The organism is Nonomuraea sp. NPDC003754 (assembly GCF_053605785.1).
In genome coordinates this window covers 54,249-110,355 of record NZ_JBSGJX010000013.1, presented here as the reverse complement: position 1 = coordinate 110,355, position 56,107 = coordinate 54,249, and the positions used below count along the sequence as shown (strand labels likewise).

Here is a 56,107-nt window from a genome sequence, read left to right as displayed (position 1 = left end):
CCGCCACGCCGGAGGCGGACCTGATGAAGGCCCCTGACGACGTGCTGATCAAACTGCTGAAGCCCGCCGGTGCCTGAGCGCCTTGGCCATGTACCGGTCGGGGGTCTGCGCGAAGCTCGCCCTGTCGTCGTCGGTGAGCTCGCGGACCACCCTGCCGGGCACGCCCGCCACGAGCACGCCTGAGGGGATCTTCTTGCCGGGGCCGACCAGCGCGCCGGCCGCGACCAGGCTGCCCGCCCCGATCCGGGCGCCGCCGAGCACGATCGCGCCGATGCCGATCAGCGCGCCGGTCTCGACGTGGGCGCCGTGGACCATGGCCTTGTGGCCGAGGCTCACGCGTGGTTCGAGTACGGCGGGCTCGCCGGGGTCGGCGTGCAGGCAGCACAGGTCCTGAACGTTGCACTCCTCGCCGACCTCGATGCGCTCGTCGTCGCCGCGCAGGACCGAGCCGTACCAGATGTTGGCTCCACGGCTTACTGTGACATTCCCGACGACGACCACGCCCGGCGCGATATATGCGTCTGGGTGAATGTCAGGAATTGCACCGTCATCCAGGGCTGCGATGTACATCTTGACCATCGTAGTGGCCGCGTCCTGAGAGGATCGTGCCTGGCCGGCTCGGCGGCATCTGAGCAGGCGCACAGCGCGCGTTTCCCATCAGGATTCTCCGGGCAGGTATGGCGTTCGGGTTGCGGACTTGGGCAGATGGCAGGAAAGTCGTCTCCTGACACGTCGTTGTCGGACCCTCACAAACCGCAAGCTCCCCACCTAGGTACTCCTCATGACAAACCAGCACGAGAGCTTTCCCGACCTGATGCAGGAAGACGTCTTCGAAACCGTCATGCGCGGCTACAGCCGCCGTCAGGTGAACGACTATGTGATCCGCTCCCGCAACCAGATCAGGGATCTGGAGGAGCGGCTGGCACGAGCGATCGACCAGGCGGAGCAGGGCCGTGCCGAGCTCGCCGAGGCCAGACGCCGGATGGTCGAGGCGCCGCAGAGCTACGACGACCTCAGCCCGCGGCTCGCCCAGATCCTCAAGCTGGGCGAGGAGGAGGCGGCCGCCAAGCGGGAGGACGCCGAGTCCGAGGCCAGAAGGGTGCGCGAGACGGCCACCATGGAAGCCGAGCGGATGGTCTCCTCGGCGCGTGAGACCGCCGACAACATCCTGACCAGCGCGCAGGCCGAGGCCGAGCGCCGGGTGGGCGAGGCGACCGGTGCGGCCGAGCGCATGCTGGCCCAGGCGGGCGCGGACGCGGAGGAGACGTTGACCACCTCGCGGGCCGAGGCGGAAGAGGCGGTGCGCATGGCCCACGCCGAGGCCGACAGGATGCTCACGGCGGCAAGGGCGGAGGCGGAGCAGACCGTCGAGGGCGCGCGGCAGGAGGCCGAGTCCACGGTGACGGCGGCGCGGGCCGAGGCCGAGGCGACGCTGGCCGCCGCCCAGGGTCAGGCGCAGGCCGCGCTCTCCGCCGCCGAGCAGCGCGTCAACGCGCTCGACGAGCACGCGGGACGGCGGGTCACCTACCTCACCGACACCCACGGCGAGGTGGTCAGGCGCCTCAACGAGATCACCTCGGTGCTCGGCGACCTGATGCGCAGGGAGAACGCGGCGGGGCCGCTGATCCCGATGCTGGAGCCCGCCGTTGAGCCGGTGGTCGAGCCCGCGGCCGAGGAGGTCGACGAGGTGCGGATGATCGTCGAGGACGAGCCGGCCGACGCGGTGGAGGAACAGCCCCAGGTCGCCCCGGTCTCCGAGGACACCGACGTCAACCTGGGCACGCTGGCGCACAAGTAGCGGCGCGCGCCGGCTCACGTCCCGCTGGGCGGGCGGGGCCGGGAGAGAAAGCCGGGGCGGAAGCCCCCGCCCCCGATAGGGTCGGAGACTTCCGCGCCTGGGGGCCCGGTGCCGGAGCCGCCGAGACGCTGAACCCGGCACCGGGCTGCTCGTGGCCTCGGGACGAGGCCGGGGCGCGTGCCGTGGATCCCCCGCCTAGAACGATCCACAGCACGCGCGCTAGGGGGCGGGCCCTGCCCGCCTCTCCTGATCCCTCAACTGTTCGCGGAGGCCCTCAGGGTCGTCGGCGTCGATGGTCATGGCACATCCCGCGTCGCGCTGCTCCGCGCTCAGCGGGTGGTGCCGGGTGGCCCACCAGCGGCCCGCGTCGCTCCGCCAGATGGTCCAGTGGGGGTACTCCAGGGCGATCTCGGCGAGATGCCGGTCAAAGGACATCTGGTCACCCTTTCCGGGTCCCCACTTCTGCTTCCTCTTAGAAGGTGCGCCACATCTCTAGAGAAATCAATGATCGCAGGGGACAGGTCAACCTATCGCTTGACAAATCAGCTTGACCTACGCGTCGAAGTCGTACTGGAGTACGTAGGACGCGGAGTCAAGGACCATCTCGTTGTATTCGACGGGCAGACCACCCGCGGTGTAGGCGGTCCTGGAGATCACGATCACCGGAGTGCCCGCGGGCAGTTCCAGCAGGCCCGCCTCCCCGGGCTGCGGCATGCGGGCGCGCACCTCCTCGGTGAAGTGCGCGGGTGGCAGGCCGAGGTCGCGCAGCCGGGCGTAGACGCCGCCGGGCCCGGTGTCCGGCAACGTGATGGCGCTGCCCTCCACCAGGTCGGCCGGAAAGTAGGACGTGGCCAGTTGGACGGGCCGGGCGTCGACCGAGTACCGGCGGCGCCTGATCCACACCTCGGTGCTGTCGAGGACGCCGGCGGTCGCCTCGTCGGCGCGCCCGCGGGCCACCTCCACCGCGTCCACGGTGAAGGGACGGCCGCGGGTGTCGGCGTCCCAGATGGCCCGTCCCTGGCCCCACTGCTCGCGGGACAGGCGTCGTGATCCGTGCCTGCGGATCGGCTTGAACTGTCGGACGTAGACCCCAGAACCTCGCTTCGGCACCGCCAGCCCTTCATTGATCAGCACGGCCAGCGCCTGGCGGGCGGTGGCGCGAGCGATTCCGTGTTCTGCCATGAGCGCGTTCTCGCCCGGTAGTCGCTCCCCGTCACGCAGTTCGCCGGACAGGATCCTGGCGCGCAGGCCGTCGGCGATCCGTCGATAGATCGGGGGCTCCTGAGGTACCGGGGATTCAGACACGTTTGATCACCCTCTGTCACCAACCAGGTTTGGCGTCTCCAGAGAACTTGCCCCGCCTTGTCCACGATCGCACAGATACGCAGGATGGTCCCGAGCTTCTTTTGAGTGGATCGTGCCCGTGTGGTGACCGTCGCGAGTTTTCGCGGGCCGTTACTGTGGAACGGTCCTGGCCACTATCTGGACCCCCACCAGCGGCGAGTAATCAGCGCGGCAAGAATCGCCCCCACCGTGTTGATCAAGACGTCGTCGATCGAGGAGTAGCGGCCGAGGCGCAGGCCGTACTGCAGCAGTTCGACGGTCGTGGAGGCGGCCGCCGCCACGGCGGCCACGCGGGCCAGGCTCGCGAAGCGGGTCGACCGGACCGGAAGCAGCGCACCCAGGCAGGCGAAGACCAGCAGGTTGCCGCCGACCTGCACAAACACGGTCGCGGGAGGCGCGGAGGCGATCCAGGTCAGGTCGGCGAACGGCACGAGATTGACGCCGCTCCGACCGCCTGCCGGGGTGAGGATCATCCAGATCCAGGGGGCCGTGCCCGCGACGATGCCGACGTCGGCGACGGCGGTGCGGGCCGGAGCGGGGTGCCCGCGCCTGCGGCGCGCCCGGGTGAGCGCCAGCGCCGCCAGGACGGCCAGCGGAACCCCCAACAGCCCCGCGATGATGACATGTCCCCATAAATCCCAGGTTTGGCCCACGGGGCAATAATGCAGGTACGGAAAAGTGTCCGAAAGGGCAGCCAAATATCGGCGGGTGTGGGACAAGTTCCGGGCCCGCCGGCGCCGGAACGCCGGCCACGGTCGGTGACCGGACGCGCCGGCTAGATCGCCCGGGTGAGCGCCCTGGACACACCCAGTGCGGCCGTCTTGACCGCTGGCGCCAGCCGGGTGGGATGGAAACGGGCCAGCGGCACCGACACCGACAGCGCCGCCACCGCGGCGCCCGCGCGGAAGACCGGCGCCGCGATGCAGGCGCCGCCGAGCTGCGCCTCCTCCCGCTCGTAGGCCAGGCCCGCCGCCTGGATCTGCCCGAGGGCCTCCTCCAGCCGCTTGGGGTCCACGATCGAGTGCGGGGTGAGCCTGCGCAGCGGTCGCCCGAGGACCTCCTCGATGAACGCGGGGCCCGAGTAGGCCAGCAGCGCCTTGCCGACCCCGGTGCAGGTGAGCGGCAGCCGTCCGCCCACCCGCGAGGGCAGCGAGAACGACTCGTGGCCGCGGATCTTCTCGACGTAGACCACGTCGAAGCCGTCGCGCACGCCCAGGTGGATCGTCTCGCGGGTGGCCTCGTAGAGGTCGTGCATGAACGGCAGGGCGGCGTGGCGCAGGTCGCGTTCGAGAGGGACGATGCTACCGAGCTCGAACAACCGGCGGCCGAGGTAGTACCCGTCCTCCCTGCGTGCGACGGCGCCGATCTCGGTCAGCTCGGTGAGCAGCCGGAAGGCGGTGGTCTTGGGGAGGTGGCAGTGCTGGGCGACGTCCATCAGCCGGAGCGGGCCGCCGCTCGGCCGGAACGCGTCCAGGACGAGCCATGACTTCTCCAGCATCGACAGCCGGTCGGAGTTCCGTGTCACGGAACGCATTCTTGTCCGAAACCGCCGGGAAGTTCTATACCCCTTGGTGGAGGGATGATGTCATTTGAGCAGGTAGCCCACTTCATCGGCGGATCCTGGGTGGCGGAGGGCGAGCCGTTCCCGTCCTACGATCCCATGACCGGACAGGTGGTTCGTCAGGTCCATGAGGCGGACCAGGCGGTGGTCGACCGGGCCGTGCGCGCCGCCCGCGCGGCCGCGCCGGACTGGGCCGCGCTGCCGATGGCCGAGCGGGCCGCGTGGATGCGCCGCCTGGCCGACGGGATCGAGGCGCGGTTCGACGACCTGGTGGCCGCCGAGATCGCCGACACGGGCAAGCCGCTGGAACAGACCCGCACGCTCGACATCCCGCGCGGCGCGGCCAACTTCCGCGCCTTCGCCGAGATCGCCGCGCAGCGCCCGGCCGAGGCCTTCCACCTGCCCGACGTCCTCAGCTACACCGTGCGCCGGCCGCTGGGCGTGGTCGCGGTCGTGGTGCCGTGGAACCTGCCGTTCCTGCTGATGACCTGGAAGCTGGGCCCGGCGCTGGTCGCGGGCAACACCGTCGTGGTCAAGCCGTCGGAGAACACCCCCGGCTCGGCCGCCCTCTTCGCCGAGATCTGCGCCTCCGTGGGACTGCCGCCCGGTGTGGTCAACGTGATCCACGGGTACGGCGAGTCGGGCCGGCTCCTCGTCTCGCACGAAGGGGTCGACGGGGTGACCTTCACCGGCTCCACCCGCACCGGAACCGCGATCATGAAGTCGGTCGCCGACCGGGTGAAGCCGATCTCCTTCGAGCTCGGCGGCAAGAACGCCGGCCTGGTCTTCGCCGACGCCGACCTCGGCAAGGCGGTCGAGGGCAGCGTGCGGTCGGTGTTCACCAACGGCGGCCAGGTGTGCCTGTGCACCGAGCGCCTCTACGTCGAGCGGCCCGTCTTCGAGGAGTTCTGCGCCCTGCTGGCCGAGCGGGCCGCCACCGTCACCCCGCAGCCGATGATCTCGGCGCAGCACCGGGAGAAGGTGCTGTCGTACTACGCGCTGGCCCGCGACGAGGGGGCCAAGTTCCTGACCGGTGGCGGCGCCCCCGAAGGCCCCGGGTACTTCGTCGAGCCCACGGTGGTCACCGGACTGCCCGAGTCCTCCCGCTTCAACAGGGAAGAGATCTTCGGGCCGGTCTGCCACGTGGCGCCGTTCGACACCGAGGACGAGGCCGTCGCGCTGGCCAACGACTCCGACTACGGCCTGGCCGCCACCGTGTGGACGACCGGCCTCGACCGGGCGCACCGGGTCGCGCGCCGGCTGGAGGCGGGGCTCGTCTGGGTCAACACGTGGTACCTGCGCGACCTGCGCACCCCGTTCGGCGGCGTCAAGCTGTCGGGCATCGGCCGGGAGGGCGGCACCCAGTCGCTGGACTTCTACTCCGAACCGACCACGATCACGATCAAGCTGGAAGGTGGCGCATGAACGACGAGTGGGCCGAGGCCGTGGACGTTCGTACCCAGGCGGCCGACCGGCTGCTCGAAGCCCAGCGCTCGGGCAAACCGTGCGCTCCGGTCAAGGACCTGGTGAGCACGGCGGAGGAGGCCTACGCCGTCCAGGAGATCAACACGCGCCGGGCGCTCGACGAAGGACGCAGGCTGGTCGGGCGCAAGATCGGGCTGACCAACCTCGCCGTGCAGAAGCAGCTCGGGGTGGACCAGCCCGACTTCGGCGTGCTGTTCGCCGACATGGCCTACCTCGACGGGCTGCCGGTGCCGTACGAGAGGTTCCTGCAGCCGCGGGCGGAGGCGGAGGTCGCCCTGGTCCTGGCACACGACCTGGTGGGCGGGCCCTTCACGGTGGCCGAGGTGATCAGGGCGGTGGACTTCGCGCTGCCCGCCATCGAGATCGTCGACTCGCGCGTCGCCGACTGGGACATCACCCTGGCCGACACCATCGCCGACAACGCCTCCAGCGGCGCCTTCGTGCTCGGCAACACGCCGGTGGGGCTGCGGGGGCTCGACCTGCGCCTGGCGGGGATGACGATGACCAGGCGCGGGCAGGAGGTGTCGACCGGGGCGGGCGCGGCGTGCATGGGCCACCCGCTGAACGCGGCGGTCTGGCTCGCCGACACGCTCGGCGGCACCGACTACCCGCTGCGCGCGGGAGACGTCGTGCTGACCGGCGCGCTCGGCCCCGTCGTGCCGGTCGAGGAGGGTGACGTGTTCGAGGCGGTCATCGACGGTCTCGGCTCGGTGCGGGCGGTGTTCGCATGAGGCTGGCGATCATCGGCTCGGGGAACATCGGGACCGACCTGATGTTCAAGGCCCTGCTCTCGAAGAAGGTCGAGGTCGTGGCCATGGCGGGCATCGACCCCGCCTCGGACGGCCTGGCCAGGGCGCGGCGCAGGGGCCTGGAGACGACCTCAGCCGGGGTCGAGGGGCTGGTGTCGCTGCCGTCCTTCGAGTCGGTCGACCTGGTGCTCGACGCCACCTCGGCGGGCGCCCACGCGCACAACGCCGCCGTCGTCCAGTCGTACGGCAAGCGCGTCATCGACCTCACGCCCGCCGCGCTCGGCCCCTACGTGGTGCCCTCGGTCAACCTCGACGCCCACCTGTCGGCGCCCAACCTGAACATGGTGACGTGCGGCGGCCAGGCCACGATCCCGATCGTGGCCGCGGTGTCGAGGGTGGCCGGGGTCGCCTACGCGGAGATCGTGGCCTCGATCGCCTCGAAGTCGGCGGGGCCGGGCACCCGGGCCAACATCGACGAGTTCACGGTGACGACGGCCAGGGCGCTGGAGCAGGTGGGCGGTGCGCGGCGGGGCAAGGCGATCATCGTGCTGAACCCGGCGGAGCCGCCGCTGATCATGCGGGACACCGTCTACTGCCTCGTGGACTCCTGCGAGGAGGACGAGGTGGCCGCCTCGGTGGCCGCCATGGTGGCCTCGGTGCAGGAGTACGTGCCCGGGTACCGGCTGAAGCAGGAGGTGCAGTTCACGCCCGTGTCGGCCGACGAGCCGGTGTGGACGCTGGCCAACGGGGCGCGGGGCGGGGTGAAGGTGAGCGTCTTCCTGGAGGTGGAGGGGGCGGCCCACTACCTGCCCGCCTACGCGGGGAACCTCGACATCATGACCGCGGCCGCCCTGCGCACGGCCGAACGGCTCGCGGAGACCGCCGCGGCCGTACCGGTCGCCGCGCCGGCCGGTCACGCGGGGTCGAGCGACGAGGAGGGCTGGGCATGAGCCCGCGCATCTACCTGCAGGACGTGACGTTGCGGGACGGCATGCACGCCATCCGCCACCGCTACACGCTCGACCAGGCCACCGCCGTCGCCGCCGCGCTCGACGCGGCCGGCGTGGCGGCGATCGAGGTCGCGCACGGCGACGGTCTGGCGGGCGGCAGCTTCAACTACGGCCCCGGTGCGCACACCGACGAGGAGTGGATCGAGGCCGTCGCGGGTGCCGTCACGAACGCCAGGCTCACCACGCTGCTGCTACCGGGCATCGGCACCATCGAGGACCTCAGGAAGGCTCACGCGCTGGGCGTCACCTCGGTCAGGATCGCCACGCACTGCACCGAGGCCGACATCTCCGCCCAGCACATCGCCACCGCCCGCGAGCTCGGCATGGACGTCGCGGGGTTCCTGATGATGTCGCACATGGCCCCGCCCGAGGTCCTCGCCGCGCAGGCCAAGCTCATGGAGTCGTACGGCGCGCACTGCGTCTACGTCACCGACTCCGGCGGCGGCCTCACCATGGACGGCGCGAGGGAGCGGATCAGGGCCTACCGTGACGCGCTCAGGCCCGAGACGGAGATCGGCATCCACGCCCACCACAACCTCAGCCTGGGCGTGGCCAACTCGGTGGTCGCGGTGGAGAACGGCTGCACCCGCGTGGACGCCTCGCTGGCCGGGATGGGGGCGGGCGCGGGGAACGCGCCGCTCGAGGTGTTCGTCGCCGTGGCCGACCTCATGGGCTGGCAGCACGGCTGCGACCTCTACGCGCTCATGGACGCCGCCGACGACCTGGTGCGGCCCTTGCAGGACCGCCCCGTGCGGGTCGACAGGGAGACGCTGACGCTCGGCTACGCGGGCGTCTACTCCAGCTTCCTGCGGCACGCGGAGGCGGCCTCGCAGCGGTACGGCGTCGACACCCGCGAGATCCTGGCCGAGGCCGGCCGCCGCGGGATGGTCGGCGGCCAGGAGGACATGATCGTCGACATCGCATTGGACCTGACGAAATGAAGCTGGCGCAGGCGCTGCACGAGGCCGCGCGCACCAGGATGCCCATTCCCCAGCCCGGGGACGGGCTCGACGTCGCCACCGCCTACGAGATCCAGGCCGAGGTCGTCGCCCTGCGCGGCGAGCCGCTGTCGGGCGTCAAGCTGGGTTTCACCAGCGAGGCCAAGCGCCGCCAGATGGGGGTCGACGACCTCATCCTGGGCCGGTTGACGCCGTCGATGGCCGAGATCGACCACGGCGCCTACATCCATCCGAGGGTCGAGCCCGAGGTGGTCTACCTGGTCGGGCGCAGGATCGAGAGCGTCGAGGACGCCCGGCGGCCGGGCGCCGTGGCCGCGGTCGCGGCGGGCATCGAGGTGATCGACTCCCGCTACGAGAACTTCAGGTTCTCGCTGGAGAGCGTCATCGCCGACAACACCTCGGCGGCGGGCTACGCGATCGGGCCGTGGCGGCCCTACGACGTCGACGACTGGAACCTCGGTGTGATCTTCGAGATCGACGGGCGGCCGGTGCACGTCGGGTCGACGGCGGCGATCCTCGGCGACCCGCGCAGGGCGATCGTCGAGGCGGCCCGGCTGGCCGCCCGGGTGGGGCTGGTGATCGAGGAGGGCGCCATCCTCCTGGCGGGCGCCGCCACGCCCGCCGAGCCGCTGCGGGCCGGCGCGCACGTGCGGGTGGAGATCCAGCGACTCGGGCAGGTGACGCTGTGATGCTGGTCGAGGGAAAGGCCACGCCGAGGGGGAGGTTCCCGCACGTCAGGCGGGCGGGCGACTTCCTCTACGTGTCGGGGACCAGCTCCAGGCGGCCCGACAACACCTTCGCCGGTGTGGAGGTCGACGAGCTGGGCACCACGGACCTCGACATCCGCGCGCAGACCAGAGCGGTGATCGAGAACATCGGCGACATCCTGCGCGCGGCTGGAGCCGACCTCGCCGACCTGGTACAGATCACCACGTACTTGGTCAACATGAACGACTTCAAGGGCTACAACGAGGTCTACGCCGAGTTCTTCGACGAGACCGGGCCCACGCGCACCACGGTGGCCGTCCATCAACTGCCGCACCCGCACCTGCTCATCGAGATGCAGGCCGTCGCCTACTCACCCAAGGAGCGCGCATGATCCCGCCCATCGACTTCACCAAGTGGATCGACGAGCACGCCCACCTGCTCAAGCCGCCTGTGGGCAACAAGGTGGTCTTCGAGCAGGCGGACGACTTCATCGTCATGGTCGTCGGCGGCCCCAACCAGCGCACCGACTTCCACGTCGACCCGTACGAGGAGCTGTTCTTCCAGATCAAGGGGAACATGCACCTCAACGTCATGACTCCGGAAGGACCCGACACCGTCCACATCCGCGAAGGCCAGATGTGGCTGCTGCCGGGCAACCTGCCGCACTCCCCGCAGCGCGAGGCCGACTCCGTCGGCCTGGTGATCGAGCGCATCAGGCCGGAGGGCACGCTGGAGAAGTTCAGGTGGTACTGCCAGCAGTGCGCCGCCATGGTCCACGAGGTCGAGCTCCAGGTCCGCGACATCGTCAAGGACCTGCCGCCGGTCTTCGAGGCGTTCTACTCCGACGAGAAGGCGCGCACCTGCGACAACTGCGGCGCCCTGCACCCCGGCAAGGGCTGACCGCGTGATCGTCGACGTCCACACGCACTACGTCGCCAAGGGCTGGCCCGACCTGGGCTGGCCCGGCGCGCCCCGGTTGCGGATCGACTCCGAGCGCGAGGCGATGATCGTCGTCAACGACCGCGACTTCCGCAGGATCCAGGACGACTGCTGGGATCCCGAGGTGCGTCTGGCGACGATGGGCGTGGACCGGCAGGTCGTCTCCCCGACGCCGGTGTTCTTCGCCTACGACCGCCCGGCCCAGCAGGCCGCGAACGTCGCGCGGATCTTCAACGACCTGGCGCTGGAGATCTGCGACGGCGATCGGCTGATCCCGTTCTGCCAGGTGCCGTTGCAGGATCCCGACCTGGCCTGCGAGGAGCTCGACCGGTGTCTGGCGGCCGGTCACCGGGGCGTCGAGATCGGCAACCACGTCGGCGACAGGGACCTCGACGACGAGGGGGTCGTGCAGTTCCTTCAGCACTGCGCGGCCAGGAACGTGCCCGTCTTCGTCCACCCGTGGGACATGCCCACGGGGCCGAGGCTCGACAGGTGGATGGCGCAGTGGCTGGTCGGCATGCCGGCCGAGACCCACCTGTCGATCCTGGCGATGATCCTCGGCGGCGTCTTCGACCGCGTGCCGGAGACGCTGCGGATCTGCTTCGCCCACGGAGGCGGCTCGTTCGCCTTCTGGCTGGGCCGCTTCGAGAACGCGTGGCACCGCAGGAGCGATGTCATCGGCACCTCGGAGCATCCCCCTTCGCACTACCTCGACCGCTTCAGCGTCGACTCCGTCGTCTTCGACGAGCGGGCGCTGCGGCTGCTGGTCGACACGCTGGGGGAGGACCGTGTGATGCTCGGCTCCGACTACCCGTATCCGCTCGGCGAGTCCCCCGTGGGGCGGCTGGTCAGCGGCGCGGGCTTCCTCTCCGACCAGGCGCGCGCCAGGATCCTGGGAGGCAATGCCGAGGCTTTTCTTGGAGAAACACCGTGAATCGTGAAGAATGTCGGGCTCTTGACGCGGCCGACCCGCTGCGGGAGTTCAGGGACGAGTTCGTGCTGCCCGAGGGCGTGATCTACCTCGTGGGCAACTCTCTCGGCGCGCTGCCCCGCCGTGCGTCCGAGCGGGTCCGCAGGGCGGTCGAGGAGGAGTGGGGCCGCGAGCTGGTCGGCGGATGGAACAGCGCCGGCTGGTACGCCCAGCCGCTCACCACCGGTGACCGGCTGGCCCCGCTGATCGGCGCGGGCCCTGGAACGGTGGTGGTGGGCAACACCACGTCGATCGCGGTGCACCAGGCGGTGTCCGCCGCGATGCGGCTGCGGCCTTCACGGCCCGTGGTGGTGGCCGACGTGACCAACTTCCCGACCGACAACTACATCCTCGAGGGGCTCGGCTGCCAGGTGCGCGACTTCTCCGAGGGAGTCGGCGACGACGTGGCCGCCGTGCTGCTGTCGGAGGTGAACTACCGCACGGGCGAGCGGTACGACGTGGCCGAGGTGACCGCGCGCGTCCAGGCGGCGGGCGCGCTGATGATCTGGGACGTCTGCCACAGCGTGGGCGCGCTGCGCGTCGACGTCTCGCAGGCCGACTTCGCGCTCGGCTGCACCTACAAGTACCTCAACGGGGGTCCCGGCGCTCCCGCCTTCCTCTATGTCAACCCGCGCCACCACGAGGCCGCCGAGAACGTGCTGTCCGGCTGGTATAGCCACGCCGAGCCGTTCGCCTTCGAGTCGCGCTTCCGCCCCGCCGACGGCATCAGGCGCTTCACCGTCAGCACGCCGCACGTGCTGTCGTTCGCCGCGCTCGAGGCCGCGCTCGACGTGTGGGAGCGCGTCGACATGGACCTGGTCAGGGCCAAGAGCGTGCAGCTGACCTCGCTGTTCATGGACCTGGTCGGCGACGCGCTGGAGCCCGCCTCCCCGCGCGACCCGCGACACAGGGGAAGCCAGGTCAGCTTCTACCACCCCGACGGCTACCCGGTGATGCGGGCGCTGATCGACAGGGGCGTGCACGGCGACTTCCGGGCGCCCGACATCCTCCGCTTCGGCTTCGCGCCGCTCTACATCCGGCACGTGGACGTCTACGACGCGGCCCAGACGCTGCTGGAGGTGCTGGACAAGGAGCTGTGGCGGGACGAGAAGTACGCCCAGCGGCTCGCCGTCACCTGAGCGACCCATCGGCTTGGCAGGCCCGCCGCGCCGTACCGGAATTCGGACAAGTAACATCAAGGGCGCCCACAAGGCGCCTCAATGTACGTCCGCGGTTCTGTGCGGCCTGCACACCCGCGGGTCTCCCGGAGCGCGCCCAGCTTCCGGGAGACCCCCGCCATGCTGCTGACCTTCGCGGTCACCGCCCTTGTCATGATCATGATCCCCGGCCCGGACGCCGCGCTGATCATGCGCAGCTCCCTCACCCACGGCCGCGTCGCGGGACTGCTCACCATGGCGGGGGGCCTGCTCGGCCTCACCGTCCACGCCACCGCGGCCTCCCTCGGCCTGTCGGCGCTGCTGGCCGCCTCACCGGCCGCCTTCACCGCGCTCAGGTGGCTCGGCATCGCCTACCTGCTCTGGCTGGGCGTGCAGTCGTTCCGCGCCAAGCCGCAGGAGGCGCGGGCCGCAGGGCAGCGGCACGTCCGCAACGGATTCTTCTCCAACCTGCTCAACCCGAAGGTCCTGCTGTTCCAGGTGACGTTCCTGCCGCAGTTCATGACCGGACCCGACGACGCGTTGCTGCTGTCGGCGGTCTTCGCCGGGCTCTACTTCCTGTGGTTCCTCGTCTACGTGCTCGTGATCGACCGGCTGGGCGCGGTGCTGCGCACCCCCCGGGTACGGCGGCGCGTCGAACGGATCACCGGAGTGCTACTGGTCGGCTTCGCCCTGCGCCTGGCCGTCCAGTAGCTTGACCGCCCGCTTGGGAGCGATCGCCCGGTAGCTCTCCTCCACCCAGTCGAGCAGCACCTCGGTCTCGGGCAGGTCGCTCTCGAACGGGACCGTCACCCAGCCCGCCTTGCCCAGCCCGTAGCCGCTGGGCTCGGCGCCCTCGACGGTCAGCGCGTGGCCGTGCGACTCCGAGCGCAGCTTCACGCCGAACGCCGGGTTCCACTTCTCCGTGGGCTCGTCGATGCCGAGGAAGACGAACACCTTCTTGTTGACCTTGATGACGCTCTCGCCCCAGGGGAATGCCTCGTGGGTCTCCGGCAGGCTCAGCGCGAAGTCACGGACCGCCTCTCGGACGGCATGCCAGTCGCTCATCCCTGAGTTCTACCCTTGAACTCCGACAGTTTGGCCTCGATCACCGGCCGGATGCGCTCGCGCGCCTCCATGCGCGGGACACCCTCCATCAGCATCCGGTCGTAGCCGGTGTCCAGGTGGCGGATCGAGGCCACGACGGCGAGCGTGATCGCGTTCTCGTCCATGGCCTTGGCGGCGGCCGTACGGCCGACCCGGCCGCTGCCGCGCTGGGCGGCGTGGGCGGCGATGGACTCGGCCCGCTCGGCCGGGCAGGACGGGAAGAGCCGCACGATCGCGGCGGCCATCCTGGCCTGGTGGTCGAGGTCCTGCTCGGCCCTGCGCTCGCGGTCGCGCGCCCGGCGCGCCTCGCGGGCCTCCTCGTCGCCCAGGCACTGCTCCTCCGCCCTGGCCAGCGCCGCCTCCTCCACCAGCACGCCCTGGCGCTGGTAGACCTTGCGCCGCCGGTTGTACTGCACGACCACCGCCGACAGCACGCTCTCCTTCTTGGCCCTGCGGCTCAGCGCGGCGTTGCCCGACGGGAGGAAGACGAGGTGGTCGAGGTCGGCGCAGGTCAGGCAGTGCGGCCGGTCGTCCTCCATGATCAGGTAGGGGCCGGTGTCGCCGCACGAGGCGCAGGTCCACGGCTGCTGCGGCGAGACCACGACGAGGTCGGGCGCCTTGCTCTGCCGTTCGGTGAGCTGTTTGACGCGGGCGTCGCTGAGATCGGGGGACAGCCAGTGCACGCGGAAGCAGTCCTGCTCGCCCGCGGTGGTGAAGCGCAGCTCGCGCCGGTCCCTGCCGCCCGACAGGTACGGCGTCTCCATCGGGCGCAGGCCCTTCGACCGCGCCCACTCGCGCAGCGCCACGGCGGCGTCGAGCAGGCGGGCGTCGTCGACGGCGGCCAGTTCGGCGAGCGTTGCGGCCCTGCCCTGGCGCCAGGTGTCGACATGGCGGCTGTGCAGCCAGCGCAGGCCGGTGACGACGTCGAGGAAGGTGACGTACTTGCGGGTGGTGAGCGCGATCTCGGCCGCGTCCGCGACCCTGCGCGCCAGGTTCGGTCGGCTCACAGCACACCAGTGTGCCGCCCCTCAGGCGCGTCGGCTCCCCTCCCGCGGGTGGTGGCCGGGCTCCCCTCGGGGTACGGCCCGCTGTGCGGGGGTTTGCGGGGAGATGGCAGGTGGTCAGGCGTCGCTTGGCACGATCCCGGCTAGGTCATCATCGTGCGCGCGCTCGCCCTTCTCTGCCTGGTGGTGTTCGCCGGCGCCTGCGCCGCCACCACCCCCACGGTGACCGGCGCGTTCGGCGAGCGGCCCGTCATCGAGCTGCCCTCGCGCCGCCCCGCGGACACCCCGGTCGTCAGCGTGCTGTCGGAGGGGTCCGGCCCGTTCACGAAGCGGGGTGACGTGGTGCTGACCGAGGTCGAGATCCGCCGGTGGGACGGCGCCAAGCCGTACGTGACGACCTACGACACCAAGCAGCCCCTCACGGTCGTCCTGGACGGCAGGCACGTCTCGCCGGCGTGGGAGCGGGCGCTGCTCGGCCGTCCGGCCGGCAGCAGGGTCATGCTGGTCGGCCCCGCCCACCTCGGGTACGGCCCGCCCGAGGCCCTGGGCAGCGCCGCGCCGGGCGAGACGCTGGTGCTGGTCTTCGACATCCTCGCCGGATACCCGCCGGACGCGAGGTTGGTCGGGAAGCGGCTGCCGGACCTGCCCGACCCCCTGCGCGAGGGGGTCCTGATCGACGGTTCGGGCCCGCCGGTGACGCGCGGATCCAGGGTGGTCGTGCAGTACGTCGGCGCCCGCTGGCCCAGCGGGAAGGTCTTCGACTCCTCGTCGGCCGGCGGCGGCCCGCGCGTCGTCGTGCTGGAGGACGGCGCGGTGCCGCCCGGCTGGGTGGAGGGCCTGGACGGCAGGCGGGTGGGCAGCAGGGTCGCCATCACCACGCCCGCCGTGCCGGAGAAGGGCGTGACGACGGGCGGGATGACGGTCCCCGCGGGGAGCCGGCTTGTCTACGTGGTCGACGTCATCGACCTGGTGTGACGCGCGACAGAGGCCTCCACCGCGCTGTGGAGGCCCTGGCCGGGGGCTGGTCAGCCGCAGTGTTCCAAGGGGCTGTCGTAGGTGGCGGTGCCTGCCTTGCCGCCCCACCTGACGCACTTGCCGGCGGCGGACGCGCGGACCGGTCCCGCGTAGTACGAGAAGTTGCCCGAGTCGGTGATCCGGGCGCTGCCTTGCACTTCCAGGTAGGCGGTCGTGGCCGTGGCGGTGCCGAGGGAGGTGCTCTTCATCGTGGCGACGCAGTTGTAGCCGTTGCCGCTGTTGTAGAGCAGGTAGACCGTGCCGGAGGAGCCGAGGGCGGCCGAGTCGATCACGCTGTAGCCGGCGCCGCACACTTCCTGCGGGGTGTAGGGGTTGGTGGTGTTGCCGCAGTTCCTCGAGGTCAGCGTCTGGATCGGGTAGCCGAAGGTGACGCCGTTGAAGACGGCCTTCTGGATGTTGGACGGGTAGCTGGTGCCGAGCCGCACCTCGTAGTGGAGGTGGGGCGAGATGTAGTTGCCCGGCTTGCTGGTGTTGCCGACGGTGCCGATCTTCTGGCCCTGCGAGACGGTCTGGCCGGCGCTGACGGAGCGGACGTTCAGGTGCGCGTAGTAGGTGGCCCACCCGCCACCGTGGTCGATCTTGACCAGGTTGCCGTACCCGTTGGTGGAGCCCTGGTGGGCGGAGATGACCACGGTTCCGGCGGCGGCGGCGACCACGGGGTCGCCGAGGTCGGCGTCCGGGGTGCTGCCTCTGTTGAAGTCGATCTCCCATGACTGGTGGGCGTCGCTGGCGCTGCTGTTGCCGTTCCACGACTGCCCGCACGGGAAGGGCAGCTGGAAGTTGGTGGCCATGACGCTCACGTCGGCCGTCACCTCGTTGGGTGGGTCGCCGCCGTCGCCCGGGTCGGCGGCGGCGACGCTCAGGAACAGGGCTAAGCCCGCGATGGCGACTGCTCGGAGTTTCACTGGGACCCCTTCCGCACCGATATGTCTTGCCAGGGCCCAGGGTGGGGATAATCCGCACAAAAAACGTACAGAGGGCTGCCATGGTGTCCTTCCATGTGCTCGGTCCGCTGGAGGCGCGGGCCGGAGGGCGGCCACTGCGCATCTCCGGCAGGAAACCGCGCATGCTGCTGGCCACACTGCTTCTCGACGCCAACCACCTCGTCGGTGCGGACCTGCTGGTCGACGTGCTGTGGGACCGCCCGCCCCGCTCGGCCCAGGCGAACCTGCGCACCTACACCAGCTCCCTGCGCTCCTCCCTCGGCGCGCGCATCCGGGCTGAAGGGTCCGGTTACCTGATCGAGGTCGCCCCCCAGGACCTCGATCTGCTGCAGTTCGAGCACCTCGTGGCCCGCCGCGACCCCGGCTCGCTGGCCGCCGCGCTCGCGTTGTGGCGCGGCGCCCCGCTGGTGGACCTGCCCGACCACCCGCTGTGGACGCGCAGGCTCGCCGCCCTCCCCGAGGTACGGCTGGCCGCCGCCCGCGAGCTCATCGCCGCCCTCCTCGCGCAGGGCGAGTACGGCGAGGCGGTCGCCCTGCTGCGTCCCCTGTGCGCGGAGCACCCGTTCCGCGAGGACCTGTGGGGGCAGCTCATGCTGGCCCTGCACGGGAGCGGGCGCCAGGCGGAGGCGCTGTCCAGCTACGCCGCTATCAGGCGGCAGCTGGTCGCCGAACTCGGCGTGGAGCCGGGACCGGGGCTGCGCGAGGCGCAGGCCAGGGTGCTGGCGGGGGAGCTGCCGAGAGGCTCCTCGGTCTCCGTGCCGCGCCAGCTCCCACCGGACGTGCCCGACTTCGTGGGCCGGGGGCGCGAGTCGGCGGCCCTCGCCGGCGCCTTCTCCCTCGCGGTGATCTCGGGGCCTCCAGGGTCGGGCAAGAGCGCGCTGGCCGTCCGCGCCGCGCACGCGCTCGCCGAGAGGTTCCCCGCCGGGCAGCTGTTCCTCAGCCTCGCCGCCGCGGACCCGGCCGACCTGCTGGCCCAGGCGCTCAGGGCGATGGGGGCCACCTCGATCCCCGACTCGGTGGCCGAACGCTCGGCCCTCTACCGCACGATCCTGGCCGACCGCCCGATGCTCGTGGTCCTGGACGACGCGCCGGACGTCACGCAGGTGCGGCCGCTCCTGCCCGGCCCGGGGTCGGCGGTGATCGTGACCGCCAGGACGAAGCTCACCTCGCTGCCGGGGGCGCTCCAGATCCACCTGGAGTCGCTCGCGCGCGCCGAGGCCGAGGAACTGCTGGGCCGCATCGTGGGAGAGGAGAGAACGGCGCGGGAGCCGGAGGCGGCCACGGCGATCGTGCGGGCCTGCGGGTACGTGCCGCTGGCCGTACGGATCGCCGGGGCCCGGCTGGCCGCGCGCCCCGGGTGGTCGCTCGCGGTGTTCCAGAGCCGGCTCATGGACGAGAACCGCAGGATAGGAGAGCTGCGCATCGGCGACCTCGACGTGCGCACGGGGCTGGACCACAGCTACCGCGGCCTGCCGGGGGAGGCCGCCAGGACCCTGCACACCCTCGGCAGGCTCGGCGGCGCCGCGATCCCCGCCTGGGTGGTCGACGCCGTGCTCGACCGGCACCGCGCGGACGACGTCACGGACGCCCTGGTGGACGCCGACCTGCTCACCCTGGTCGGTACCGACCGGCTCGGCCAGCCCCGCTACCAGCTTCCCGACCTGGTCAGGTGCCACGCGCTGGAGCAGCGGGGCGATCCGGCCGCGCTCGCCAGGGTGGTGGCGGGGTGGACCGCGACCGCCGAGGTGGCCACGGCCAAGCTGCCCACGACCGTCTTCACGCTCAGCTCGGCCACCGCGGCGCGCTGGTGGCTGCCGCGAGGCACCCTCGACATGCTCACCGCCGACCCGCTGGCCTGGTTCGAGGTGGAGCAGGGGGCGCTGGAGGACGCCGTGGGCCTGGCCGTGGCGGCGGGCCTGGCCGAGCAGGCGTGGGGGCTGGCCGCCGCGCTGGTCCCCTACCTCGACCTGCGCTGCCACTTCGACGCCTGGCAGCGCACCCACCGCACCGCGCTGGCCGCCGCCCGCGTCGCCGGCGACAGGTACGGCGAAGCCGCCATGCTCCGCGGCCTCGCCCAGGTCTGCCTCTACCAGGACCGCTACGCCGAGTCGGAGGAGATGTTCGCCCGCGCCCGCCGGATCTTCCGCGAGCTCGGCGACGTCAGGGCGGAGGCCACCTCCGTCTCCGGGCTCGGCGCCGTCGCGCAGTTCCGCGGCAGGCACGTCACCGCGCTGTCCCACTTCCGCAGCGCCCTGGCGATGTTCGGCGCGATCGGCGACCTCAACGGCGAGGCCTACACCCGCCAGGCCATCGGCAGGGTCTGGCTGAAGTCCGGCGACGCGGCCCAGGCTGAGCAGTGGCTGGGGCAGGCGCTGCGCCTGGCCCAGGAGCTCGGGGACGTCCACCGCGAGGGCTGCGTGTCGGTCCAGCTCGGCGGACACCACGTCGAGCGGGCGCTCGAGATCTTCGAAAGCCTCGGCGACCTGCACTGCGGCGCCTACGCCCTGCAGCGGCTGGCGGGGCTCCAGGCCGCCCGCGGCGATCTGGTCCCCGCCTCGACGGGGCTCGAACGCTCGCTGGCGGTCTTCCGGCGGCTCGGCGACCGCAGCGGCCAGGCGTCCTCGGCCGAGCTCCTCGGCGAGCTGTACCGCTCGGCCGGCCGGGCCGAGCTGGCCCGCGACTACCTGAGCGAGGCCGTGGCGCTCAGGGGATCACTCGCCGCAGAAGCCGTCTGATCCGGCCCTCCGTGACCGCGACGGCCGTGCCGTCGAGGGCGGCGAGCGCCTCGGCCGCGCTCGGCCGCTTGCCGGCGTCGGGGTGCAGCATCTCCTGGACCAGTCCGCCGGCGCCGTCGGGCAGGAGCTGGTGGGCGATCACGCCGGCCGCGTAGACGTCGGACGCGGGGGTCATCAGGTCGGGCCGGTCGTGACACTCCGGGGCGACGTACTGGGCGTCGAGCACGTTGCTCAGCTCGTTGGCCACGGTGTACGCCCTGGGCGCGCCCTTGGCGTAGTCGAACCCGGTGAGCATCGCCTGGCCATCCTCGGTGACCAGCACGGAGGCGGGCGTCAGCGCCCGGTGGACCACCCCGTGGGCGTGCACGTGCGCCAGGCCGGAGAGCATGCCCCGCAGCGCCCCCTTGACCAGGTCGGTCCTGCGTTCCTGGAGCTGGAGGTGGAGCGCCCTGCCGTGCACGTCGTCCAGGACGAGCACGAACCTGCTCTCGTCGTCGATGGCGAAGAAGTCGCGCGACCTGACGACGGCGGGGTGGGCGGGGATCCGCGTCAGCGACTGGTAGGCGTTGGCGATACGCTGCCGTTCGGCGGCCCGCTGCTCCTGGTCGGCCAGCGGGTCGGCCTGGTAGACGCGCAGCAGGACGGTCTCGCTGCCCGGCACGGTGGCGTTGAAGGCGCGGTACTCGGTCACCCTGCTGTCGCCGCCGAGCCGTTCGGCGACCTCCCAGTTGCCGAACCTGGGCGGGGCGGTGCTGCGCCGTACGGTGGCGTTGAGCGCGTCGAGGATCTGCGGCAGGTACGGCTTGGCGTCGCGGGTGCCGCCGCGCCGTACCCTGCCGGGGTCGGCGAGCGTGGCGACGAGGTCGGGCAGGGACGTGACGTTGCCGGCCTCGCGCCCTCCGCGGTCGACCAGCTCGGCGTCGGGTGAGGAGAGCACGACCAGGCTGTCGACGTAGACGCGTTCGAGCTCGCGGTGCTTGTCGACGAGCAGGCCCTTCAGCGCCCTCGCCGTGCCGCGCAGCTTGGCCACGGGCGAGCCGAACGCCTCCCTGCGGGGCGGGAACCAGCGCTGTCCCGCGACCTCGATGCGGCCCCTGGTGCCCTTGACGTCGATGACCACGAGGGAGTGGCCGGTCAGCACGATGAGGTCGACCTCGAACAGGTCGCCCCTGCGCGGGATCTCGACGTTGTGCAGCAGCAGCCAGTCGTGGGGCGCGTGGTCGCGCAGATGGGCGATCACCCGCCGTTCGGCGTCGTTGACCGGACGTCCGCCCCCGACGATCTCTGCCATAGGGCACATCCTTGCAGATTTTCGATTGACAACACGTTGTCGTAATGACAGGATGTTGTCATGAAGCGCATCGTTCACCTCGCCGTTTACGACACCCTCGCCGACTGGGAGACCGGATACGCCACCGCGCACCTGCGCGGCGAGCAGTACGACATCGTCACCGTGGCCGAGAGCGCCGAGCCGATCGTCACGATGGGCGGCTCGCGTATCCTGCCCGACATCACGATCGACCAGCTCTCTCCGGCGGACAGCGCGATGCTGATCCTCCCCGGCGCGGAGCTCTGGGACGAGGGCGGCAACGTCGCGTTCGCGCGGAAGGCGCGCGAGTTCCTCGACGCGGGCGTGCCCGTCGCGGCGATCTGCGGCGCGGTCGCCGGCCTGGCCGCGGAGGGGCTGCTCGACGACCGCGACCACACCAGCGCGTTCCCCGGCTATGTGCAGCGCGACGGCTACAACGGCGCCGAGCACTACGTCGACGCCGACGCGGTGACCGACCGCGGCCTCGTCACGGCGGGGCCGACCGAGCCGGTGGCCTTCGGCAGGGAGGTCCTGGCCGCGCTCGACGTCTACAAGCCGGAGAAGCTCGACGCGTGGTTCAGGCTGTTCAAGCACAGCGACGCGACGGCGGTCGAGGTGCTGATGGCGCCATGAGCGAGTCCGGAGCGCTGTTGTCCGCGAGCGCGCTGACGGCGTTCCGGCTCAACGGGCAGTTCATGGAGGTGGCGGAGAGGCTGGCCAGGCCGGCCGGCCTCACCGCCGCCTGGTGGCAGGTGCTGGGCGCGGTGCTGAAGGAACCGCTGCCGGTGGCGGGCATCGCCAGGGTGATGGGGATGACCCGCCAGGGCGTGCAGCGCATCGCCGACCTGCTGGTGGAGAAGGGGCTGGCGGAGTACCTGCCCAACCCCGCCCACCGCAGGGCCAAGCTCCTGCGGCCGACTCCCGAGGGACTGGCGGCCGTCAGGAAGATCGATCCGGGGCACCAGGAACTGGCCGAGCGGATGATGGCCGAGCTGGGCGAGGCCGACTGGAGCGCCGCGGTCGAGGCGCTGCGGCGGCTGTCGGCCGCGCTCGAGGCGATCGAGACCTCCTAGGCGGCGGCCAGCGCCTCGGCGCCGGGGCGCGGGCCGTTCCTTCGCACGATGCCACGGCTGGGCAGGGCGAGCAGTGCGACCAGGGCGATGAGCGCGCCCGACACGCCCAGCCACGGGATCACGGTGGCGTTCGCCGCGGCGTGCGCGGCCCGCAGGCCGTGCAGAGGCGCCTCCGACGTGATGACCGACCCGTAGGCGGTGCCAGCGATCGCCAGCGCCACCGATCCGCCGATCTGCCGGAAGAAGGAGAGGTTGGCCGAGGCGGTGCCGATGTGCTGGGGCGCCACCGTGGACTGCACGGCGACGGTGAGGCCCGAGAGCATCGGGCCCATGCCGAGGCCGAGGAGCACCATCCACGCCGCCAGCGCGAGGCTCGAGGTCCCCAGACCGAGGTTCACGCACAGCAGCGACCCGGCGACCAGCAGGAACGGCGCGGCGACGAGGTACGGCTTGTACCTGCCGGTCCTGGACATCAGCGTGCCCATGACGGCGCTGCCGGCCACCATCGCGAGCATCAGCGGGTAGATCCGCAGGCCCGAGTCCGTGGCGCTGGCACCGAGCGCCTGCTGGAAGTAGCGCGGCAGGAAGACCACGCCCGCGTACATGCAGAAGGCCGTGAAGAACGACGTGACCATGACCAGCGTGTAGGTGCGGTCGGCGAACAGGTGCAGCGGCATGATCGGACTCGCGACCCGCCGCTCCACCAGCACGAACGCCACCAGCGCCACCAGCGCGCCGCCGATCGGCGCCGCGACGGCGGGATCGGTCCAGGTGTTGCCGTCGACGCCTTTCTCCGTCAGGCCGACCAGCAGGGCGCTGATCGCGACGGTGAAGACCGCGATGCCGAGGTAGTCGGGCCGCCCCCCGCCCGTGCCCTTCAAGTACGGCAGGCGCCACGCGATGATCGCGACCAGCGCGATGCCGATCGGCAGGTTCACGTAGAACGCCCACCGCCAGCTCGCGTGGTCGGTGAACAACCCGCCGAGGAACGGCCCCGCCAGGTAGCTCAACGCCATCACGCCGCCCACCGCGCCCTGCACGCGGGCACTTCGCTCGGGCGGGAACAGATCGATGATCAACGCGAGCGACAACGGCAGCAACGCGCCGGCGCCCAGGCCCTGCAGCGCCCGGAACGCGATCAACTGCGGCATGTCCTGCGCCAGGCCGCACAGGGCGGAGCCGGCCAGGAAGACCACCACGCCGATCAGCAGCAGGGGCTTGCGGCCGTGCTGGTCGGACAGCCTGCCGTACAGGGGAACGGTCACGGTGGAGGTCAGGAGGTAGGCGGTCACGACCCAGGTGTAGAGGTCGGTGCCGCCGAGCTCGGCGGTGATCTCGGGAAGCGCGGTGCCCACGATCGTCTGGTCGAGCATCGCCAGGAACATGCCGCCAAGGACGGCCAGGATCAGCAACATGCGTCGAGATTGACATGTAAGTTCTTACATGTCAAAGCTGAGGTATCATCGTGGTCATGTCCCTACGGATCGCGCTGCTCGGCCTGCTGACGGCATCGGGCCCGTCCAGCGGCTACGACCTGGCCAAATCGTTCGAGGCCTCGCTCAACTACGTCTGGCAGGCCAGCCACAGCCAGATCTATCCGGAGCTGGTGAAGATGGCGGCCGACGAGCTCGTCACCGTCGACGCGGAGGGGGCCAGGGGCCGCAAGACCTACACGATCACCCCCAAGGGCACCGAGCACCTGCGCGCGTGGGTCGTGGAGCAGACGCCGAGCCTGACCGTCAGGAGCGAAGGCGCGCTGCAGGCCTTCCTGCTGCCGGTGATAGATCCGGAGGAGGCGGTGGCCGCGCTCGAACGGCTGCGGGAGCGGTACGTCGAGAAGCTGCGCCTGCTGGAGGCGTTGCACGCCAGACCCGGGGCGGAGCGGGGTTACGGACGTTACGCGCTCGACCACGGGCTGCGGCACATCCGGACGACGATCGCGTGGGCCGACGACACCATCGCGGATCTCCGCACGTCAACGGGGTAAGACTGCCGGCATGACACGTACCTGGCTCACTGACCGTTTCGGTCTCTCCGTTCCTCTGGTCGGCGCCCCCATGGCGGGCGTGGGCGCGGGCCGCCTCGCCGCGGCGATCTCGGCCGCGGGCGCGCTCGGCATGATCGGCGTGCCGGCCACCGCGTCGGCCCAGTGGATCGCCGACGAGGCCGCCGTCGCGGCGGAGAGCGGCCGGCCGTACGGCATCGGCCTCATGGCATGGACGCTGCCCGGCAACCCCGGCCAGATCGACGCCGTCCTGGCCGCCAGGCCCGCGCTGGTGTCGGTCAGCTTCGGGCCCTACGCCGGCTACGTCGAGCCGTTCAGGCGGGCCGGTATCACCGTGGTCACGCAGGCGGGCACGACCCGGGAGGCGAGGGAGGCCGAGGCGGCCGGAGTCGACGCGGTCGTGGCCCGCGGCGGGGAGGGCGGCGGCCACGGCCGCAACGACGTCGCCACGCTGCCCCTGCTGCAGGGCGTCCTCGACGCGGTCGGCATCCCCGTGCTGGCCGCCGGTGGCATCGCCGGCGCGCGCGGGCTGGCGGCCGTGCTCGCCGCGGGGGCCGAGGGGGCCTGGGTCGGCACCGCGTTCCTGGCCTGCAGCGAGACCATGGTCTCGGCGCCCGCGCTGCGCAGGATCCTCGCCGCGGCGGAGACCGACACCGTCTACGGGCGGGTCTTCGACGTGGCCCAGCGGCTCGGCTGGCCCCCCGAGTACGGCGGGCGCGGGCTGCGCAACGCCTTCTTCGACCAGTGGGAGGGCAAGGAGGAGGCGCTGGCGGCCGACGAGGAGGCCCACGCCGCTGTGGCGGCCGCCCGTGCCGCCGGCGACTACGACGTCGCCGTCGTCTACGCGAGCGAGGCGGTGGGCCTCGTGCGGGAGCGGCGCCCCGCCGCCGACGTCGTCGCCGACTTCGCGACCGCCGCGGCGCTGCTGCGGAGGTTCTAGGGGGCGCGGAAGGCGCCGCGCCGGCCGGGCGGGATCGGAGGTTCTAGAGGGGCGCGGAAGGCGCTGCGGCAGCCGGGCGGGATCGGGGGTTCTAGGGGGCGCGGGAGGCGCGCGCCAGCCGGGCGGGGTCGGGCCAGTGCACGCCGTGGGCCCAGCCCGCCAGCTCGAACCAGCGGATCAGCCGGGCGCTCGGGTCGAGCTGGCCGGGGAGCACTCCGTGCCTGGCGCACGTCGGCTCCATGTGGTGCCAGTTGTGCCAGCCCTCGCCGAGGGTCAGCCACGCCACCCACGGCACGTTCGACGAGCGGTCCCGTGTGGCGAACGGGCGGGAGCCGAAGGTGTGGGCGATCGAGTTGACCGACCAGGTCACGTGGTGGACGACCGCGTAGCGCACCAGCCCGCCCCAGAACAGCGCCGTCCACGCGCCCGTCCACGACATCGACCACAGCCCGCCCACCACCGCCGGCAGCGCGAACGACAGCACGGCCACCGCGGGATACCAGGCGTCGAACCGCCGCACGTCGGGGTCGGCCAGCAGGTCGGGCACCCAGTGCCGGCGGTTCGAGCGGCGCCGGGCGGTGTAGAACCAGCCGACGTGCGCGTGCGCCATGCCGCGCAGCAGCGCCAGGCCGCTGTCGCCGTAGCGCCAGGGGGAGTGCGGGTCGCCCTCCCTGTCGGCGTACTTGTGGTGGCGCCGGTGCTCGGCCGACCACAGCGTGACAGGACCCTCGACGGCCATCCCCCCGGCCAGCATGAGCGCGATCCGCAACGGCCTGGCGCACCGGAACGCCCGGTGGGTGAAGAGCCGGTGGTAGCCGATCGCGATCCCGAAGATGCTGACCAAGTACATCGCCACCGCGATGACCACGTCGCGCGGCCCGATGCCCCAGCCCCACGCCGCCGGCACGGCGAGCGCCACGAGCGACAGGGGAAGGATCACGAGGACGACCAGATAGGCGGTGCGGCGGCCGCTGCCGACCGCGACGGTCTCCGGATTCACGCCCTCATTCATAGGATCGGGCCCGAAGGTCACGGCAGTTGCCTTTGAGTGACGGATCAGTTACCCAGGAGAGCCAAAACACTCCACAGGGTAGCCATCGGGATCGGCCGTCACGATGTGGCTACATAGCGTCATGGGCCATCTGGACAGGTACGACGACGTGCTGGCTCGCGATCCGATGGCCGCGTTCGGCCTGGTCCGTGAGTGGATGCGAACCGAGTGGCGGGAGCTGTACGCCGAGCTGAGGAGCCGGCGCCCGGTCTTCGTGACCCCCGTCTTCACGGTCGTGACCCGCTTCGCCGACGTCACCGAGGTGCTCTCCGACGAGGAGGTGTTCAGCGTCCGCTCGTTCGGGCCGCGGCTCGACGCCGCCCTCGGCGGCGCGTTCATGCTCGCCAGGGACGCCACGGCGATGAACTGGCGGGACAAGGGGCTGATGCGGTACGTGCTCGACCCCGACGACGTCGTCGAGGTGCGGGCGCTGGCGGGCCGCCTGGCCGACGAGGCGCTCGACGCGGCGGCGCCGTACGGGAAGATCGACGTGGTGCACGACCTGTTCAGGCCGGTCGCGCTCGGCGTGTGCGCGGAGTACTTCGGGTTCCCCGGCCCCGACCCGCAGACCCTGTCGCGGTGGTCGCGGACCATCATCACCGACTGCTTCGCCAACTACCTCGGCGATCCCGCCGTCCAGGCCGCCTCCGTCGAGGCGGGCAGGCAGATGATGGCCTACCTGCGCGAGCGACTCGCCGTGCGGCGGTCGGGGGCGGGGCCGTCCGGCGACGTGTTCGGCAGGCTCGCGGCCACCGATTTCGACGACGAACGGCTCGTGATCAACATGGCGGGGCTGGCGCTCGGGTTCCTGGAGAGCGCTCCCGGCGCGATGGTCGAGGCGACGGAGCAGTTGCTGCTGCGCCCCGACGTGCTGGCCGCGGCCGCGTGCGACGACGACTTCGACCGCTACGTGTGGGAGGCGTTGCGGTTCAACCCCTTCTTCAAGCTGCTTCCCAGGATCTGCGAGCGCGACCACGAACTTTCCGGGACACCGATCCCGGCCGGCACCTTCGTGCTGGCCGCCGTCGCCTCCGCGATGTTCGACGGCGACGTGCTGGCCGAGCCCGAGTCCTTCCGGCTCGACCGGCCGGGCCGGCACCAGCTCTTCTTCGGCCACGGGCACCACGCGTGCCTGGGCGTGCATCCGGCCAGGGTGGTCATCTGCGAGGCCGTACGGCGGCTGCTGCGGCGGCCCGGCGTGCAGGTGATCGAGGGCGTCTCCCGCTCGAACGGGATCTTCCCCGACCGGTTCGTCCTCGCCCTGGAGTCCTGATGACCGCCCGGACCATCGCCACCGACGGAGCCGTCAACCGGCTCAGGTTCCTCGCCCTGACCAGCGCGCGGCCGCTCTGGGACATCGTGCAGGCCGTCCAGCCCGTACGGCGGCGCGTCAACGCCACGCTGATCGACCACGCCGTCCGCGAGATGCCGCCGCGGCCCGAACCGCTCAGTACCATGGCCGACTACACCTCGTGGGCCTCACTGACCGACCGCTCCTACAGCGGCCGGCACCTGCCCCCCGTCGAGGGGGCCGAGGGCAGGCCCACCCCCGAACGCGCGGCCGACCTGTTCACCAGGGACGCCGAGATGATCCCCTGCCCCCGCTCGACGGTGCTGTTCGCCTACTTCGCCCAGTGGTTCACCGACGGCTTCCTGCGCGGCGACACCGCCACGCCCCGAGACCCCCGCAAGAACACCTCCAACCACCACATCGACCTCAACCAGCTCTACGGCCTGCACGGGGCGGCGACGGCCGCCCTGCGCACGTTCACCGGCGGCCGGCTGAAGAGCCGGCTCATCGACGGCGGCGAGTTCCCGCCCCGTCTCTGCGAGAACGGCAAGATCAAGCCGGAGTTCGCGCCGCTCAGCGTGACCCGCTTCGACGAGCTCACCGACTCCCAGCGCGACACCCTGTTCGCCACCGGCAGCGACCGCGGCAACATCCAGCTCGGCTTCACCATGCTCACCGTGCTGTTCCTGCGCGAGCACAACCGGGTGGCCGCCCTGCTGGCCGAGCACTACCCGCGATGGGACGACGAGAGGCTGTTCCAGACCACGCGCAACATCCTCATCGTGATGCTGATCAAGCTGGTGGTCGAGGAGTACATCAACCACATCACGCCCTACCACTTCCGGTTCACCCTCGACCCGCGGCTGTCGGCCCGTCTCGCCCGCGTCCCGTGGCACCGCGAGAACTGGGCCTCGGTGGAGTTCAACCTGGTCTACCGCTGGCACAGCCTGATCCCGTCCACGCTGTCGGTGGGCGGGCGCGAGCTGCCGATGGCCGAGACCCTGCTCGGCGGACCGCTGATCCCCCAGATGGGGCTCGGCAGGCTCTTCGAGGACGCCTCCCGGCAGCGGGCGGGCCGGATCAGCCTGTTCAACACCGACCCGCTCCTGCGGGAGGTGGACATCGCCAGCATCGCCGACTCGCGCTCGCTCGGCCTGGCGCCGTACAACAGCTACCGGGAGCACTGCCGCTTCCCCCGGGTGCGGCGCTTCGAGCAGGTGACGGGCGACCCGAAGGTCGCCGACGCGCTGCGGTCGCTGTACGGGGGGGTCGACGACCTCGACCTGTACGTCGGGCTGTTCGCCGAGGAGCCGGGCTCGCCCGAGGCGATACTGCCGCCGTTGCTGACGAAGATCATCGCGATCGACGCCTTCTCCCAGGCGCTGACGAACCCGCTGCTGGCGCCCCGGGTGTTCACCCCGGCGACGTTCTCGCCCCAGGGCATGCGGATCATCGCGGGCACCCGGTGCCTGGCGGACGTGGTCCGCAGGAACACCCCGGAGGACCCGCGGCCCCGCTACGTCAGCATGACCCGCCTGGACCGCCCATGACCGGCTCCACCCCGCCTCCCGGCGACCGGCCCGCCCCGGACCCGCTCCACCGCCCGCCCCGCCCCCGCCACCCGGCACCGGGGGATCTCCAAGGGCCGCGGCGCGCCCCGGAAGACAGACCCGTTCCGGCACGGGGCTCTCTCCCCGGCGGGGAGACCCCCGCTCCCGCACCGGGGGTAGGCCGAGGGCCGGAGGGGGAGACGCCCGCTCCCGCATCGGGAGAAGGCCGAGGGTCGGAGGGGGAGACCCTCGCTCGCGCGCCGGGCGACGGCCGAGGGGTGGAGGGCGCCCTCTCCGTGGAGGAGTTGCCTGCCGGTGCGCTCAGGGATGCCGCGTGCGGCCTCGTCGACCTGGGAATCCTCATCCGCGAGGCGGCGGCCCACGCCACCGCCGCGCTCACCGACCGCAGCATCCTCGCCGCGATCCCCCGCGCCCCCGTCGTGGGCTGCCTGACCCAGCACGCCCTCCTCAGAACGGTCACCAACCCCGCGGGGCTCGGCTGCGCCGTCACCGGAGGCCCGCTCGCGACCCTCGCCGCGAAGGCCGGAGCGATGGCGGGCGGCGAGAGCCTCGCCGTCCGGGTGCTGGCCACCTCCCTGCGCCTGCGGATCGCCGCCGTCGCCCTCGACCATCCCGAGCTGACCACCGACCCCATGCTCGGCAGGCTCATCGCCGCCGCGGCGGACGACCGCGACCTGGAGGCGGTCCGCGCGCTGCGTGCCCTGCTCAAGGACAGGGGCGCCGCCCGCACGCTCAGCGCGCTGGCCCCCGCCTTCGGCGAGGTGCTCGCGCTGCGCGCCCTCCTCGACGAGAACCCGCTCAACGACGCCGCCGCATGGCTGATCGCGACCGGCAGGGGTTATGCCACCGCCGACCCGATCACCGGTATGAGCAACCGGGCGGTCGCCGTGCTCGACACGGGGGAGGGCGCCGCCCGCCGCGTCGAGGCCGGCGTGCCGCTGCACGACCACGGATCGCTGCTCGCCTTCCTCGGCAACATCAGCGCGCTGGGCACGAAGGGCAAGGCGCTGATCCAGAGCGTCGAGGGCCCCGACGGAGTGACGCGCCATGTGATCCTCGCGCCGGGCATGCGGGCGGGCGTCCCCGACAACGACTCGCCCCAGGACCTTCTCGGCGCCTTCAGCAGCGCGGTGCTGGACAGCAGCCCCTACAGCCGTGCCCTGGCCAAGGCCGTCGCCGACTACGGCCTGCCCGAGGGCGCGCAGGTGGCGCTGATCGGCCACAGCGCCGGCGGCGCCGCGATCATGAACCTCGCCCAGAACTCCGGCTTCTGCGCCCGCCACACCGTCACCCACGCCATCGCGGTCGGTGCGCCCGTCGACTTCAAACGTCCGGCCGACCCGCGTACCTGGGTGGCCAGCGTCACCAACCAGCACGACATCATCCCAACCCTCGACGGCCAGGGCGCGGGCACCTGCTTCGACCTGCATCCCGGCTGGTACGTGGTCGACTACGCCGACCCCACCCACCTGTTCCCGCAGTGCCACAGCATCGAGCGCTACATCGCCAACCTCGCCGATGACCTGCCCGAGGCCAGGAAGGTGATCGACGAGCGGCTCACGCCGTACCGGGGAAGGGTGGTGCGCTCGCAGGCCTACCAGTTGTTCGACCGCGAGCCGTACCCCGAGGGCTTTCCGTTCCTGACCGTGCCGACCCGCGGTGAGGGTACGGCCGAGCTGCCCGTCAGGTGCCTGGAGGGCAGCGCGTGCACCGCGTACTTCGCCGCCGACGCGGTGGCGGCGGCGGAGCTGTTGCGGGGGAGCGGGCTCGGCCCGGCGGCGGGGTTCGGCGGGCGGGCGCTCGTCGCGCTGCACGTCGCGTGGAACCGGCGGACCAGCGTGGGCGCCTACCGTGAGCTCCATCTCGGGATCGTGGTGCCCGACCCGTGGCGGCACGGCTGGCACGACCTGCTGCGCGCCGCGGACCGCAGGCGTTCGGGGTGGTTCACGGTGGCCTCGGCGGTCGACCGCGCGGACGTCTCCGACGTGGCCACCCGGGTGTGGGGCCGCCGGCCGTACGAGCTGCCGCTGGCGTTCTGGCTGACGGGCAGGGCCGTGAGCGTCTCGGCGGGCGGGCTGCTCTCCCTGCGCGGAGCGCTCGGCCCCTGGCTGCCGCTCGGCGATCGCGACCTGGTCGGTTACGCGCGCGATGGCGGCACCGTGCTGCGCTCCTGCGCGCGCACCCGAGGCAGGGGCAGGGCGCATCCCGTGCCCCGGCTGCGGCTGGCCGTCGCGCCGCGGGCGCATCCGCTGGCCGACGCGCTCCGCAGGCTCGGTCTCGACGGCGCCCGTCCCCTGCTGTGCCTGACGTCCGCCGACCGCCAGACGATCGTGGACGCGGCCGTCCCCGTTCTGACCAGCTGATCTTGAGGAGCTCGATGCCGGCGGCAACCGAAGTGATCGCGGCACACGCGATGGTCCTGCAGACCGACGCCCGTGCGCTCGCCGAGTGCGCCGAACGGTTGCGGGAGATCGAGGCGAAACTGGAGGAGGCGGGAGCCGCGCCACCGTGGCTGCGCCACTCGGTGGCCGCTCACCTCGCCGCCTGCGTCGCGGCCTCCGCCGACCTGGCGGAGGCCGCGGCCTGGTTGCGCCGCTACGCGGCCGTCACGCGGCCTCGCGCACCGCACGTGCCGCGCTGAGCCCCGCCTCCGGCGCCCCGTGATCCGGGCGTGCCAGACCGGGCGGTGTCGTTGCCCGCCCGCGAAGTGGGCCCTGCCCTACCGATCGCCTCGTGCGGGCTCGACCACTGCGGTCAGGGCAGGCGGCCGACGAACGCGAGCGCCTGCCTCAGCAGCACGCCGTGCCCGCCGATCATCTCCTGCTGGACCATCGGCGAGGCCGCCTCCTCGGGAGTGAACCACACCAGGTCGAGCGCGTCCTGCCGGGGCCTGCAGTCCCCGACGACGGGGACGATGTAGGCCAGCGACACCGCGTGCTGGCGCGGGTCGTGGTACGGCGTGACGCCCGGCGTCGGGAAATACTCGGCCACCGTGAACGGCTGCGGCGACGGCGGGAGCTGCGGCAGCGCCACGGGCCCGAGGTCTTTTTCCAGGTGGCGCAGCAGCGCGTCGCGGATCCGCTCGTGGTGCAGCACCCGCCCGGAGACCAGCGCCCTGGTGACCTCGCCGTCGGCGGTGATGCGCAGCAGCAGGCCCACGTGGGTGACCACGCCGGTGTCGTCGACGCGTACCGGGACGGCGTCGACGTAGAGGATCGGCATCCGTCCCCGCATCAGCTCGAGCTCGTCCGGAGCAAGCCAGCCAGGCACGGTTTCGGTATTTTCGATCATTCGCTGATGGTACTTCCCCCTGGTGGTCCCGGTGGGCAGGGACCCGGAGTGTCAGTTCTCCCCGATGAGAGAAAGTGTGGAACGGAAGACTTCATTCTGCTATTGTTGGAACAGAACAAGCCGTTCCGTTCTGGAGGAGAGTGCCATGACCGAGATCCGCCCCTTCCGCGTCGAGGTTCCGCAGGCCGACCTGGACGACCTCCACGCGCGGCTCGCCCTGACCCGCTTCGCCGACCAGATCTCCGGATCCGGCTCGGAGTACGGCGTGAGCGTCGAGTGGGTCAGGGACATGGTCGACTACTGGCGCAGCGGCTACGACTGGCGTGCCTGGGAGGCGCGGCTGAACTCCCACCCGCAGTTCACCACCGAGATCGACGGCCAGAACATCCACTTCGTCCACGTCCGCTCGGCCAAGCAGGACGCGCTCCCGCTGATCCTCACGCACGGCTGGCCCGGCACGGTCGTCGAGTACCTCGACGTGATCGAGGACCTCTCGCGTGACTTCCACCTGGTCATCCCGTCGCTGCCGGGTTTCGGCCTCTCGGGGCCGACCGCCGAGAAGGGCTGGAACAGGTACCGGACCGCCAAGGCGTGGGTCGAGCTGATGGCCAGGCTGGGCTACGAGCGCTACGGCGTGGTCGGCAACGACGGCGGCTCGCTCGTCTCGCCCGAGGTGGGCAGGCTCGCCCCCGACCGCGTGGTCGCCGTCCACGTCACGCAGATCTTCTCCTTCCCCAGCGGCGACCCCGCCGAGCTGCAGGACCTGACCGACGACGAGCAGGCGGCGCTCCAGCACCTGCAGTGGTTCTGGGAGAACATGGGCGCCTTCAACCAGCTCCAGTCGCAGTCGCCGCAGACCCTCGCGCACGCGATCGCCGACTCGCCCGCCGGTCTGCTCGGCTGGATGGGCCAGCTGATCGGCGGTCACCTGGACCGCGACTTCACGCTGACGAACATCGCGATCCACTGGTTCTACGGCACCGCGAGCTCGTCCATCCGCTTCTACTACGAGGACGCCAAGGCCGAGCACCCCACGGAGCCGACCACGGTCCCGATCGGCCTGGCGGGGTTCGCCAACGACTTCCAGTCGATCCGCCGCTTCGCCGAGCGCGACCACAAGACCATCGAGCAGTGGAACACCTACGACGTGGGCGGCCACTACGCCGCGCACGAGGTGCCCGAGGTGCTGGCGGCTGACGTCCGGGCCTTCTTCGCCGGGCGCGGCTGATCCAGCGAGGGGAAGAGGGGGCCGTGGGACGCCACGGGCCCCCTTCGCCGTCTCCGGCGAACGAGGGCGAACGGCTCAGGCCGGGATCAGTTCCACGACGCCCTGGCGGCGAAGCTCTCGAAGGACGTCGGCGGGCGGCCCGTGACGCGCTCGACCACGTCGGTCGGCACCTGGTCGCCGAGCGCGCGCAGCCCGGCGAACGCCTCGATCTCCGCCTCGACCCGCTCGCGCGGCAGGCCGGCCGCCGTCATGACCGCCAGGTACCCCTCGGCCGTGCCGACGTACCCGATCCGCCGTCCGGCGGCCGACCCGATGATCCGCAACGCCTCGGGGAACGACAGCGCACGCGGCCCCGTCACCTCGTAGGCCCGCCCGGCGTGGCCGTCCTCGACCAGGGCGGCGGTCGCGACGGCCGCGATGTCGCCGGCGTCGACGAAGGCCTGCCGCAGGTCGCCCAGCGGCAGCGCCAGCTCGCCCGCGAGCACCGCCTCCCGCATGACGCCCTCGTCGAAGTTCTGGTCGAACCACGAGGGCCGCAAGATCGTCCACTCGGCGCCGGAGCCGCGTACGGTCCGCTCGGCGGCCATGAGCCGCTCGTCGCCCATCGCCTCGATGCCGCCGCTGGACAGCAGCACGATCCGGCCGACGCCCGCCTCGACGGCCGTCGCCACGAAAGCGGGGTCGACCGGCAGCTCGTGCGGCGCCATGAGGTACATCGCCGTGGCGCCGGCCACGGCGGGCCGCCACGTACGTTCGTCGGACCAGTCGAAGCGAACCTCGCCGTGCCGGGAGGCCGCCCGCACGGGGTGGCCCGCGTCGCGGAGCAGCGCCGCGACCCTGCGTCCGGTGGAGCCCGTCGCCCCCAGCACCACGATCTCTCGGTCAGCCATTCCTTCGCCCTTCCCCGCTCCTGGTCCGCCACACCGCCAATGACGTGAGAAGCATGAGGAGCGCGCCGAACCACAGGACGCCGGTGACGGCGACCGCGTCCACGACCACGCCGCCGAGCAGCGCGCCCAGCGCGATGGCCAGGTTGAACACCGAGGTGTTCAGCGCGGTGGCCGCCTCCGCGGCGTCGGGCGCGCCCTTGAAGATCCACGTCTGGACGGCCACGGGCACCCCGCCGTAAACGAGGCCCCACAGGATGAGCAGGGCCGACCCGCTCAGCGGGCTGCTCCCGAGGAGGGGGAAGAGCGCCAGGATCGCCGCGAGCGCGGCGCCGAGCGCGATGACGGTCTTCCTGACGTCGCGGGTGGCGCCGGCGCCCACGACGAACGTGCCGAGCACCCCGGCCACGCCGAAGGCGAGCAGCAGCGGGCTGACCAGGCTCTCGCTGACGCCTGCGATGTCGCGCAGGATGGGGCTCACGAAGGTGAAGGCGGCGAAGTGCCCGCTCACCAGGAGGAAGGTCGAGACGACCGCGGTCCTGACCACGGGGTTGCGGAACTGCTGGGGGAGCGCGCGCAGCCGTACGGGCTCGGTGGCGGGCAGCCGGGGCACGAGCAGCCAGAGGCCCGTCACCACGACCAGCCCCAGCGCGCCCACGGCCGCGAACGCCACGCGCCAGTCGGTGAGGCCGCCGATCAGGGTGCCGGCGGGCACGCCGAGCACGTTGGCGGCCGTCGCCCCGCCGAAGGCGAGCGAGGTCGCGCGCGGCACGAAGCGGTCGGGCACCAGGCGTACGGCGATGCCGGCGGCCAGCGCCCAGAAGCCGCCGATGCTGATCCCGACGAGGAAGCGCGAGGCGAGCAGGACGGCGAAGTTCGGGGCCAGCGCGGACAGCGCGTTGGCCAGGACCATGAGGCCGAGCAGGCCGATGAGCACCACGCGGCGGTCGAGCCGGCGGATCGCCACCGGGAGAAGGGGCGCGGTGGCCGAGGCGACCAGACCGGGCACGGTGACCATGAGGCCGGCCGTACCCTCGGAGACGCCGAGGTCGCCGCCGATGGAGGTGAGCAGGCCCACCGGGAGCTGCTCGATGGTGACGACGGAGAAGGTCCCCAGCCCGACGGCCGCGACGGCGAGCCAGGTCTTCAGCGATACGCGGTCGGCGGAGGGACCGGTGACGATCACGGGGCTTTCGGCTTCGGGGGCCACCCCGTCACGGGTCGCGGTCATGACGCCTTCCTGTTCAAGGTCTGGCCGGCCACGAGCGCGCCGAGCGCGATGCCGAAGCCGGCGATCTGCCAGCCGGTGAGGGTCTGCCCGAGCACCAGCAGGCCCGCGAGCGTGGCGACCAGCGGGTTGGTGAGACCGAGCAGGGAGACGGACGTGGGCGCGAGGCGGTCGATGCCGCGGAACCACAGGGCGTAGGCGACGGCGGTGCCGATGATGCCCAGGTAGGCGAAGCCGAGCAGGTTCTGGCCGGTGATCGCAGGGGGCAGGCCCTCGGTCACCAACGTCAGGGGGGCCAGGACCAGCCCGCCGATGCTGAGCTGCCAGCCGCTCATGACCAGAGGCGACTCCGGCTGACCCCACTTCTTGGTCAGGACGATGGCGGCACCCATGAGGGAGGTGGCCACCAGCATCGCGCCGATGCCGAGCGGGTCGAGGCGGGCCTCGGCGGTCAGGGTCAGCAGGGCCACGCCGCCGGTGCCCGCCAGAGCGGCGTACAGCACGGCGCGGGCCGGCCGCGCCCGCAGGATCACCACCGACAACAGCGCCACGACCAGCGGCTGGACCGAGCCGATCGTGGCCGCCACCCCGCCCGGCAGCCGGTAGGCGGCGAAGAACAACAGCGGGAAGAACGCGCCGAAGTTGAGCATGCCGAGCACCGCGGCCTTCCACCACCACGATCCGCTCGGCAGGCGGCGGGTGGCGGCCAGCAGGACCAGCCCCGCGGGCAGCGCCCGCAGCGTCGCGGCGAGCATCGGCCGGTCAGGCGGCAGCAGCGTCGCCGTGACGACGTACGTGGTGCCCCAGCTCACCGGGGCCAGGGCGGCCAGCGCCAGATCGCTCGACAACCCCCGCCGTGCGATCGGGACTGCTTGGATCGTGGACACGTCCATCACCTCTCATTGATAATCTCAACGTTGAGATAACATCAGCTGCGTGTGTGAACGTCAAGTCTATGAACGTTGAGATTATTTCCGTTGAGAGGACAGGGCATGAGTGACGCAGTGGACGCGGTGATCGCGCAGTGGGGCAGGGAGCGGCCTGACCTCGACGTCTGGCCCATGGGCGTCGTCGGAAGGATCTCGCGGCTGTCCAGGCTCCTCGGTCACGGGCTCAAGGAGTTCTTCGCCGAGCACGGGCTCGAGAACTTCGAGTTCGACGTGCTGGCCACACTGCGGCGCTCCGGCCCGCCGTACGAGCTGACGGCGGGAGCGCTGCTCAAGGCGGCGATGGTCACCTCGGGAGCGATCACCAACAGGATCGACAAGATGGAGGCCAAGGGGCTCGTCGAGCGCATCCGCGACAGCGACGACCGCAGGTCGGTGCGGATCAGGCTGACCCCTCGCGGGTACGCGCTCGTCGACGAGCTGATCGGGCTGCACGTCGCCAACGAGGCCCGGATGCTGGCCGCCCTCGCCCCCGAGCAGCGCGAGCAACTGTGCGGGCTGCTGCGCGTGGTGCTCGAGTCGATGGGCGACACCTCGATCGACTGATCGCGGGGAGGGTCAAGGACCGGGACGCCGGGGGGAGAGCGGTCCGCCGGACGGTCGTGGAGCGGACAGAGCCTTGCCCGTTGAGAACCGAACGGGCAAGGCTGCCGTCCCTTCGGTGGACAAGAAAAAAATAACCTATCTCACTGCTCGATTCCACGGTCATTCGTGGCGCGCCACAAGTATCTCTGAAAGAGTCAACCATTCGCTTTCCCGCGCCCAGCGGAAGATCGAGCACGCCTCCCGGAAGCGTCAAGACGGCACAGGAACCCGCATTCTTTCGACAATTCTCCACCGGCCGGCGACAAAAGCACCGAGTGTCGCGTGGATGGTTGGGGAGAGCAATCGTCGCGAGGTGGATCGAATGGTCAGGACCTGGGTGGCGGCGCGGGCCTGCTGCTTTCCGGCTGCCTGGGCTGCGGATACGGCGAGCGGGAAGCCGGTGAGCGGGAAGCCGGCGACCGGGCGACGAATGCGGTGCCGCTCATGCCGGGCATGCCGTATTCGCGGGGCGGTGGCGGAACGGACGGGCCCGGATCGGGAAAAGGCGCGGCGACATGCGGATTCCGGCCACGCGCACGCGGGCATCGCCGTCGACGGGGAGAGGATCGTGCTTGCGCCGGCGACCGGGCGGGGTTCGTGACCTACGCGCCGCTGGTCAGGCGGGGAAACATGGGAGCGGTCCGCCCCGCAGAGGGGTCTCCGGCGACGTCTGAGGTCGCGACCAGATAACCGGAGAACCCACGCGGGACGGACTCGCTGACAACCTTTTCAGGTGATGGCGAATCGCTGCGGAGCGTTGTCCACCATTCCTGGACTTCCTGGACTGCCTGGGGCCCGCCCAGGAGTGTGCCGTCGGGAAACGGCGGAACCAGCCTCGTGCCCTGCTGGGCGCGATGGGCGGCCCGCTCCGAGAAGCGGACCGCACAGCTGACACTCGAAAGAACTGCGTCATAAGGGGGGAGTGCAATTCGTTTCAATGGGACGGATAGTGTCAGAACAATCTCGCGTCCAACGAGCGCCGGACTAGTCCTCGCAGTTCTCCTGCTCGGCGATCGCGAGGATGGCGACCTGGGTGTTGTTCAGGTTCAGGACGTTGCCCAGGATGCCGCCGATGAGACCGCCGGTGGCGTTGTTGACCTGCGAGCACTCAAGCTCCTTGTCCTTCTCCGGCTTGGTGTAGTCGGCGTGCGCGACGCTCGAGCCGGCGAAGACGGTGCTGGCGATCGCGGCACCAATGAGAATGCGACGAAGCATGTTTGTGTCCTCCGTTGAGATGGCCTGCGGATTACCGCTGCCGTCAGTTGTTTCTGGCAGAGCACCAAAGCGCTCGGCAATCATAATGGGCTATTCGATGCTGGCTTTCAAGCAGAGTCTCGTCCTCCGCGGACCAAGGGTCAGTATTCTTTCGGTAGCCTCAGGGGCACTTGGCTGGAACATTCCTTGCCTTCTTTCGAGAAAAGGCAGTTGTTTGTTTGGCCTCTCTTGGGCAGCGGAAAGCGGGTCACAGAGGAGAGCGTCGCCGGCCTGCTGACCTCCTTCTGGTGTCGCGTTGACTGCGCGAGTCTCGCAAAAACCCTGTGCGCGCAGGGAATCGGCGGAATCCTGCCGGGAACCGGGCGATAGTCGCCAGGACGGACACTCCGCCATCTCCCTTGGCAAAGGAGTCGTTCGAGTGGATAGAACTCCGCTTCCCCAGGGGCTCCCGCGCGAATCCTCCACGCGAAACCCCCGAAGTATCCCAAGCCGTCGCAGGGATAAGTCCAGAAAGTGAGACTGCGGGACTAATAGCGTGTTTTCGGGGGTATGTCGGTCTTTCTTTTTGAGTATCGAGTCTTGGACGTCATATGGGGAGCGGGCACGCCTGAGCCGTCCATGTGCCGGGTAGATCGCCGCTACTCAGGTCTGTCACGAAGTTCGCTGCTTCGCAGGCCCTGGATGACACGAAACGGACAAAAATGACGATACAGACCGGCCTTCCGCAATGGCGCGGAAGTGTTCGCAAGCTGACGCTGGCCACCCTCACCATGGGTGCCCTCCTCCTGCCCTCCGCTCAGGCGTGGGGTGCGTCGAGCGCTGTTCTCGCCGGAACCCAGACCGCAGCCGTGCAGGCGACCGTCTCCTGGGAGACGTTCGGGCGTTGCTGCTCCCGTCACCGCGGTCATCGCCACTGCAAATGCCCTGCCGGGGCCCGCGGTCCGCAGGGGCCCAGGGGTCCGAAGGGCGACAGGGGGCCACAGGGCCTCAGGGGCCCGAAGGGCGACAAGGGCGACAGGGGTCCTGCCGGGCCAGGCAGCAGCGTGGCTGCCGCCTTCGTCAAGCGCGCCAAGTTCGTCGCGACGGTGACCCCGGACGGCAGGACACTGGTCCGTGACCCGCGCACCACGCCCACCTGGCACGACCTGTCAACGGTGGAGAACTACCCCGGCAACGTCGTCGGCGTCTCCCTGGCGAACACCGGTCCCGACCTCGACGTCGTCGTGCGGAACGCCGACGGCAGGATCGCGCACGCCGTCTGCACGGTGTGGCCCGAGCCCGGTGACGATGACGACGACACCCCGGCGTGGCCGGACAACTGCGAGGCGTTCTGGGACCTGACGCCGCCGAACTAACCGTCACGCTCTCGCCCGGCCAGGGCACATGAGAGCCGGCCACCGCATGATCACCCGAGATCATGCGGTGGCCGTCCCCTTGCGCGGAGCCCCGTGCCGCCAGATCCGGAGGCGGGCCGCCAGGCGTGCGGCGTGCGGCGTGCGTCTGGATGCCTAGATGAAGGTGCGGGCGGTCCAGAGCTCGGGGAAGACCGTGCGCGCCATGCTCCGCTCCAGCCAGACCAGTCCGGCCGACCCGCCGCTTCCCGCCTTGGCCCCCATCGAGCGCCGTACGGCCTGCAGATGCTGGTACCGCCAGTCGCCGAAGCCCTCGGCCACGTCCGCCAGCGCCTCGCCGAGCATGCGCAGGTGGTTGCCCGGCGTGGTGTCGCCGTAGATCGACACCCAGGCGTCGACCACGCCCTCGCCGCCGGTGACCAGGCCGCGGCGCTCCAGCAGCGCGGTCACCTCGTCCCACAGCGACGGCGCTTCCAGGCTTTCCACCAGCTCGGCGTGGACCTCGGGCTGGCGCCGGAACGGCCGGATCACCGACTCGGTCTTGAGCCCCAGCGTGAACTCCAGGTGCCGGTACATCGCCGACTGGAAACCCGACCCCTCGCCCAGCAGGTCGCGGAACTGGTTGAACTCCGAGGGGGTCATCCAGCGCAGCCCTCGCCACGCCGCGTTGAGCCCGTCGAGGTGCAGCGCGGCCCTGCGCAGCGGCGCGAGCGCGTTCCACACGTCGTCGTCGCGCAGCAGGCGTTGCGCGTCGCGCAGCTCGTAGCGGATCAGCCCGAAGTAGAGCTCCATGATCTGGCTGATCATCAGGAAGGACATCTCGCCCGGGTCGTCGCTCAGCGTCCGCTGCAGCGTGTGCAGCGTGCTGGCGCGGACATACCGGTCGTACGGCACGCCACGGTCGAACTCGAGTGTGGGAGCGCCGCCGTTGGCCTCGGCTCTCTCGTCCCGTTGGACAGCGGTCATCGGCATGACTTCCATGCGGCTCATCCTGCCCGGCCGACCGTGAGGTTGGAATGCCGATCGAACGGTCCTTAGGCTGTTTGCCCACACATCCATGGCGGATTCGCCCTTCTCACCTTCGGAAGTGAAAGTGGACGACCTTGACTGGTTGTTGCTGCGTGAACTGCAGGCCGACGCGCGGCTGTCCTTCAGCGAGCTGTCCCGCCGCGTGCACCTGTCGCCGCCCGCGGTCGCCGAGCGCGTGCGCAAGCTGGAGGAGTCGGGCGTCATCGGCGGCTACCGCGCCTACGTCGACCCCCGGCGGACGGGGCGCAGCGTGGTCGCGCTGGTCACCATGTCCTGCTACGGGCCTGGCTGCGTGCTGCGCCACCCGGAGGCGCTCGACTCGGCCGACATCTTCGAGGTGCACCGGGTGACCGGCGGGGCGTGCTGCGTGCTGAGGGTGGCGGTGCCCACGATGGAGGACTTCGAGTCGCTGATCGACCGGCTCGCCGCCTACGGCACGCCGTCCAGCTCGATGGTGCTGTCCAGCCCCGTGCCGTGGCGGGCCACGGCACCTTGACCAGGGGTGCAAGTGATCGTCAAGCTACCTTTTCTATCGTCTGTCCATGATCAGACGTTGGTTAACACTTGCTGCCTTCACGCTCTCCGTGCTCCTTTTCGCGGTGAACGCGACCGTCATGGACGCGATCGATGAACCGATCGCCTTCGCCTACGGCATCACCCCGTCCGCCGCCGGGTGGGCGGCGGATGCCTATCTTTTCGCTCTCGTGGGGGTGCTGATCCCGCTGAAGGCGCGCAGGAGCGTGTTCCTCTCCGCGGTCGCGGTGTTCGGCGTGGCCTCGATCGTGGCGTCCTTCGCGACCGAGGCCACCGCGCTGGTGGGCGGGCGAGCCGTCCAGGGGCTGGCCGCCGCGGTGGCGATCAGGGCCGGGTTCGTGCTCCTGGTCGCCGCCTTCCAGGGCGCCAGGGTGTGGCCCCTGGTCGTGGCCGTGTCGGCGGCGATCATCGTGGGCTACGTCGGCGGGCCCGTGTGGGGCGGCTACGTCGCCGAGATGTTCTCGTCCAGGTGGGTCTTCCTGGCTGACGTCCTGCCGGCCGTGATGGTCGCGGCGTTGTTCGTCGGCGTGCCGAAGCCGCGCGCGGTCGAGGCTACTCGGCCGCGGCACGCTCCCTGAGCGGCCGGCGGCGCCGTGCGGCGTCGGCCAGGGAGACCGGCCGCCAGGCGCCGTCGGGCTGGTAGAGGTTGGTGCCCGGCGGCACGATCTCGTCGATCCGGTCCAGGGTCTCGTCGTCGAGGACGAGCGAGGCCCCCTTCAGCAGCTCGTCCAGCTGGCGGACGGTCCGCGGCCCGATGATCACCGAGGTGACGGCGGGGTGCGCCACCGTGAACGCCACGGCGAGCTCGGGAAGCGAGCAGCCGACGCTCGACGCGACCTCGATCAGCCGCTCCACCGCCTCGTACTTGGCGGCGTTCTGCGGCAGGGAGGGGTCGAAGCGGGCGGGCGTGAGCGCGGGACGCCCGGTGGTCAGGTCGACGCTCCTGCCCTTGCGGTAGGCGCCCGACAGGAAACCGGAGGCGAGCGGGCTCCAGGTGAGGACGCCCATGCCGTACCGCAGGCAGACGGGCAGCACCGACGCCTCGATCCCGCGGGCGAGCAGCGAGTACGGCGGCTGCTCGGTCCTGAAGCGGTGCAGGGCGCGGCGCTCGGAGACGTGATGCGCCTCGACGATCTCCTCGGCGGGGAACGTCGAGCAGCCGAACGCGCGGATCTTGCCCTGGCGGACGAGGTCGGTCAGCGCGGACAGCGTCTCCTCGACGTCGGTGGTGTGGTCGGGCCGGTGCACCTGGTAGAGGTCGATCCAGTCGGTCCGCAGGCGGCGCAGGCTCTCCTCGACCTCCTTGACGATCCAGCGCCGGGAGTTGCCGCCCCTGTTGGGGCCCGCGCCCATCGGGAAGTGCACCTTGGTGGCGAGCACCACGTCGTCGCGCCGGCCCTTGAGCGCCTTGCCCACGATCACCTCGGACTCGCCCGCGGAGTACATGTCCGCGGTGTCGACGAAGTTCACGCCCTGGTCGAGCGCGGCGTGGACGATGCGGGCGCAGTCGTCGTGGTCGGGATTGCCGACCGCGCCGAACATCATGGTCCCGAGGCAGTGGACGCTCACCTGCATGCCGGTGCCGCCCAGGGTTCGGTAACGCACGCTTACTATCCTTCGTTCGGTGGAAACCCGATGATCCGGACGACGACACCCTAAGAGATGGAGTGGGCCCATGCGTTTCGGTCTCAAGGTCAACCCGGGCACCTGGCAGGAAGCCGGCCTATGGGCGCGGATCGCCGAGGAGTCGGGCTTCCACAGCCTGTGGACGGGCGACAATCTGCTCAACTCGCGCGACGCCGCCACACCCGTCCACGACGGGCCTACGATCATCGCCGCGTGGGCGGCCACCACGACGCGGATCAGGGTCGGCCTGCTGATCGCCAACATGGCCTACCGGCGGCCGACCGTGCTGGCCAAGCAGGCGGTGAGCATCGACCACGTGGCGGCCGGGCGCTTCGAGCTCGGCATCGGCTCCGGCCTGTGGCCCGCCGACCACGCCATGGCCGGGGTGCCGTTCTGGAACCCGGGGGAGCGGGCCGAGCGCCTGCGGGAGTTCGTCGGCGTGGTCGACCGGCTGCTGTCGGGCGACACCCGCGACCACGAGGGCCCGCACTACCCCTACTCCGGCGCGGCGATGTCGCCCGCGCCGGTCCAGCCGCGCATCCCGCTCATCGTCGCCGCCAACGGCCCGAAGGGGCTCGCCGTGGTGGCCGACCACGCCGACGCGTGGGTGACCTTCACCGGAGCCTCCGCCGAGGAGGAGTTCCATGAGGCGTCGGTCAAGCGGTGCCGCACCCTTGACCGGCTCTGCGGCGAGCGCGGCCGGCAGCCGGGGGAGGTGCGCAGGATCCTGCTCGCGTATGGCTCGCTCACGCCGTGGGCCTCCGCCGACGCCTTCGCCAGGATGGTGGAGCGCTACCAGGCGATCGGCTTCGACGAGATCGTCTGCTACGCGCCCAAGCCCGAGGAGCGCGCGGTGTTCGACAAGGTCGTCAGCCGCTTCGCCTAGAACGCGGCGTCATCGTCCGGCCGGTGGAGCTGCCAGAAGTCCTCCAGGTTCTGCCGGTAGAAGAGCAGGTCGCTCTCCAGCTGCTGCCTGGTGAACCGCTCGGGGTTCGCCTCGTGCAGCGCCCTGCCCATGGGGGTCCAGCACGCCTCGGCGGGTACGGTGTCGGCCCCGGGCGGCAGGAACTTCAGCGCCTCGGCGATCGCGTCGGCCGCGAACTGCCAACCGGCGGCGACGTTCTCGAACTGTTCGTCGTCGTCGGGGTTCGCGGTGAACGACAGACTCTCGCTGAGGGTACGGCGCGCGTAGGTGCCGGCGACGAACACCCACTGACCCGGGTCGATCAGCTCGGAGCGCCCTTCGCCGAAGGTCAGCTCGTCGAGCCTGGCCGTGGCCTCACCTTGGTACGGCACCTCCACCTCGACGCCGTCGAGCCGTAGGGTCCAGCTCTCCTCGCCCTCGGTCAGCGTCGCCCGCTCCGCCGCGTTCCCTCCGACCTCCCGGGCCGCCAGATCGAGGTAGAGGTAGCCCTCCACCAGCGAGCGGGCCAGGCCGAGCTCAGGCATAGTCGTTCACCAGGTCTCTGTAGGTGTCTCTGACGACCTGCAACCTGTCGACGGTGAACCTGCCGGGCTCGGCCGCGCGCACCTTCAGGCCGCGTTCGGACCAGAACGCCGAGTCGGGCACCTCCTCGGCCCCCGGCTCGACGAACTTCAGCACCTCGGCGACGGACGCGGCGGCGATCGACAGGGTCCTGCGCGCCTCGGCCCGGTCGTCCACGGGCACGTTGCCGGCCGTCAGATCGGCCACCCACATCCACTCGCCGGCGTCGAGGAGCTGCGAGGGCTCGGGGCCGCCGAAGGTGGGATAGCCCTCGGGCATCACGGGCTGTGGCGGCAGGCCGAACAGGAACTCCCGTTCGGCGCCGCACTCCTCGCAGGTGCCCGTGTAGCGGCTGGCCAGCTCACCCTCGACGGTCACCACGCTGGTGGCCCACGTCGTCTCGACCGAACCGCACTTTTGGCACGGGTGCAGGTCGAGGTAGAGATGCGCCTCGTCTCTCGTGCGCGCTACCGCGAATGGCATGGCCGTCCTTTCCTTCGTCCCATCATGCACCGCCGTCATGGACCTCCTACCTTCTCCGGCATGACGAGCTCCATACCCTCTTTCAGCGCGCCGGGATCGGGCCCGATCAGATCGCGGTTGCGCTTCCAGATCTCCGGCCAGTAGCGCTCGTCACCGTAGACGTCCTCGGAGATGTCCGCGAGCGAGTCGCCGCTGCCGACGACCCGCCGCACGGGCGTCGGCGTGGGTGTCGGCGTCGGGGTCGGCGTGGGAGCCGGGGCCGGGGTGGCTGAAGGGGTGGCTGCCGGGGTGGGAGCCGAGGCCGGCGTCGCCGACGGTGCGGGCGCAGGCCCGCCTCCCGAGCCGTCGCGACGCCGCCCGCAGACACAGGCCTCGTCCGGCGGGCAGAGGCACTCCTCCTCGTCCTCCGGCGGGTACCAGCCGGTGGTGTTGCTGCGCCTGCGGGCCTGCTCCATCCGCTCCTCCCGCTGGGCCTGCCGCGTCGCCAGACGGTTGTCCACCCTCGTGACGAGGGAGTCGACCAGGGACGGCGGCAGCAGAGACCGGTTGGGGCCGTCCTGTCCGACGCCCATCGAGTCGGCCATGGCGATCAGGACCAGCAGCCTGCTGCGCCGCTGTTGCGGCGTCGCGGCCTCGACCTGCCGGGCGGCTTCCCGCAGCCTGGCGATGTTCTGGTGATCCGCCGTGGTCAGCACGGCCTGCCCGCCGGTCACCGGCTCCCGCGTCAGGAGGGCGGGACCGGACGGCAGGTTCAGTCGCGCGGCGATGGCGCCGACCGCCGCCGCGGCGGCTTCCCGCTCGATGGCGCCGATCGAGCCGAACGTCGCCACCTGGAACGTCGCGACGTGCTCCTCGACGGTCGCCCTGAACGGCTCCGAGCGCAGCCCCCGGTGGGCCGTCAGCTCCACCGCGACGGGGGCGTGTCCCGGGATGACGATGTCGAGCAGGCCGTTGCCGTACCTCCTCACACTGGCCCCGGCCCGCCGCGCGGCGCGCTCGACGGCCGCCACGGCCGCGTTCACCGCCGCGGTCGGCTGGTGGCCGACGAGGGAGAGGATGGCGTCGACCTGGGCAGGGCTGAGCTGGCCCGCCCTGGCCGCCGCGATCAGCCGCGTCCTGGCTCCGGGAGTGCCGGGTTCCAGGCCCGCCCGCGCCGCCTGCGCGCGCAAGGCGTCCTCGCGCTGGCGGCGGGCGAGCCGCGGGGCGTCGGCCAGGTCCTCGATCCTCGCTCTGAGCCTGGCCAGCACCGCGAGGTCCTCGCGGCCGAGAACGGGTGCGCTCTCCTCCAGGCGAGGGTCGGCGGCGCCGCGAGCCATCGTCCTGCCCGGCGGCAGCCCCTCCAGCTCGGCGATCCGCTCGGCGATCCGCGCCGCGACACCGGTGGTGACGGTCCTGCCGCCGCTCTGCGACACCTCGATCACGAGCTCGCCAGGCCGGCCGAGCTGCGGGTAGGAGCGCACCTCGCCGGGCGCGAGGTCGGCCTCGGACACCACCAGCGTGAACTGGCCGCCCGGCCACTTCACCTCGAAGCGGCCAGGACCGGTGGCCGTGACGGAGTCGACGTTGGCGATCCTGCTGAGGGCGTCCGCGGCCGTCGGCGTCGTGTCGAACGCGCCGATCGTGGCGGCCGAGCCCAGCACGGGACCGGCCCCCGTGTTGAGGAGAGCGGCGATCGAGCCCCTGGCCGGCGTCGAGGTCACCGGCGGGCCCGAGCCCCACGGCGGTTCGGGGGCCAGGTGCCCGCGAGCGACGATGTCGGCGGCGACCGCGTCGATCGCCTGGGCTATCCGCAGCTGCACCGCAGGGTCGCTCGCCTGCCGCCAGTCGCTGGACAGGACCGCGTGCTCCCTGAGCCGCGGCTCCAGGCAGTGGTCACGCCCCTCCTGCTGCTCGGCGGAGGGCAGGGAGCCTCTGACCACGCCCTGGCCCGCGCCGTTCTGCTCGGCCGCCGCCCACTGGAGCAGGTGGACGATCTCGTGGGCCACCGTCGCCTTGACGATGACGGGGTCGGCGTGCTCGTTGATCACCGTGGTGGCCGGGTCGTCGGGCGCGGTCCCCCTGGACGTGACGGCGTTGTCGCCGGAGACGACCTCGCCGACGTTCAGCTGGGTGTAGAGGATCCCGTGCTTCGCGGTGGCCACCTCCAACGTCCGGCCGTCGGCCATCAGGCGCACCGCGACGAAGCCGTCGCCCAGCTCTTCGGCCGTGGGTATCCGCTGCCTGAGGTCGTCCATGGTGAGGGGGGCGCTCCCGGCGCGAGCCGAGGGATCGTACGGCGTGCCGGGGATGGCAGGGGAAGTGGCGGAGACCGCGGACTGGACGCTGACGCCGCCCTGGCCCACGTCGCTGCCTGCCATCGCCGGATCCACGGCGGGCGTCTCCTCCGCCGGCTGCGCGGGGAAGGCCGGGGTGGGTTCCGCGTACGGCACGCCGCGGTCCTCCAGCTCCGCCCGCACCTTGTCGGACAGGGTGCCCTCCACCGTCGAGGCGAAGAAGATCTGACGCAGCGGGAGATTGTGTTCGATGGCGAGGTCGAGCAGCGGCTGCGGCAGCGTGCCGAACGCCTCGGCGAAGCCGTTGTCCGCCGCGACGAGCAGGGCCTCGGGATCGTTCGGATCCGTCGGCAGGCTGTGCACCCCGTTGTCGTCGAGCAGGTACCTGCGCAGGGTGCCGTCCGGCTCCACCTGGTCGAGGACGACGGGCCTGCCGCGCGAGGCGACCGTGCGCGCCTCGTTCAGCAGGCGCCACGGCGCCTCCTCCGTGACCTGCCCCTGCCACACGATCGGGTCGTTCTCGAAGGTGGGCACGGCGAAGACCCATCCCGCGCCGAGAGGCACGCCCGCCTCGATGGCCGCGTTGATGGCGTTGAACTGGCCCTCGAACATCTCGACGACCACGGTGGCGGTCCCCGCCTCGGGGAGGAACTCGGAAGGGCCGCGAACCCGGCGGCCGGTCACCGTTCGCCCGACTTCCGTCAGCGTGGCGTCGAACGCCACCTCGAACGCGACCTTGAGCCGCCTGCCCCGCGTGTACGTGGTGTGCTCGACGCGGCTTCCCCTGCCCACCGTGTAGCGGTCGGTGGCCTGCTCACCGCTGGAGACGCCCGCCGACACGCTTGAGGGGCCGTGGCTGCCGCCTGCGCCCCTGCCGAGCGGGAGCATCGTGCCCGTGCTCACCGTCGTCGACCACTCGTGCTGGAACCGCTGGACGTCTCCGCCTTCCCTGTCCTCGAGGACGCCGACCACGACACCCTTCTTGAACGTCCTGGCCTGGAGGGTGACCTCCTGGCCCAGGCCGCTCGCGCTGCGCGGGTTCACCTCGCCGATCAGCAGCCCTTCCCCGGCGGTCATCCGCTTCAGCAGCGCGATCAGCGTCAGGTCGTCGGTCATCGTCTGCAGCTGGTCCTCGACCTCGCGCGCGGCGGCCTCTCCGTGACGGAAAGCCACGGCGGCCCGCAGGCTGTCGTACAGGGAGCCGTCCTGCTCGATCGTCTCGGTCTTGGTCGCGTTCGGCAGCGGGAACGAGCGCGGATCCCTGGCGCCGTCCAGCTCGGGCACCGCGCCCTCCTCGTAGGGGCGGATCTCGGTGCTCTCGACCAGGCGGACCATCTCGAGGTCGACGGTGAACTCGGTTTCCGTGGCGCGTTCGGGATGCAGCACCGCGTCGGCCGCCCTGCGCGCCGCGCGCCTGAGGCCGAACCAGCGGAACCGGGAGGGCAAGCGCTCCATCGTGACGGTCAGCTGGCCGCTCTGCAGGAGCCTGTGCATGTCGGCCGGGCCGCCGAAACGCTCGACCGTGGTCTGCTGCATGTGGGAGGAACTCGACGTGGACCGGTTCTTGTCGGTCGACACCGAGCCGTTCCCGCCACCGACCGCGTTCGCGCCGCCGCCGTCGACCGATCCCCCGCGGTTGCGGCCGCTGGAGAGCGTGTACCCCTTCTGCTTGTAGGAGTAGTCCTGTCCGAGGGGCACCTTCGTCTTGGTGCGGCCGAGATCCTGGACGGAGTCGGGGTCGAGATTCAGATGCATCCGCACCCTGAACCGCTCGGTCCTGCCCAAGCGGCCCGTCCTCATGGTGAACGCGGTGTGGTAACCGAACCGGCCGGTCATGTTGTCGACCTTGCCGCGCCAGCGCCTGCCGTTCAGCGAGCCGTACAGCTTGTCGGGAGCGGGGGCGTCGGCATCGAGGACACCGGGCGCCAGCCGCGCCAGGTGGGCCATGGTCTGCTCGAGGAGGTTGACGCGCTTGCCGCCGAGGGAGAACACGACGTTCTCGATCAGAGAGTCGCCGATCTTCGTGGCGAGATGGTTGACCAACCTGACACGTCGGGATTTGGCGGCCAGTGCCGCCGCCGCGGACAGGCGGTGCCCGTCCGGCGCCGCCATCATGTCCGCGAGACCGGGCAGGGTGGAGAGCTTGTTCTCCAGTGCCTCGCGCGTGTGCCTGTCGGCCAGCTCGGGCCGCTGGTCGGCCGGGAGCGTCCGCAGCTCCATGAGGTAGCGCTGCACGAGCGGAACCGCGACCGTCCGGTCCAGCTCCAGATTGTCGTCGAGCCAGCGCTCCACCGAGTCGGCCGTCATCCATGGCGGCAGTTGCAGCTTGCCCTCGGCGTACAGGCGCAGGCTCACCTCTTCGGGGACGGAGAAGATGGCCGAGCCGTCCACGGTCTCCCCGACGGGGGTGACCGAGCCGGGGGGGAACGCGTTCATCGAGAACTGCCCGTCGGCCTGGAAGTAGTGCTGGACGCCGATGTCGATGGCCAGCCGCTCCCTGCCCCAGATCAGCAGCTGGTACATCGAGCGCGCGATCGACCCGGCTTTGCCCCAGCCGGCGTTGGCGCTGCCGTTCGCGCCCTTTCCGTTCTGGTAGCCGGCGCCGACCCCGGCGTTGACCGACCCGTTGGCGGAAGCGGAGAAGGTGGTGTTCAGGCTCTCCAACTGAAGGAAGATGTCCGCGATGACGCCCTCGTGGGCCCCCAGGGCGCGGACCTTTCCCGGCTTCCAGTCGAGGCTGAGCCGAGCCCGGGACGGGCCGGGCAGGCGGAACCAGCGCCGCCCCTGGTTGAAGCTGCGCGAGTTCACGGCGAAGCCCGTGGTGTAGGGCGAGCCGCCCTTCACGGCGTGGCTCAGGACGTTGTGGTGGCCGAGGAAGTTCGCCACGTGATGCAGCGCGCTCGTGCCCCAGCGCAGGAACCGCGAGAACAGCCTCCTGGCCGCCGGGAGGAGGCCGGTCGTGTCGACGTGGTGCATGGTCGCGTTGTCGATCAGCTCGGCGGGGGCGGCCTGCCACTGTCCGGGAGGTCTGCTGGGGTCGGCCAGCATGGCGGTCGGGACCGCCATGCTGACCGTCGTCTCGTGCTCGGACAGCACCACCGGCTCGCTGTCGCCGCTGCGGAGGGTGGCGGTGACCGTGCCCTCCGTCTCCGTCTTCCCGTCGGTCAGCAGCTCGTGGAGCAACACGTCGTTGCCGGTGTCGCCCTTGGCGGACCCGGAGCTCGTGCCGCCGCCGAGGGCGGCGCCGAGGCGGGCCTTGAAACTGAACCCGGCCGAGTTCTCGCCGGGCTCGTGCGCGGCGCTCACCTCGCCGCTCAGACCCCCTGAATGCCCGTGCCCGGCCGACACGACGTTGGTGTCGGACCCGATGTACAGCAGCGCCATGGCCTGGTTGAAATCCTGCGCGACCAGGGTGGTCGTCGTGACGTCCAGGCCGATCTTCAGCTCGAGGGTGAAGATCTGGGTGCTCTCCCCCGCGTGGTTGCGCACGAGCGGGATGAGGATGCCCTGGTGGATGGCCTGGTTGAGCCGGGTCTTGACGTTCAGGTCGCGGACCTGCTGCTCCATTTCCATCTGGTTGGTGTGCTGGGCGGCCGCCTCGTACTCGTCCTCGGAGTAGATCAGCTCGCCGTCAACGGGGGTGGGCAGGAGGCCGAGGCTGCGCAGCGCGGTGATCGCGTCCGACAGGGTCCGGTCGAGGTTGGTGACCCCCTTGACGAGCGCGAAGCCCGCGTCGGCGAACTGGTGCTCCTGGTCGCCCTGCCAGATCGGCCGGGCCTCCTGGCCGGTCTTCGGCCCGATCTGTTGCGGGTCGTCGCGCAGGACGATCTCTCCGTCGGCGTTCCTGAGCGGCTGCTTGTCGTCGCCCAGCACCACCGCGGCGGGGTCGAACGGCATGCCCGCGCGGGCCGCCTCCGACTCGGTGGCCACGATCTGCATCTCGCCCGTCGTCTCGACCGGATCGAGGCGGTCGTCGCCCTCGATCATCGTGATCACCAGCACGGTCTTGTGCTTGAGCACGACGTCCTGGTGGTGGGCCATGCTGCGGTCGACGACCGGCTTGTAGGCCGTTCCTCCGGCGCTCACGCTCTCGGACCGCGACCGGCCGTAGTTGGCGTTGACGCCCCACGAGGACTTGGCCTTCGGGTTCAGCTTCTGCAGCAGGCCGGCGAGCCACCCGAACGCGCGGCCGATGCCGACCGAGCCGCCGCTGGAGAACCCGGACGACTGGCCACCGTTCGAGTTGGTGACCGCGACACCAAGGTCCTCCTTCCAGCGCTCGTTACTGGGGACTCCCGCCAACCGCGCCGACTCGTAGTCGGGCTCGGTCCGCAGTTCGACCCGTGCGACCTCGCGCCCGTTGTGCGAGAGCTTGCCCTGGATGCCGGTGTTGACGGCGTCGGCCATCTCGCTGGGCCACTGCTCGGACACGAAGTTGCGGAGCTGCCGCAGGGTGTCCGAGCCGGCGTTCTTGCCCAACCTCTCCATCGCGCCGTCGATGAGCTCCTCCGCCCCGGTCGCGTTGAGAGTCACGCTCGGGGGGAACGTGCGCGTGTCCCCGGTCTGCCCGGCGGGCGCGCCGTTGGCCTTCGCCGGCGCCGGGTGCCTGGCCTCGAGTTCGGCCAGCGTGACAGGCTTGCGTACCGGGCGGTCGGTGTGCGAGGCCCCGATCCACACGTGCAGCTCGGACAGATCGTTACTCGTGCCGCTGTCGACCGGGTCGAGCGTGACCCAGCCCTCCTGAGGCGAGGTACGGATGCGCACCGTGTACGTGCCACGCCCCTTGAACGGGGTCGCCTCGCCTCTGTTGTCCTCGACGGCGCCGCCGACCACGTTGTCGAGGGCGTTCCCGCTCGTCGAGCGGCTCCGGCCGTAGTTCAGCTCCCCACCGGGGCTGAAGAGCTTCACGAGGGAGCCCACGCCCGGTATCACCTTCACCAGGCCCGCGAGCTTGCCGCCGATCTTGTAGGTCACCGTGCGGACCATCTCCGCCGCGATCGCCAGACCGCCCTGGGGGAGGCGGCCGAACATCATCTGGCCGGACCTGGCCCAGTGGCCTATCACCTCGATCAGCTCGGCGACTGTCAGCTTGACGTTCACCTCACCCTGCGAGAGCACGCCGACCCGCAGGACCACGCCCTCCTTCGAGATCAGCTGCTTCCACTGCCCGAGCAGTGCCCGGTGCAGATCATCCACGGTGAACTGCTCGTCGATCCCCTGAGCCAGCATGCCCGCGTTGATCCGCTGGGTCAGTCTGGTCATGTGCGGCAGCTGCTCGGCCATCGAGTTCGCGACGGCGTCGGGAGCGGGCAGAGCCGCCAGCAGGGCCTCCTTGTAGGCCTCGACGCGCCTCTGCGCGTCCTCGGCCGCCTGGGCCAGCTCGCTCTTGGCGGCCGTCACCGCGGCCGGGTCGGCGCCGGTCAGCTGGTGCAGGCTCTCCGCGAGCCGCGCGTAGTCGCCATGGACGGTCCGGGCCGCTGTCAGCGCCTTCTTGTAGGCCCTGATGATCCGCTCGTGGCGACGCTGGATCTCCTGCTGCTTGTCCGCCTCGGCGCGAGCCTTGCGGGCGCGTTCCTTCGCGAACTGGTCCCGCTGCCCGTCCGCCTTCTCCGCGTCGTCGAGAGCTTTCTTCTTCGCCTCCTTCGCCTTCTTCGCCGTTTCCGCGTGCGCCTTGATCCGGGCCTCGAGGCCCGCCACCGCGCGTGACAGCGAGTCGGCCTGTCCGCGCGCCAGCCTGGTCGCCTCGGCGAGCGGTGTCTCCGCCACGGGGGCGGCCGGGGGGAGCACACCCTGCTCTCCGGCGATCCACGGTGGCGTGGGCGCCGTCTCGCCGCGCTGGGCAAGGTCGGCGGCCACCGCGTCCATCAGCCTCTTCAGCGCCTCCTGCTCGCTCTGGCTCGACGCGTTCAGCCAACGCCTGGCGAGGTGGCGGTGCTCGTTGTACCGGGCTTCCACGTACGCGGCCTGGCTGGTCTCGGCGTCGCCCCGGCGGGTCAGCCGGTTCAGCACACCCCTGATGGGGCCCTGGCTGGGCTCCACGGCGACGGCGTCGAGCTCCTGCGCCGCATGCGTGAGGTACTGCACCAGCGTGACGGAGACCAGCTCGGAGCCGAGCCGTCCCGACAGCCGCAGGACGTGAGGGTCGCTCTCGGTGCCCGAGTTCAGCACGACGGCGGGATGACCGCCCGAGGCCGACGACGGGTACACGAGCCGGAAGTGCATCGTGGGCCGGCCGTCCATCTCGACGCGCAGCTGGGGACCGACGGCCGACCAGACGATGGAGCGCACGCCCCTGCCGAGGTCGGACGGTTTCACCGCCTCACCGTCGACGAGGGCCTTGACCTCGGCGTCGTTCAGGTCGGCCTGCGAGGGCGGCCGGGTATCGGCCGTCAACGTCGTGTCGACGACGGTCCTGGACGTCCTGGGGCCCGGACGGGTGGTGGGCGCGGCGGGAGGAGCCTGAGGCGCGTTGGCCGTCTCCGGATCGAGCGCCCGCACCTTCGTGGCCACGTCGGCCGCGGAGTCGTCGTGGAAGCCGGGCCGCATGAAGCCGTCCCCGGCCCCCGGATCCTCGGCGATCAGCGCGCTCAGCCGTGCGTCGGGATTGCCGGCGAGCACGTCCGAGATCGCCTTCGTCGCGGCGGCACGGCTGGGCTCGGACAGCTCGGCGAGCTGTTCGAGCGCGTCGACCGCGCCGTTCGACCGCGACCGGCCGGCGAGCCCGGCGATCTCGGCGCCCAGCCAGGCCGCCGCGTTCACGCGCAGCACCTCCTCGGGCATGCCGTCCTTGGCGTTGGCCCGGAGCCCCCTCCTGGCGCTGTTGATCTTTTCTGCGGAGATCGTGACGGTGCGGCCGGTGACATCGGTGAGGCGCACGTCGCCGTTCTGGAGCCACAGGGCGTCCGGGGCGACGTGGAACAGCGCCTCGTCGATCGCCTTCCGGGCGGCGGCGGGCGCGGCGGCCTCGCGCGCGGCGGCCGCGGCCGCCAGCTGCTGCGCCGTGGGAACGGACGGCGTGGCGGCGGTCGTGGTGGTGCCGGACTCCGACGTCTGGGCCTGGCCGGTGCCGGCCTGCTCGCCGGTCGCCGCGGTGGGCTGGACGGCGGGGTCCTGGCCGGTGTCCGGGTTCTGGGCCGCGTCGGGGTTCTGGGACGTGCCGGAGTTCTCGCCGGTCTCGCCGGTGTCCGGGTTCTGGGCCGTGCCGGGGTTCTCGCCGGTGTCCGGGTTCTGCGACGCGGCGGGATTCTCGCCGGTGTCGGGGTTCTGCGCCGTGGTGGGGTTCTGGCCGGTGTCCGGGTTCTGGCTCGAGTCCGGGTTCTGGGTGCTGGACGGGGTCTGGCCGGGATCGGGGTTCTGGGCCGTGGGGTTCTGGGCGGTGTCCGGGTCTCCCTGGGTGAGCGGCTCGGACGCCTGGTTCTGCTCGCCCGTGGAGGGCTGCTGGGACCGGCCCTGGGGGTCCGGCTGCTGCGCCGAGGGGCGCGTCGCCTGCGTGGTCGGGTCACCGGCCGGCTGCGTCTGCTCCTCTTCCTCCTCCGGGGTGACCACGACCTGGTTGTCGGGGTCGGTCGAGGTCGTGCTCGACCCCCTCCGAGTGCCCTCCCCGCCGGCCACGGTGGACGACGATCCGCCCTGCTGCGTGCCAGTCTGGCCGGTCCTGCCCGCCGTACCGCCCGAGCCGGTCGTGGAGGTCCCGCCCGAGCCCGTCATGTTCGGCCCGCCCGTCGACGGGTCGCCGGACGGGTCGGGGCCGTTGCCCGTCGGGCCGTTGCCTGTCGGGCCGTTGCCCGCGGGGCCGGAGGGGTTCTGGCCGGAGCGGGCCAGGTCGGCGGCGGCGGCCAGGTCGCTCGCGCTGGCGAGGGTCGACAGCGGGTGGGCCAACGCGGTTAAGACGTCGGTGCTGAAGGGGCTGATGGTGGTGTCGGTGAGGAACGGCACTCCCGCACGTCCGGCGCCGCCCATGAAGCCGCCCACCATGGCGTCGGGGGTGAACGGGTTCTGCGGCGGCCACTGGTGGTAGACGAGGGTGTTGGCGATCAAGCTGCCGAACGGCGAGGCGATGGCGTTGGTGAGACCGGTGTTCAGCGCGCGCCCCGCGAAGCCCGGCACGTGGTCGGTGATGTGGGACACCGGACCGGCCAGCCTCATGCCGATCACGGCGCCGCCGCCCGCGCCCACGACCGCGGCACCCGACTTCTGCCAGTCCCACTCGGTCCGCGTGCCCATCTGCATCTGTTCCCACTGGGCGTAGGCGTCGATGAAGAACTCCTCGCCGATCTCCTCGACCAGCTCCTTGCCGATGGGGGAGGCGAGGAATCTGAGCACGGCGGCACGGCCGGTGGGTCCGCTCAGCGCGGCCAGCATGGCCACGCCTCTGGGGCCGATCGCGCGGCTCGCGATCGCCGTGAGCCTGACGAGGATGCGGGTGATCGCCGCTCGTGCCGCCGCCGCGTACGGGCCGACGAACGGGGCGGTCGAGCCCGCGGTGAAGAAGGCGACGAGAAGGGCGATGGCGATCGCCACGACGGTGACCCAGAAGGCCACGTTGATGGACAGCTTGGAGTACTGCGTCTCGACGGCGAAGTTGCTGGCCTCGGCCGCGCGGCTCATCGACTCGTTCGTCACGGCCGTCGTGCCTGCCGGGTTGCCGCACAGCTCGCGCGCCCTGCCGACGAACTCCGCTGTGGACGGCGCGGAACAACCGGCCACGATGGCCCTGGCGGCGCGGCCCGCCGCTTCGGGATACCGGCTCGTTCCCGTGGCGAGGTTGTAGTAGGCCTGGGACAGCTTCGACAATCCGGTCTCGCTGGCCTCAGGCCATTTCTGGCCCGCCGACAGCATGGGGATCAGCCAGTAGTTGACCCAGTCGGGCAGCGACTCCGTCTCCCAGGCCGGGCGGACGTCCCTGTCGATGACGACGACCACGTCCTGCTTGGTGGCCCGACCCCCTGGGCCCTGAACCTCCACGCCGCCGCTTGCCACACCGTCCCCCGTCAGCCGTCCGACTGTTCGTCACCGCGCGTCAGGCCCCTCGCCGTCGCGCTCTTTCTCGTCTCAGACCTCCCGGACCCGTTCGCCCGTCCCGATGTCATAGGCGATCGTCGCGTCCGTGGTGAACAGGTTCTCGACGCCCTCGCGCACCCGGTCGCCGGCGTCGGCGAACTGCTGGGGGAAGTTCGAGCACCGATCCAACAGCTTGGTCGG

The 56,107-nt window shown here is 71.3% G+C and carries 50 protein-coding genes (2 of these 50 only partly in view); 28 read left to right on the top strand and 22 right to left on the bottom strand.

Going from position 1 to position 56,107, the window contains the following annotated elements:
* Positions 1-77, top strand: partial view of a hypothetical protein gene (locus tag ACWEVS_RS18390; protein WP_449921943.1) — the final stretch only. 814 nt of this gene lie to the left of the window's left edge; the window shows 77 of its 891 coding nt (coding positions 815-891); its start codon lies off the left edge, out of view; its stop codon occupies positions 75-77.
* On the opposite strand, the gene ACWEVS_RS18385 is transcribed toward ACWEVS_RS18390, so the two are convergent.
* Positions 49-570: a gamma carbonic anhydrase family protein gene (locus ACWEVS_RS18385; RefSeq protein ID WP_354909453.1), complete on the bottom strand. Its 522-nt coding sequence runs from the start codon at positions 568-570 to the stop codon at positions 49-51. The two genes, ACWEVS_RS18390 and ACWEVS_RS18385, sit on opposite strands and share 29 nt — an antisense overlap.
* Before the next feature lie 211 nt (positions 571-781).
* Between ACWEVS_RS18385 and ACWEVS_RS18380 the strand changes: the two genes are divergently transcribed.
* Complete coding sequence (locus ACWEVS_RS18380; protein WP_452552466.1) at positions 782-1,798, top strand: hypothetical protein; 1,017 nt, start codon at positions 782-784, stop codon at positions 1,796-1,798.
* A 219-nt stretch (positions 1,799-2,017) separates the two neighbouring features.
* On the opposite strand, the gene ACWEVS_RS18375 is transcribed toward ACWEVS_RS18380, so the two are convergent.
* The 4 genes from ACWEVS_RS18375 to ACWEVS_RS18360 form a co-directional block, all read right to left on the bottom strand.
* Positions 2,018-2,233, bottom strand: coding sequence for a hypothetical protein (locus tag ACWEVS_RS18375; protein ID WP_354909456.1), 216 nt, complete (start codon positions 2,231-2,233; stop codon positions 2,018-2,020).
* A gap of 117 nt (positions 2,234-2,350) precedes the next feature.
* Positions 2,351-3,103, bottom strand: coding sequence for a GntR family transcriptional regulator (locus ACWEVS_RS18370; RefSeq protein ID WP_354909459.1), 753 nt, complete (start codon positions 3,101-3,103; stop codon positions 2,351-2,353).
* A 173-nt stretch (positions 3,104-3,276) separates the two neighbouring features.
* On the bottom strand, positions 3,277-3,795 hold the full coding sequence (locus ACWEVS_RS18365) for a VanZ family protein (RefSeq protein ID WP_452413535.1): 519 nt from the start codon (positions 3,793-3,795) through the stop codon (positions 3,277-3,279).
* A gap of 122 nt (positions 3,796-3,917) precedes the next feature.
* A complete protein-coding gene (locus ACWEVS_RS18360) occupies positions 3,918-4,676 on the bottom strand; it encodes an IclR family transcriptional regulator (protein WP_449921939.1) in 759 nt (252 codons plus the stop codon).
* A 48-nt stretch (positions 4,677-4,724) separates the two neighbouring features.
* Between ACWEVS_RS18360 and ACWEVS_RS18355 the strand changes: the two genes are divergently transcribed.
* The 10 genes from ACWEVS_RS18355 (at position 4,725) to ACWEVS_RS18310 (ending at position 13,391) form a co-directional block, all read left to right on the top strand.
* Positions 4,725-6,128: an aldehyde dehydrogenase family protein gene (locus ACWEVS_RS18355; RefSeq protein ID WP_452413805.1), complete on the top strand. Its 1,404-nt coding sequence runs from the start codon at positions 4,725-4,727 to the stop codon at positions 6,126-6,128.
* Positions 6,125-6,919, top strand: a complete 795-nt coding sequence (locus ACWEVS_RS18350; protein WP_449921936.1) for a 2-keto-4-pentenoate hydratase — start codon at positions 6,125-6,127, stop codon at positions 6,917-6,919. The genes ACWEVS_RS18355 and ACWEVS_RS18350 overlap by 4 nt, the downstream gene beginning before the upstream one ends.
* The gene (locus ACWEVS_RS18345) at positions 6,916-7,887 is read left to right on the top strand and encodes an acetaldehyde dehydrogenase (acetylating) (protein ID WP_449921934.1); all 972 of its coding nucleotides are present in this window, start codon (positions 6,916-6,918) and stop codon (positions 7,885-7,887) included. Before ACWEVS_RS18350 ends, ACWEVS_RS18345 begins: the two co-directional genes overlap by 4 nt.
* On the top strand, positions 7,884-8,888 hold the full coding sequence (dmpG, locus tag ACWEVS_RS18340; RefSeq protein WP_449921932.1) for a 4-hydroxy-2-oxovalerate aldolase: 1,005 nt from the start codon (positions 7,884-7,886) through the stop codon (positions 8,886-8,888). Before ACWEVS_RS18345 ends, dmpG begins: the two co-directional genes overlap by 4 nt.
* Positions 8,885-9,595, top strand: a complete 711-nt coding sequence (locus tag ACWEVS_RS18335) for a 2-keto-4-pentenoate hydratase (RefSeq protein ID WP_449921930.1) — start codon at positions 8,885-8,887, stop codon at positions 9,593-9,595. The genes dmpG and ACWEVS_RS18335 overlap by 4 nt, the downstream gene beginning before the upstream one ends.
* On the top strand, positions 9,595-10,005 hold the full coding sequence (locus ACWEVS_RS18330; protein ID WP_354909478.1) for a RidA family protein: 411 nt from the start codon (positions 9,595-9,597) through the stop codon (positions 10,003-10,005). Before ACWEVS_RS18335 ends, ACWEVS_RS18330 begins: the two co-directional genes overlap by 1 nt.
* Positions 10,002-10,514: a 3-hydroxyanthranilate 3,4-dioxygenase gene (locus ACWEVS_RS18325; RefSeq protein ID WP_354909480.1), complete on the top strand. Its 513-nt coding sequence runs from the start codon at positions 10,002-10,004 to the stop codon at positions 10,512-10,514. Before ACWEVS_RS18330 ends, ACWEVS_RS18325 begins: the two co-directional genes overlap by 4 nt.
* A 4-nt stretch (positions 10,515-10,518) precedes the next feature.
* Entirely contained in the window at positions 10,519-11,487 is a 969-nt protein-coding gene (locus ACWEVS_RS18320; RefSeq protein WP_354909482.1) for an amidohydrolase family protein, read from the top strand.
* A complete protein-coding gene (locus ACWEVS_RS18315) occupies positions 11,484-12,662 on the top strand; it encodes a kynureninase (RefSeq protein WP_452552464.1) in 1,179 nt (392 codons plus the stop codon). Before ACWEVS_RS18320 ends, ACWEVS_RS18315 begins: the two co-directional genes overlap by 4 nt.
* 159 nt (positions 12,663-12,821) lie before the next feature.
* A complete protein-coding gene (locus ACWEVS_RS18310) occupies positions 12,822-13,391 on the top strand; it encodes a LysE family translocator (RefSeq protein WP_354909486.1) in 570 nt (189 codons plus the stop codon).
* Here the strand turns inward: ACWEVS_RS18310 and ACWEVS_RS18305 are convergent.
* Both ACWEVS_RS18305 and ACWEVS_RS18300 read right to left on the bottom strand, forming a co-directional pair.
* Complete coding sequence (locus ACWEVS_RS18305) at positions 13,353-13,745, bottom strand: MmcQ/YjbR family DNA-binding protein (protein WP_449921922.1); 393 nt, start codon at positions 13,743-13,745, stop codon at positions 13,353-13,355. The two genes, ACWEVS_RS18310 and ACWEVS_RS18305, sit on opposite strands and share 39 nt — an antisense overlap.
* On the bottom strand, positions 13,742-14,791 hold the full coding sequence (locus ACWEVS_RS18300; protein ID WP_452413545.1) for a DUF2293 domain-containing protein: 1,050 nt from the start codon (positions 14,789-14,791) through the stop codon (positions 13,742-13,744). Before ACWEVS_RS18300 ends, ACWEVS_RS18305 begins: the two co-directional genes overlap by 4 nt.
* Positions 14,792-14,944: 153 nt before the next feature.
* Between ACWEVS_RS18300 and ACWEVS_RS18295 the strand changes: the two genes are divergently transcribed.
* Positions 14,945-15,763, top strand: coding sequence for an FKBP-type peptidyl-prolyl cis-trans isomerase (locus ACWEVS_RS18295; RefSeq protein WP_452552461.1), 819 nt, complete (start codon positions 14,945-14,947; stop codon positions 15,761-15,763).
* Between the two features lie 50 nt (positions 15,764-15,813).
* Here the strand turns inward: ACWEVS_RS18295 and ACWEVS_RS18290 are convergent, their stop codons facing one another.
* Positions 15,814-16,728, bottom strand: a complete 915-nt coding sequence (locus ACWEVS_RS18290; RefSeq protein WP_452552459.1) for a M23 family metallopeptidase — start codon at positions 16,726-16,728, stop codon at positions 15,814-15,816.
* A gap of 80 nt (positions 16,729-16,808) precedes the next feature.
* Here ACWEVS_RS18290 and ACWEVS_RS18285 point away from each other — a divergent pair, with 80 nt between their 5' ends.
* Complete coding sequence (locus ACWEVS_RS18285; RefSeq protein ID WP_452552458.1) at positions 16,809-19,502, top strand: BTAD domain-containing putative transcriptional regulator; 2,694 nt, start codon at positions 16,809-16,811, stop codon at positions 19,500-19,502.
* Here the strand turns inward: ACWEVS_RS18285 and mads6 are convergent.
* Positions 19,471-20,793, bottom strand: a complete 1,323-nt coding sequence (mads6, locus tag ACWEVS_RS18280; RefSeq protein WP_452552456.1) for a methylation-associated defense system protein kinase MAD6 — start codon at positions 20,791-20,793, stop codon at positions 19,471-19,473. The two genes, ACWEVS_RS18285 and mads6, sit on opposite strands and share 32 nt — an antisense overlap.
* A 60-nt stretch (positions 20,794-20,853) precedes the next feature.
* Here mads6 and ACWEVS_RS18275 point away from each other — a divergent pair, with 60 nt between their 5' ends.
* A complete protein-coding gene (locus tag ACWEVS_RS18275) occupies positions 20,854-21,444 on the top strand; it encodes a DJ-1/PfpI family protein (RefSeq protein ID WP_449921911.1) in 591 nt (196 codons plus the stop codon).
* Entirely contained in the window at positions 21,441-21,884 is a 444-nt protein-coding gene (locus tag ACWEVS_RS18270) for a MarR family winged helix-turn-helix transcriptional regulator (RefSeq protein WP_452552454.1), read from the top strand. Before ACWEVS_RS18275 ends, ACWEVS_RS18270 begins: the two co-directional genes overlap by 4 nt.
* Here ACWEVS_RS18270 and ACWEVS_RS18265 read toward each other — a convergent pair.
* Positions 21,881-23,299 carry an MDR family MFS transporter gene (locus tag ACWEVS_RS18265; protein WP_452552452.1) on the bottom strand — a complete coding sequence of 473 codons (1,419 nt, stop codon included), beginning with the start codon at positions 23,297-23,299 and terminating at the stop codon, positions 21,881-21,883. The two genes, ACWEVS_RS18270 and ACWEVS_RS18265, sit on opposite strands and share 4 nt — an antisense overlap.
* Before the next feature lie 56 nt (positions 23,300-23,355).
* On the opposite strand from ACWEVS_RS18265, the gene ACWEVS_RS18260 reads away from it, so the two are divergent.
* Both ACWEVS_RS18260 and ACWEVS_RS18255 read left to right on the top strand, forming a co-directional pair.
* Complete coding sequence (locus tag ACWEVS_RS18260; RefSeq protein WP_452552451.1) at positions 23,356-23,871, top strand: PadR family transcriptional regulator; 516 nt, start codon at positions 23,356-23,358, stop codon at positions 23,869-23,871.
* A gap of 10 nt (positions 23,872-23,881) precedes the next feature.
* A complete protein-coding gene (locus tag ACWEVS_RS18255; RefSeq protein ID WP_452552449.1) occupies positions 23,882-24,829 on the top strand; it encodes an NAD(P)H-dependent flavin oxidoreductase in 948 nt (315 codons plus the stop codon).
* 91 nt (positions 24,830-24,920) lie between these two features.
* Here ACWEVS_RS18255 and ACWEVS_RS18250 read toward each other — a convergent pair whose 3' ends face one another.
* Positions 24,921-25,829 carry an acyl-CoA desaturase gene (locus ACWEVS_RS18250; protein ID WP_452552447.1) on the bottom strand — a complete coding sequence of 303 codons (909 nt, stop codon included), beginning with the start codon at positions 25,827-25,829 and terminating at the stop codon, positions 24,921-24,923.
* A 133-nt stretch (positions 25,830-25,962) separates the two neighbouring features.
* Between ACWEVS_RS18250 and ACWEVS_RS18245 the strand changes: the two genes are divergently transcribed.
* From ACWEVS_RS18245 to ACWEVS_RS18230, 4 genes are all read left to right on the top strand, one after another.
* Positions 25,963-27,153 carry a cytochrome P450 gene (locus ACWEVS_RS18245; protein ID WP_452413552.1) on the top strand — a complete coding sequence of 397 codons (1,191 nt, stop codon included), beginning with the start codon at positions 25,963-25,965 and terminating at the stop codon, positions 27,151-27,153.
* A complete protein-coding gene (locus ACWEVS_RS18240) occupies positions 27,153-28,721 on the top strand; it encodes a peroxidase family protein (RefSeq protein ID WP_452552445.1) in 1,569 nt (522 codons plus the stop codon). Before ACWEVS_RS18245 ends, ACWEVS_RS18240 begins: the two co-directional genes overlap by 1 nt.
* A 296-nt stretch (positions 28,722-29,017) precedes the next feature.
* Positions 29,018-31,105, top strand: a complete 2,088-nt coding sequence (locus ACWEVS_RS18235; protein ID WP_452552443.1) for a hypothetical protein — start codon at positions 29,018-29,020, stop codon at positions 31,103-31,105.
* A gap of 14 nt (positions 31,106-31,119) precedes the next feature.
* On the top strand, positions 31,120-31,383 hold the full coding sequence (locus tag ACWEVS_RS18230) for a hypothetical protein (protein ID WP_354915599.1): 264 nt from the start codon (positions 31,120-31,122) through the stop codon (positions 31,381-31,383).
* Positions 31,384-31,496: 113 nt separating this feature from the next.
* On the opposite strand, the gene ACWEVS_RS18225 is transcribed toward ACWEVS_RS18230, so the two are convergent.
* Complete coding sequence (locus ACWEVS_RS18225; protein WP_354915602.1) at positions 31,497-32,033, bottom strand: NUDIX hydrolase family protein; 537 nt, start codon at positions 32,031-32,033, stop codon at positions 31,497-31,499.
* A 145-nt stretch (positions 32,034-32,178) separates the two neighbouring features.
* Between ACWEVS_RS18225 and ACWEVS_RS18220 the strand changes: the two genes are divergently transcribed.
* Positions 32,179-33,261: an epoxide hydrolase family protein gene (locus ACWEVS_RS18220; protein ID WP_452552441.1), complete on the top strand. Its 1,083-nt coding sequence runs from the start codon at positions 32,179-32,181 to the stop codon at positions 33,259-33,261.
* 86 nt (positions 33,262-33,347) lie between these two features.
* Here the strand turns inward: ACWEVS_RS18220 and ACWEVS_RS18215 are convergent, their stop codons facing one another.
* The 3 genes from ACWEVS_RS18215 to ACWEVS_RS18205 are packed head-to-tail and all read right to left on the bottom strand — an operon-like array spanning position 33,348 to position 36,269.
* The gene (locus tag ACWEVS_RS18215; protein ID WP_452552440.1) at positions 33,348-34,151 is read right to left on the bottom strand and encodes an NAD(P)H-binding protein; all 804 of its coding nucleotides are present in this window, start codon (positions 34,149-34,151) and stop codon (positions 33,348-33,350) included.
* Positions 34,144-35,379 carry an MFS transporter gene (locus tag ACWEVS_RS18210; RefSeq protein ID WP_452552439.1) on the bottom strand — a complete coding sequence of 412 codons (1,236 nt, stop codon included), beginning with the start codon at positions 35,377-35,379 and terminating at the stop codon, positions 34,144-34,146. The genes ACWEVS_RS18215 and ACWEVS_RS18210 overlap by 8 nt, the downstream gene beginning before the upstream one ends.
* Positions 35,376-36,269, bottom strand: a complete 894-nt coding sequence (locus ACWEVS_RS18205; protein ID WP_449921892.1) for an EamA family transporter — start codon at positions 36,267-36,269, stop codon at positions 35,376-35,378. The genes ACWEVS_RS18210 and ACWEVS_RS18205 overlap by 4 nt, the downstream gene beginning before the upstream one ends.
* A 99-nt stretch (positions 36,270-36,368) precedes the next feature.
* Here ACWEVS_RS18205 and ACWEVS_RS18200 point away from each other — a divergent pair, with 99 nt between their 5' ends.
* On the top strand, positions 36,369-36,869 hold the full coding sequence (locus ACWEVS_RS18200) for a MarR family winged helix-turn-helix transcriptional regulator (RefSeq protein ID WP_354915617.1): 501 nt from the start codon (positions 36,369-36,371) through the stop codon (positions 36,867-36,869).
* 1,023 nt (positions 36,870-37,892) lie between these two features.
* Here ACWEVS_RS18200 and ACWEVS_RS18195 read toward each other — a convergent pair.
* Positions 37,893-38,123 (bottom strand): hypothetical protein, encoded by a 231-nt coding sequence (locus tag ACWEVS_RS18195; protein ID WP_354915620.1) that lies wholly within the window; start codon positions 38,121-38,123, stop codon positions 37,893-37,895.
* 1,043 nt (positions 38,124-39,166) lie between these two features.
* On the opposite strand from ACWEVS_RS18195, the gene ACWEVS_RS18190 reads away from it, so the two are divergent.
* The gene (locus ACWEVS_RS18190; RefSeq protein ID WP_449921888.1) at positions 39,167-39,478 is read left to right on the top strand and encodes a hypothetical protein; all 312 of its coding nucleotides are present in this window, start codon (positions 39,167-39,169) and stop codon (positions 39,476-39,478) included.
* A gap of 153 nt (positions 39,479-39,631) precedes the next feature.
* Here ACWEVS_RS18190 and ACWEVS_RS18185 read toward each other — a convergent pair whose 3' ends face one another.
* Positions 39,632-40,456: a tryptophan 2,3-dioxygenase gene (locus ACWEVS_RS18185; protein ID WP_449921887.1), complete on the bottom strand. Its 825-nt coding sequence runs from the start codon at positions 40,454-40,456 to the stop codon at positions 39,632-39,634.
* A gap of 112 nt (positions 40,457-40,568) precedes the next feature.
* On the opposite strand from ACWEVS_RS18185, the gene ACWEVS_RS18180 reads away from it, so the two are divergent.
* Positions 40,569-41,000, top strand: coding sequence for an Lrp/AsnC family transcriptional regulator (locus ACWEVS_RS18180; RefSeq protein ID WP_354915941.1), 432 nt, complete (start codon positions 40,569-40,571; stop codon positions 40,998-41,000).
* A gap of 46 nt (positions 41,001-41,046) precedes the next feature.
* On the top strand, positions 41,047-41,616 hold the full coding sequence (locus ACWEVS_RS18175; RefSeq protein WP_452552437.1) for an MFS transporter: 570 nt from the start codon (positions 41,047-41,049) through the stop codon (positions 41,614-41,616).
* Here the strand turns inward: ACWEVS_RS18175 and ACWEVS_RS18170 are convergent.
* Positions 41,591-42,643 carry an aldo/keto reductase gene (locus ACWEVS_RS18170; RefSeq protein WP_452552435.1) on the bottom strand — a complete coding sequence of 351 codons (1,053 nt, stop codon included), beginning with the start codon at positions 42,641-42,643 and terminating at the stop codon, positions 41,591-41,593. The genes ACWEVS_RS18175 and ACWEVS_RS18170 overlap by 26 nt on opposite strands.
* Positions 42,644-42,713: 70 nt before the next feature.
* Between ACWEVS_RS18170 and ACWEVS_RS18165 the strand changes: the two genes are divergently transcribed.
* The gene (locus tag ACWEVS_RS18165) at positions 42,714-43,550 is read left to right on the top strand and encodes an LLM class flavin-dependent oxidoreductase (protein ID WP_452552434.1); all 837 of its coding nucleotides are present in this window, start codon (positions 42,714-42,716) and stop codon (positions 43,548-43,550) included.
* Here the strand turns inward: ACWEVS_RS18165 and ACWEVS_RS18160 are convergent.
* The 4 genes from ACWEVS_RS18160 to ACWEVS_RS18145 all read right to left on the bottom strand — a co-directional run.
* Positions 43,547-44,113 (bottom strand): hypothetical protein, encoded by a 567-nt coding sequence (locus ACWEVS_RS18160; RefSeq protein WP_452552432.1) that lies wholly within the window; start codon positions 44,111-44,113, stop codon positions 43,547-43,549. The two genes, ACWEVS_RS18165 and ACWEVS_RS18160, sit on opposite strands and share 4 nt — an antisense overlap.
* Positions 44,106-44,633 carry a hypothetical protein gene (locus ACWEVS_RS18155; protein ID WP_452413567.1) on the bottom strand — a complete coding sequence of 176 codons (528 nt, stop codon included), beginning with the start codon at positions 44,631-44,633 and terminating at the stop codon, positions 44,106-44,108. Before ACWEVS_RS18155 ends, ACWEVS_RS18160 begins: the two co-directional genes overlap by 8 nt.
* A 35-nt stretch (positions 44,634-44,668) precedes the next feature.
* Positions 44,669-55,870: a WXG100-like domain-containing protein gene (locus tag ACWEVS_RS18150; protein ID WP_452552430.1), complete on the bottom strand. Its 11,202-nt coding sequence runs from the start codon at positions 55,868-55,870 to the stop codon at positions 44,669-44,671.
* 87 nt (positions 55,871-55,957) lie between these two features.
* Positions 55,958-56,107 carry the final stretch of a hypothetical protein gene (locus ACWEVS_RS18145; protein ID WP_449921876.1) on the bottom strand. The gene runs 198 nt beyond the window's last position, so 150 of the gene's 348 nt are visible here — the last part of the coding sequence; its start codon lies beyond the right edge, outside the window — the gene reads right to left on this strand; its stop codon occupies positions 55,958-55,960.

Bases quoted from the DNA above. Each gene is read 5' to 3' on its own strand.
- ACWEVS_RS18380 (WP_452552466.1), top strand. From the start codon at position 782: ATGACAAACCAGCACGAGAGCTTTCCCGACCTGATGCAGGAAGACGTC.
- ACWEVS_RS18345 (WP_449921934.1), top strand. From the start codon at position 6,916: ATGAGGCTGGCGATCATCGGCTCGGGGAACATCGGGACCGACCTGATG.
- ACWEVS_RS18275 (WP_449921911.1), top strand. From the start codon at position 20,854: ATGAAGCGCATCGTTCACCTCGCCGTTTACGACACCCTCGCCGACTGG.
- ACWEVS_RS18205 (WP_449921892.1), bottom strand. From the start codon at position 36,269: ATGGACGTGTCCACGATCCAAGCAGTCCCGATCGCACGGCGGGGGTTG.
- ACWEVS_RS18220 (WP_452552441.1), top strand. From the start codon at position 32,179: ATGACCGAGATCCGCCCCTTCCGCGTCGAGGTTCCGCAGGCCGACCTG.
- ACWEVS_RS18305 (WP_449921922.1), bottom strand. From the start codon at position 13,745: ATGAGCGACTGGCATGCCGTCCGAGAGGCGGTCCGTGACTTCGCGCTG.
- ACWEVS_RS18385 (WP_354909453.1), bottom strand. From the start codon at position 570: ATGTACATCGCAGCCCTGGATGACGGTGCAATTCCTGACATTCACCCA.
- ACWEVS_RS18350 (WP_449921936.1), top strand. From the start codon at position 6,125: ATGAACGACGAGTGGGCCGAGGCCGTGGACGTTCGTACCCAGGCGGCC.
- ACWEVS_RS18310 (WP_354909486.1), top strand. From the start codon at position 12,822: ATGCTGCTGACCTTCGCGGTCACCGCCCTTGTCATGATCATGATCCCC.
- ACWEVS_RS18240 (WP_452552445.1), top strand. From the start codon at position 27,153: ATGACCGCCCGGACCATCGCCACCGACGGAGCCGTCAACCGGCTCAGG.
- ACWEVS_RS18185 (WP_449921887.1), bottom strand. From the start codon at position 40,456: ATGGAAGTCATGCCGATGACCGCTGTCCAACGGGACGAGAGAGCCGAG.
- ACWEVS_RS18200 (WP_354915617.1), top strand. From the start codon at position 36,369: ATGAGTGACGCAGTGGACGCGGTGATCGCGCAGTGGGGCAGGGAGCGG.
- dmpG (WP_449921932.1), top strand. From the start codon at position 7,884: ATGAGCCCGCGCATCTACCTGCAGGACGTGACGTTGCGGGACGGCATG.
- ACWEVS_RS18335 (WP_449921930.1), top strand. From the start codon at position 8,885: ATGAAGCTGGCGCAGGCGCTGCACGAGGCCGCGCGCACCAGGATGCCC.
- ACWEVS_RS18245 (WP_452413552.1), top strand. From the start codon at position 25,963: ATGGGCCATCTGGACAGGTACGACGACGTGCTGGCTCGCGATCCGATG.
- ACWEVS_RS18165 (WP_452552434.1), top strand. From the start codon at position 42,714: ATGCGTTTCGGTCTCAAGGTCAACCCGGGCACCTGGCAGGAAGCCGGC.
- ACWEVS_RS18210 (WP_452552439.1), bottom strand. From the start codon at position 35,379: ATGACCGCGACCCGTGACGGGGTGGCCCCCGAAGCCGAAAGCCCCGTG.
- ACWEVS_RS18265 (WP_452552452.1), bottom strand. From the start codon at position 23,299: ATGTTGCTGATCCTGGCCGTCCTTGGCGGCATGTTCCTGGCGATGCTC.
- ACWEVS_RS18360 (WP_449921939.1), bottom strand. From the start codon at position 4,676: ATGCGTTCCGTGACACGGAACTCCGACCGGCTGTCGATGCTGGAGAAG.
- ACWEVS_RS18330 (WP_354909478.1), top strand. From the start codon at position 9,595: ATGCTGGTCGAGGGAAAGGCCACGCCGAGGGGGAGGTTCCCGCACGTC.
- ACWEVS_RS18155 (WP_452413567.1), bottom strand. From the start codon at position 44,633: ATGCCATTCGCGGTAGCGCGCACGAGAGACGAGGCGCATCTCTACCTC.
- ACWEVS_RS18325 (WP_354909480.1), top strand. From the start codon at position 10,002: ATGATCCCGCCCATCGACTTCACCAAGTGGATCGACGAGCACGCCCAC.
- ACWEVS_RS18270 (WP_452552454.1), top strand. From the start codon at position 21,441: ATGAGCGAGTCCGGAGCGCTGTTGTCCGCGAGCGCGCTGACGGCGTTC.
- ACWEVS_RS18230 (WP_354915599.1), top strand. From the start codon at position 31,120: ATGCCGGCGGCAACCGAAGTGATCGCGGCACACGCGATGGTCCTGCAG.
- ACWEVS_RS18375 (WP_354909456.1), bottom strand. From the start codon at position 2,233: ATGTCCTTTGACCGGCATCTCGCCGAGATCGCCCTGGAGTACCCCCAC.
- ACWEVS_RS18160 (WP_452552432.1), bottom strand. From the start codon at position 44,113: ATGCCTGAGCTCGGCCTGGCCCGCTCGCTGGTGGAGGGCTACCTCTAC.
- mads6 (WP_452552456.1), bottom strand. From the start codon at position 20,793: ATGGCAGAGATCGTCGGGGGCGGACGTCCGGTCAACGACGCCGAACGG.
- ACWEVS_RS18215 (WP_452552440.1), bottom strand. From the start codon at position 34,151: ATGGCTGACCGAGAGATCGTGGTGCTGGGGGCGACGGGCTCCACCGGA.
- ACWEVS_RS18175 (WP_452552437.1), top strand. From the start codon at position 41,047: ATGATCAGACGTTGGTTAACACTTGCTGCCTTCACGCTCTCCGTGCTC.
- ACWEVS_RS18285 (WP_452552458.1), top strand. From the start codon at position 16,809: ATGGTGTCCTTCCATGTGCTCGGTCCGCTGGAGGCGCGGGCCGGAGGG.
- ACWEVS_RS18355 (WP_452413805.1), top strand. From the start codon at position 4,725: ATGTCATTTGAGCAGGTAGCCCACTTCATCGGCGGATCCTGGGTGGCG.
- ACWEVS_RS18260 (WP_452552451.1), top strand. From the start codon at position 23,356: ATGTCCCTACGGATCGCGCTGCTCGGCCTGCTGACGGCATCGGGCCCG.
- ACWEVS_RS18225 (WP_354915602.1), bottom strand. From the start codon at position 32,033: ATGATCGAAAATACCGAAACCGTGCCTGGCTGGCTTGCTCCGGACGAG.
- ACWEVS_RS18195 (WP_354915620.1), bottom strand. From the start codon at position 38,123: ATGCTTCGTCGCATTCTCATTGGTGCCGCGATCGCCAGCACCGTCTTC.
- ACWEVS_RS18255 (WP_452552449.1), top strand. From the start codon at position 23,882: ATGACACGTACCTGGCTCACTGACCGTTTCGGTCTCTCCGTTCCTCTG.